The sequence below is a fragment of the Burkholderia sp. SIMBA_051 genome (assembly GCF_046534915.1).
In the GTDB taxonomy this organism is placed as follows: domain Bacteria; phylum Pseudomonadota; class Gammaproteobacteria; order Burkholderiales; family Burkholderiaceae; genus Burkholderia; species Burkholderia ambifaria.
Window position 1 is genome coordinate 230,686 of sequence record NZ_JAWRXS010000008.1, and the last position, 55,229, is coordinate 285,914.

Annotated in this window: 57 protein-coding genes and 1 pseudogene (2 of these 58 only partly in view); 32 read left to right on the forward strand and 26 right to left on the reverse strand. The window is 66.1% G+C overall.

Annotation, left to right across the window (positions count from 1 at the left end; translation table 11 throughout):
* The 5 genes from SB771_RS21290 to SB771_RS21310 form a co-directional block, all read right to left on the reverse strand.
* Nucleotides 1-842, reverse strand: partial view of a 3-hydroxybutyryl-CoA dehydrogenase gene (locus SB771_RS21290; RefSeq protein ID WP_175661105.1) — the 5' portion only. 10 nt of this gene lie to the left of the window's left edge; the window shows 842 of its 852 coding nt (coding positions 1-842); it begins with the start codon at nt 840-842; its stop codon lies beyond the left edge, outside the window.
* 38 nt (nt 843-880) lie between these two features.
* Nucleotides 881-2,074 carry a beta-ketothiolase BktB gene (gene bktB, locus SB771_RS21295; RefSeq protein ID WP_105832227.1) on the reverse strand — a complete coding sequence of 398 codons (1,194 nt, stop codon included), beginning with the start codon at nt 2,072-2,074 and terminating at the stop codon, nt 881-883.
* 48 nt (nt 2,075-2,122) lie between these two features.
* On the reverse strand, nt 2,123-3,751 hold the full coding sequence (locus SB771_RS21300) for an electron transfer flavoprotein-ubiquinone oxidoreductase (protein WP_410721206.1): 1,629 nt from the start codon (nt 3,749-3,751) through the stop codon (nt 2,123-2,125).
* Nucleotides 3,752-3,830: 79 nt separating this feature from the next.
* Complete coding sequence (locus SB771_RS21305) at nt 3,831-5,621, reverse strand: acyl-CoA dehydrogenase (protein WP_175661104.1); 1,791 nt, start codon at nt 5,619-5,621, stop codon at nt 3,831-3,833.
* 484 nt (nt 5,622-6,105) lie between these two features.
* Nucleotides 6,106-7,023, reverse strand: coding sequence for a LysR family transcriptional regulator (locus SB771_RS21310; protein ID WP_175661103.1), 918 nt, complete (start codon nt 7,021-7,023; stop codon nt 6,106-6,108).
* Between the two features lie 139 nt (nt 7,024-7,162).
* Between SB771_RS21310 and SB771_RS21315 the strand changes: the two genes are divergently transcribed.
* Together SB771_RS21315 and SB771_RS21320 are read left to right on the forward strand one after the other, a co-directional pair.
* Nucleotides 7,163-7,927, forward strand: coding sequence for an SDR family NAD(P)-dependent oxidoreductase (locus SB771_RS21315; RefSeq protein WP_105832063.1), 765 nt, complete (start codon nt 7,163-7,165; stop codon nt 7,925-7,927).
* A 74-nt stretch (nt 7,928-8,001) separates the two neighbouring features.
* On the forward strand, nt 8,002-8,709 hold the full coding sequence (locus SB771_RS21320; RefSeq protein WP_175661102.1) for a pirin family protein: 708 nt from the start codon (nt 8,002-8,004) through the stop codon (nt 8,707-8,709).
* 78 nt (nt 8,710-8,787) lie between these two features.
* Here SB771_RS21320 and SB771_RS21325 read toward each other — a convergent pair whose 3' ends face one another.
* From SB771_RS21325 to SB771_RS21335, 3 genes are read right to left on the reverse strand one after another with little or no spacing between them, the layout of a single operon-like run.
* Entirely contained in the window at nt 8,788-9,384 is a 597-nt protein-coding gene (locus SB771_RS21325) for an NADPH-dependent F420 reductase (RefSeq protein WP_175661101.1), read from the reverse strand.
* 27 nt (nt 9,385-9,411) lie between these two features.
* Nucleotides 9,412-10,179: an SDR family NAD(P)-dependent oxidoreductase gene (locus tag SB771_RS21330; protein WP_175661100.1), complete on the reverse strand. Its 768-nt coding sequence runs from the start codon at nt 10,177-10,179 to the stop codon at nt 9,412-9,414.
* A gap of 13 nt (nt 10,180-10,192) precedes the next feature.
* Nucleotides 10,193-10,927, reverse strand: coding sequence for an SDR family NAD(P)-dependent oxidoreductase (locus SB771_RS21335; RefSeq protein ID WP_175661099.1), 735 nt, complete (start codon nt 10,925-10,927; stop codon nt 10,193-10,195).
* A gap of 106 nt (nt 10,928-11,033) precedes the next feature.
* Between SB771_RS21335 and SB771_RS21340 the strand changes: the two genes are divergently transcribed.
* The 5 genes from SB771_RS21340 to SB771_RS21360 all read left to right on the forward strand — a co-directional run bounded on the left by SB771_RS21340 (nt 11,034) and on the right by SB771_RS21360 (nt 17,720).
* Nucleotides 11,034-11,975, forward strand: coding sequence for a LysR family transcriptional regulator (locus SB771_RS21340; RefSeq protein WP_175661098.1), 942 nt, complete (start codon nt 11,034-11,036; stop codon nt 11,973-11,975).
* Nucleotides 11,976-12,367: 392 nt separating this feature from the next.
* Entirely contained in the window at nt 12,368-12,958 is a 591-nt protein-coding gene (locus SB771_RS21345) for a dimethylsulfoniopropionate lyase (protein ID WP_175661097.1), read from the forward strand.
* Between the two features lie 551 nt (nt 12,959-13,509).
* Complete coding sequence (locus tag SB771_RS21350; protein WP_175661096.1) at nt 13,510-15,111, forward strand: Re/Si-specific NAD(P)(+) transhydrogenase subunit alpha; 1,602 nt, start codon at nt 13,510-13,512, stop codon at nt 15,109-15,111.
* Between the two features lie 13 nt (nt 15,112-15,124).
* Nucleotides 15,125-16,537 (forward strand): Re/Si-specific NAD(P)(+) transhydrogenase subunit beta, encoded by a 1,413-nt coding sequence (gene pntB, locus SB771_RS21355; protein WP_175661095.1) that lies wholly within the window; start codon nt 15,125-15,127, stop codon nt 16,535-16,537.
* Nucleotides 16,538-16,646: 109 nt separating this feature from the next.
* Nucleotides 16,647-17,720 carry an NAD-dependent epimerase/dehydratase family protein gene (locus tag SB771_RS21360; RefSeq protein ID WP_244096795.1) on the forward strand — a complete coding sequence of 358 codons (1,074 nt, stop codon included), beginning with the start codon at nt 16,647-16,649 and terminating at the stop codon, nt 17,718-17,720.
* A gap of 186 nt (nt 17,721-17,906) precedes the next feature.
* Here the strand turns inward: SB771_RS21360 and SB771_RS21365 are convergent, their stop codons facing one another.
* The 3 genes from SB771_RS21365 to SB771_RS21375 all read right to left on the reverse strand — a co-directional run bounded on the left by SB771_RS21365 (nt 17,907) and on the right by SB771_RS21375 (nt 20,909).
* Nucleotides 17,907-19,070 carry an AraC family transcriptional regulator gene (locus SB771_RS21365; protein WP_175661094.1) on the reverse strand — a complete coding sequence of 388 codons (1,164 nt, stop codon included), beginning with the start codon at nt 19,068-19,070 and terminating at the stop codon, nt 17,907-17,909.
* On the reverse strand, nt 19,070-20,704 hold the full coding sequence (locus SB771_RS21370; RefSeq protein WP_175661093.1) for an AMP-binding protein: 1,635 nt from the start codon (nt 20,702-20,704) through the stop codon (nt 19,070-19,072). Before SB771_RS21370 ends, SB771_RS21365 begins: the two co-directional genes overlap by 1 nt.
* A gap of 64 nt (nt 20,705-20,768) precedes the next feature.
* Nucleotides 20,769-20,909 carry a hypothetical protein gene (locus SB771_RS21375; RefSeq protein WP_158380560.1) on the reverse strand — a complete coding sequence of 47 codons (141 nt, stop codon included), beginning with the start codon at nt 20,907-20,909 and terminating at the stop codon, nt 20,769-20,771.
* A 114-nt stretch (nt 20,910-21,023) separates the two neighbouring features.
* Here SB771_RS21375 and SB771_RS21380 point away from each other — a divergent pair, with 114 nt between their 5' ends.
* Nucleotides 21,024-22,124 (forward strand): AraC family transcriptional regulator, encoded by a 1,101-nt coding sequence (locus SB771_RS21380; RefSeq protein WP_175661092.1) that lies wholly within the window; start codon nt 21,024-21,026, stop codon nt 22,122-22,124.
* 26 nt (nt 22,125-22,150) lie between these two features.
* Here SB771_RS21380 and SB771_RS21385 read toward each other — a convergent pair whose 3' ends face one another.
* From SB771_RS21385 to SB771_RS21400, 4 genes are all read right to left on the reverse strand, one after another.
* Nucleotides 22,151-23,644, reverse strand: a complete 1,494-nt coding sequence (locus tag SB771_RS21385) for a sensor histidine kinase (protein ID WP_175661280.1) — start codon at nt 23,642-23,644, stop codon at nt 22,151-22,153.
* An 8-nt stretch (nt 23,645-23,652) separates the two neighbouring features.
* Complete coding sequence (locus tag SB771_RS21390) at nt 23,653-24,363, reverse strand: response regulator transcription factor (protein ID WP_175661091.1); 711 nt, start codon at nt 24,361-24,363, stop codon at nt 23,653-23,655.
* A 307-nt stretch (nt 24,364-24,670) separates the two neighbouring features.
* Entirely contained in the window at nt 24,671-25,708 is a 1,038-nt protein-coding gene (locus SB771_RS21395; RefSeq protein WP_011660684.1) for a LysR family transcriptional regulator, read from the reverse strand.
* An 84-nt stretch (nt 25,709-25,792) separates the two neighbouring features.
* Nucleotides 25,793-26,536, reverse strand: coding sequence for an SDR family oxidoreductase (locus SB771_RS21400; RefSeq protein WP_175661090.1), 744 nt, complete (start codon nt 26,534-26,536; stop codon nt 25,793-25,795).
* A gap of 205 nt (nt 26,537-26,741) precedes the next feature.
* Between SB771_RS21400 and SB771_RS21405 the strand changes: the two genes are divergently transcribed.
* From SB771_RS21405 to SB771_RS21415, 3 genes are all read left to right on the forward strand, one after another.
* A complete protein-coding gene (locus SB771_RS21405) occupies nt 26,742-28,241 on the forward strand; it encodes a PLP-dependent aminotransferase family protein (protein WP_175661089.1) in 1,500 nt (499 codons plus the stop codon).
* A gap of 290 nt (nt 28,242-28,531) precedes the next feature.
* Nucleotides 28,532-29,032 carry an Ohr family peroxiredoxin gene (locus tag SB771_RS21410; protein ID WP_011660687.1) on the forward strand — a complete coding sequence of 167 codons (501 nt, stop codon included), beginning with the start codon at nt 28,532-28,534 and terminating at the stop codon, nt 29,030-29,032.
* Nucleotides 29,033-29,152: 120 nt separating this feature from the next.
* Nucleotides 29,153-30,154, forward strand: coding sequence for a bestrophin family protein (locus SB771_RS21415; protein WP_175661088.1), 1,002 nt, complete (start codon nt 29,153-29,155; stop codon nt 30,152-30,154).
* Between the two features lie 84 nt (nt 30,155-30,238).
* Here SB771_RS21415 and SB771_RS21420 read toward each other — a convergent pair whose 3' ends face one another.
* Together SB771_RS21420 and SB771_RS21425 are read right to left on the reverse strand one after the other, a co-directional pair.
* Entirely contained in the window at nt 30,239-31,792 is a 1,554-nt protein-coding gene (locus tag SB771_RS21420; RefSeq protein ID WP_175661087.1) for a DHA2 family efflux MFS transporter permease subunit, read from the reverse strand.
* A 102-nt stretch (nt 31,793-31,894) separates the two neighbouring features.
* On the reverse strand, nt 31,895-32,209 hold the full coding sequence (locus SB771_RS21425) for a hypothetical protein (protein ID WP_175661086.1): 315 nt from the start codon (nt 32,207-32,209) through the stop codon (nt 31,895-31,897).
* 120 nt (nt 32,210-32,329) lie between these two features.
* Between SB771_RS21425 and SB771_RS21430 the strand changes: the two genes are divergently transcribed.
* The 5 genes and pseudogenes from SB771_RS21430 to gfa all read left to right on the forward strand — a co-directional run bounded on the left by SB771_RS21430 (nt 32,330) and on the right by gfa (nt 35,025).
* Nucleotides 32,330-32,830, forward strand: a complete 501-nt coding sequence (locus SB771_RS21430) for an Ohr family peroxiredoxin (RefSeq protein ID WP_011660691.1) — start codon at nt 32,330-32,332, stop codon at nt 32,828-32,830.
* A 179-nt stretch (nt 32,831-33,009) separates the two neighbouring features.
* Entirely contained in the window at nt 33,010-33,489 is a 480-nt protein-coding gene (locus SB771_RS21435; RefSeq protein WP_175705043.1) for a carboxymuconolactone decarboxylase family protein, read from the forward strand.
* 4 nt (nt 33,490-33,493) lie between these two features.
* Nucleotides 33,494-33,898 carry a cupin domain-containing protein gene (locus SB771_RS21440; RefSeq protein WP_175661084.1) on the forward strand — a complete coding sequence of 135 codons (405 nt, stop codon included), beginning with the start codon at nt 33,494-33,496 and terminating at the stop codon, nt 33,896-33,898.
* 370 nt (nt 33,899-34,268) lie between these two features.
* A pseudogene (locus SB771_RS21445) lies at nt 34,269-34,427 on the forward strand (S-(hydroxymethyl)glutathione dehydrogenase); the annotation flags it as partial.
* Nucleotides 34,428-34,449: 22 nt separating this feature from the next.
* Nucleotides 34,450-35,025, forward strand: coding sequence for an S-(hydroxymethyl)glutathione synthase (gfa, locus tag SB771_RS21450; RefSeq protein ID WP_175661083.1), 576 nt, complete (start codon nt 34,450-34,452; stop codon nt 35,023-35,025).
* A gap of 194 nt (nt 35,026-35,219) precedes the next feature.
* Here the strand turns inward: gfa and SB771_RS21455 are convergent, their stop codons facing one another.
* Nucleotides 35,220-35,555 (reverse strand): hypothetical protein, encoded by a 336-nt coding sequence (locus tag SB771_RS21455; RefSeq protein ID WP_041491759.1) that lies wholly within the window; start codon nt 35,553-35,555, stop codon nt 35,220-35,222.
* 374 nt (nt 35,556-35,929) lie between these two features.
* On the opposite strand from SB771_RS21455, the gene SB771_RS21460 reads away from it, so the two are divergent.
* The 9 genes from SB771_RS21460 (at nt 35,930) to SB771_RS21500 (ending at nt 38,946) form a co-directional block, all read left to right on the forward strand.
* Nucleotides 35,930-36,133, forward strand: coding sequence for a cold-shock protein (locus SB771_RS21460; RefSeq protein ID WP_011660696.1), 204 nt, complete (start codon nt 35,930-35,932; stop codon nt 36,131-36,133).
* Nucleotides 36,134-36,372: 239 nt separating this feature from the next.
* Nucleotides 36,373-36,528: a hypothetical protein gene (locus SB771_RS21465; RefSeq protein ID WP_012371974.1), complete on the forward strand. Its 156-nt coding sequence runs from the start codon at nt 36,373-36,375 to the stop codon at nt 36,526-36,528.
* Between the two features lie 337 nt (nt 36,529-36,865).
* Nucleotides 36,866-37,150 (forward strand): hypothetical protein, encoded by a 285-nt coding sequence (locus SB771_RS21470; protein WP_011660698.1) that lies wholly within the window; start codon nt 36,866-36,868, stop codon nt 37,148-37,150.
* A gap of 46 nt (nt 37,151-37,196) precedes the next feature.
* Nucleotides 37,197-37,406 carry a hypothetical protein gene (locus SB771_RS21475; RefSeq protein ID WP_041491858.1) on the forward strand — a complete coding sequence of 70 codons (210 nt, stop codon included), beginning with the start codon at nt 37,197-37,199 and terminating at the stop codon, nt 37,404-37,406.
* Between the two features lie 33 nt (nt 37,407-37,439).
* Nucleotides 37,440-37,652, forward strand: a complete 213-nt coding sequence (gene rpsU, locus SB771_RS21480) for a 30S ribosomal protein S21 (RefSeq protein ID WP_006754722.1) — start codon at nt 37,440-37,442, stop codon at nt 37,650-37,652.
* A gap of 9 nt (nt 37,653-37,661) precedes the next feature.
* The gene (locus tag SB771_RS21485) at nt 37,662-37,868 is read left to right on the forward strand and encodes a hypothetical protein (RefSeq protein WP_041491760.1); all 207 of its coding nucleotides are present in this window, start codon (nt 37,662-37,664) and stop codon (nt 37,866-37,868) included.
* 47 nt (nt 37,869-37,915) lie between these two features.
* Nucleotides 37,916-38,257 carry a hypothetical protein gene (locus SB771_RS21490; protein WP_050812322.1) on the forward strand — a complete coding sequence of 114 codons (342 nt, stop codon included), beginning with the start codon at nt 37,916-37,918 and terminating at the stop codon, nt 38,255-38,257.
* Nucleotides 38,258-38,312: 55 nt separating this feature from the next.
* Complete coding sequence (locus SB771_RS21495; RefSeq protein ID WP_011660700.1) at nt 38,313-38,528, forward strand: hypothetical protein; 216 nt, start codon at nt 38,313-38,315, stop codon at nt 38,526-38,528.
* 133 nt (nt 38,529-38,661) lie between these two features.
* A complete protein-coding gene (locus SB771_RS21500) occupies nt 38,662-38,946 on the forward strand; it encodes a hypothetical protein (protein WP_006759566.1) in 285 nt (94 codons plus the stop codon).
* A gap of 330 nt (nt 38,947-39,276) precedes the next feature.
* On the opposite strand, the gene SB771_RS21505 is transcribed toward SB771_RS21500, so the two are convergent.
* From SB771_RS21505 to SB771_RS21525, 5 genes are all read right to left on the reverse strand, one after another.
* Entirely contained in the window at nt 39,277-39,969 is a 693-nt protein-coding gene (locus SB771_RS21505; protein WP_175661082.1) for a YoaK family protein, read from the reverse strand.
* An 89-nt stretch (nt 39,970-40,058) separates the two neighbouring features.
* A complete protein-coding gene (locus SB771_RS21510) occupies nt 40,059-40,505 on the reverse strand; it encodes a DoxX family protein (RefSeq protein WP_175661081.1) in 447 nt (148 codons plus the stop codon).
* A gap of 1 nt (nt 40,506) precedes the next feature.
* Nucleotides 40,507-42,399 carry an amidohydrolase gene (locus SB771_RS21515; protein ID WP_410721203.1) on the reverse strand — a complete coding sequence of 631 codons (1,893 nt, stop codon included), beginning with the start codon at nt 42,397-42,399 and terminating at the stop codon, nt 40,507-40,509.
* 18 nt (nt 42,400-42,417) lie between these two features.
* Nucleotides 42,418-42,585 carry a DUF1427 family protein gene (locus tag SB771_RS21520; RefSeq protein ID WP_011660704.1) on the reverse strand — a complete coding sequence of 56 codons (168 nt, stop codon included), beginning with the start codon at nt 42,583-42,585 and terminating at the stop codon, nt 42,418-42,420.
* 167 nt (nt 42,586-42,752) lie between these two features.
* Nucleotides 42,753-43,439 carry a hydrolase gene (locus tag SB771_RS21525; protein ID WP_011656592.1) on the reverse strand — a complete coding sequence of 229 codons (687 nt, stop codon included), beginning with the start codon at nt 43,437-43,439 and terminating at the stop codon, nt 42,753-42,755.
* Nucleotides 43,440-43,745: 306 nt separating this feature from the next.
* Here SB771_RS21525 and SB771_RS21530 point away from each other — a divergent pair, with 306 nt between their 5' ends.
* Entirely contained in the window at nt 43,746-44,027 is a 282-nt protein-coding gene (locus SB771_RS21530; protein ID WP_165754098.1) for a XapX domain-containing protein, read from the forward strand.
* A 75-nt stretch (nt 44,028-44,102) separates the two neighbouring features.
* Nucleotides 44,103-45,011, forward strand: a complete 909-nt coding sequence (locus SB771_RS21535; protein ID WP_175662464.1) for a LysR family transcriptional regulator — start codon at nt 44,103-44,105, stop codon at nt 45,009-45,011.
* Nucleotides 45,012-45,120: 109 nt separating this feature from the next.
* On the opposite strand, the gene SB771_RS21540 is transcribed toward SB771_RS21535, so the two are convergent.
* The 3 genes from SB771_RS21540 to SB771_RS21550 all read right to left on the reverse strand — a co-directional run bounded on the left by SB771_RS21540 (nt 45,121) and on the right by SB771_RS21550 (nt 48,577).
* The gene (locus SB771_RS21540) at nt 45,121-46,896 is read right to left on the reverse strand and encodes a winged helix-turn-helix domain-containing protein (protein ID WP_175662463.1); all 1,776 of its coding nucleotides are present in this window, start codon (nt 46,894-46,896) and stop codon (nt 45,121-45,123) included.
* A 365-nt stretch (nt 46,897-47,261) separates the two neighbouring features.
* Nucleotides 47,262-48,083 carry an alpha/beta fold hydrolase gene (locus tag SB771_RS21545; protein ID WP_011660708.1) on the reverse strand — a complete coding sequence of 274 codons (822 nt, stop codon included), beginning with the start codon at nt 48,081-48,083 and terminating at the stop codon, nt 47,262-47,264.
* Between the two features lie 68 nt (nt 48,084-48,151).
* The gene (locus SB771_RS21550) at nt 48,152-48,577 is read right to left on the reverse strand and encodes a DUF3331 domain-containing protein (RefSeq protein ID WP_012371986.1); all 426 of its coding nucleotides are present in this window, start codon (nt 48,575-48,577) and stop codon (nt 48,152-48,154) included.
* A 556-nt stretch (nt 48,578-49,133) separates the two neighbouring features.
* On the opposite strand from SB771_RS21550, the gene SB771_RS21555 reads away from it, so the two are divergent.
* The 5 genes from SB771_RS21555 to SB771_RS21575 all read left to right on the forward strand — a co-directional run.
* The gene (locus SB771_RS21555) at nt 49,134-49,955 is read left to right on the forward strand and encodes an alpha/beta fold hydrolase (protein ID WP_175662462.1); all 822 of its coding nucleotides are present in this window, start codon (nt 49,134-49,136) and stop codon (nt 49,953-49,955) included.
* Nucleotides 49,956-50,289: 334 nt separating this feature from the next.
* The gene (locus SB771_RS21560) at nt 50,290-51,570 is read left to right on the forward strand and encodes a cytochrome c (protein WP_175662461.1); all 1,281 of its coding nucleotides are present in this window, start codon (nt 50,290-50,292) and stop codon (nt 51,568-51,570) included.
* Complete coding sequence (locus SB771_RS21565) at nt 51,567-52,067, forward strand: (2Fe-2S)-binding protein (protein WP_006760329.1); 501 nt, start codon at nt 51,567-51,569, stop codon at nt 52,065-52,067. Before SB771_RS21560 ends, SB771_RS21565 begins: the two co-directional genes overlap by 4 nt.
* The gene (locus SB771_RS21570) at nt 52,067-54,328 is read left to right on the forward strand and encodes a xanthine dehydrogenase family protein molybdopterin-binding subunit (RefSeq protein ID WP_175662460.1); all 2,262 of its coding nucleotides are present in this window, start codon (nt 52,067-52,069) and stop codon (nt 54,326-54,328) included. Before SB771_RS21565 ends, SB771_RS21570 begins: the two co-directional genes overlap by 1 nt.
* A gap of 67 nt (nt 54,329-54,395) precedes the next feature.
* A protein-coding gene (locus SB771_RS21575; RefSeq protein WP_175662459.1) for a LysR family transcriptional regulator crosses the window boundary here: on the forward strand, nt 54,396-55,229 show its 5' portion. 84 nt of this gene lie beyond the right edge of the window; only the first 834 of its 918 coding nucleotides appear in the window; the start codon lies at nt 54,396-54,398; the stop codon falls past the right edge of the window.

The window sequence follows — 55,229 nt, forward strand, 5'->3', positions numbered from 1 at the left end:
TCGTACACCCCACGCCCCGTCTTCCGCCCCAGCCTTCCCGCCGACACCATCTCGCGCAGCAGCGGGCACGCACGATACTTCGTGTCGCCGAAGTCCTTCAGGAACACGTCCATCACCGCGAGGCACACGTCGAGCCCGACGAGATCGGCCAGCGCGAGCGGCCCGATCGGATGGTTCGCACCAAGCTTCATCCCCGCGTCGATCTCCTCGGCCGACGCGATGCCTTCTGCCAGCACGAAGAATGCTTCGTTGATCATCGGCACGAGGATCCGGTTCACGACGAAACCCGGCGCGTTGCGCACGCCGATCGGCGACTTGTCGAAACGCTCGGTGAGCGCGCGCACCGCCGACGCGGTCGCGTCGCTCGTCTGCAGCCCGCGGATGATCTCGACGAGCGGCATCAGCGGCACCGGGTTGAAGAAGTGCATGCCGACGAAGCGCGACGGATCGGCGAGCAGCGCCGCGAGCGCGGTGATCGAGATCGACGACGTGTTGGTCGCGATGATCGCATCGGGCCGCGCGACCGATTCGATCTGCTTCAGGATGCGGCTCTTCAGCTCGACGTTTTCGGTCGCGGCTTCGATCACGATGTCGACCGCGGCGAGCTTCGCGTAATCGGTCGACGTCGTGATGCGCGCGAGCGCGGCGTCGCGTGCGCCGGCGGCGAGCTTCTCCTTCGACACGAGCCGCTCGAGGCTGCCCTTCAGCGCGGCGACGCCCTTGTCGAGCGCCGCATCGCTGACGTCGATCATCACGACGTTGAGTCCTGCAACGGCGGCGGTTTGCGCAATGCCGTTGCCCATGGTTCCGGCGCCCACGACGCCGACTGTTTCAATGGCCATGACGATTCCTGTATGTTCGGGTGCTGAGCGTTCGATTATCAGATGTTCTCGAAGATCGCCGCAATGCCCTGGCCGCCGCCGATACACATCGTCACGAGCGCATAACGCCCGCCGATACGCTTCAGCTCGTACAGCGCCTTGACCGTGATCAACGCGCCCGTCGCGCCGATCGGGTGGCCGAGCGAAATGCCCGAGCCGTTCGGGTTGACCTTGGCCGGATCGAGACCGAGCTCCTGCGTGACCGCGCACGCCTGGGCCGCGAACGCCTCGTTCGCCTCGATCACGTCGAGATCGCTGATCTTCAGGCCCGCGCGCTCGAGCGCCTTCTGCGTGGCCGGCACGGGGCCGATGCCCATGTACGCCGGATCGACGCCCGCGTGTGCATACGCGACCAGACGCGCGAGCGGCTTCACGCCCTGCGCACGCGCGGCATCCGCGCTCATCATCAGCACCGCGGCGGCCGCATCGTTGATCCCCGACGCGTTGCCGGCCGTCACCGTGCCGTCTTCCTTCGCGAACACCGGCTTCAGCTTCGAGAAATCGTCCGGGCCCGCGTCGTGACGCACGTGCTCGTCGGTGTCGAACGCGACCTCGCCCTTCTTCGTGCGGATCGAGATCGGCAGGATCTGATCCTTGAAGCGGCCTTCGGCGATCGCGCGCGCCGCGCGACGATGCGATTCGAGCGCGAGCGCATCCTGCGCGTCACGCGAAATGCCGTACTTGCGTGCGACGTTCTCGGCCGTCACGCCCATGTGGATCGTCTGGAACGGGTCGTGCAGCGCGCCGAGCATCATGTCGACGAGCTTCGCGTCGCCCATGCGCTGGCCGAAGCGCGCGGCCGGCACGGTGTACGGTGCGCGGCTCATGCTCTCCGAGCCGCCGCCGATCGCAATGTCGGCATCGCCGAGCATGATCGTCTGCGCGGCCGACACGATCGCCTGCAGGCCCGAGCCGCACAGACGATTCACGGTCAGCGCCGGCGTGTGCTGCGCGACGCCGCCGTTGATCGCCGCGACACGCGCGAGATACATGTCCTTCGGTTCGGTGTTCACGACGTGGCCGAACACGACATGCCCGACCGCATCGCCCGACACGTTCGCGCGCGACAGCACTTCGCTCACGACCTTCGCGCCGAGATCGGTCGGCGAGAAATCCTTCAGGCTTCCGCCGAAATCGCCGATCGCGGTACGGACACCGCTCACCACCACGACTTCCTTCGCTGCATTGCTCATCGTCTCACTCCGGTTCGTTCGCGCCCGCGGGCGCGGGGATGCGTTGCGTTACATGTTCGGGTAATTCGGCCCGCCACCGCCTTCCGGCGTGACCCACACGATGTTCTGCGTCGGGTCCTTGATGTCGCAGGTCTTGCAGTGCACGCAGTTCTGCGCGTTGATCACGAGACGATCGCCGCCGTCGTCGTTCTTCACGAACTCGTACACCGCCGCCGGGCAGAAGCGGGCTTCCGGCCCCGCGTACGTGCGCAGGTTCACGTTCACCGGCACGTTCGCATCCTTCAACGTCAGGTGCGCCGGCTGGTTTTCCTCGTGATTCGTGTTCGAGATGAACACCGACGAGAGACGATCGAACGTCAGCTTGCCGTCCGGCTTCGGATACTCGATCGGCGTGCATTGCGATGCCGGCTTCAGCATCTCGTGGTCCGCATGCTTGTGGTGCAGCGTCCACGGCACGTTGCCGCCCATCACCTTCTGCTCGAGCCCGACCATCAGCGTGCCGAGGTACAGTCCCTTCGCCATCCACTGCTTGAAGTTGCGTGCACGGTACAGCTCCGTGTACAGCCACGATTGCTTGAACGCATCCGGGTACGCATTGAGCTCGTCGCTCTGACGGCCAGCCTGCACCGCGTCGAATGCGGCGTCCGCCGCCAGCATGCCGGTCTTGATCGCCGCGTGGCTGCCCTTGATCCGCGACGCGTTCAGGAAGCCCGCGTCGTCGCCGATCAGCGCGCCGCCCGGGAATACCGTCTTCGGCAGCGACAGCAGCCCGCCCGCCGTGATCGCACGCGCGCCGTACGACACGCGCTTGCCGCCTTCCAGGAACGCGCGGATCGACGGATGCGTCTTGTAGCGCTGGAACTCCTCGAACGGCGACAGGTACGGGTTCGTGTAGCCCAGGCCCACCACGAAGCCGACCACCACCTGGTTGTTGTCCATGTGATACAGGAACGAGCCGCCGTACGTATCGGACTTCAGCGGCCAGCCGGCCGTGTGGATCACGAGGCCCGGCTTGTGCTTTGCCGGATCGATCTCCCACAGCTCCTTGATGCCGATCCCGTACGCCTGCGGATCGGCGTTCGCGTCGAGCTTGAACTTCGAGATCAGTTGACGGCCGAGGTGGCCGCGGCAGCCTTCGGCGAACAGCGTGTACTTCGCGTGCAGCTCCATGCCGAGCTGGAAGTTCTCGGTCGGCTCGCCGTCCTTGCCCACGCCCATGTTGCCGGTGGCGACGCCCTTCACCGAGCCGTCGTCGTTGTAGAGAATCTCGGCGGCGGGGAAGCCCGGGAAGATCTCGACGCCCAGGGCTTCGGCCTGTGCGCCCAGCCAGCGCGTGACGTTGCCCAGCGAGATCACGTAGTTGCCGTGGTTCTGGAAGTTGGCGGGCAGCGCCCAGTTCGGCGTGGTGACCGCGCCCGTCTCGGACAGGAACAGGAAGCGGTCTTCCGTCACCGCGACATCGAGCGGTGCGCCGCGTTCCTTCCAGTCGGGGAACAGTTCGTTGATCGCGCGCGGGTCCATCACCGCGCCCGACAGGATGTGCGCGCCGATCTCGGAACCCTTCTCGAGCACGCACACGCCGATCTCGGTGCCTTTCTCGGCGGCCAGCTGCTTGAGCCGGATCGCCGCCGACAGCCCGGCGGGGCCGCCACCGACGATCACGACGTCGTATTCCATCGATTCGCGCGGGCCGTACTGCGCGAGCAAGTCCTGTGTGGTCAAAATCCTGTCTCCTCCTGCGCCCCGACCGTTACGGTCAGAACTGGTCTTCCGTCAACGCGAGCACGCTCTCGTTGCCCTTCGCGCCGACGATCGATGCTTCGAGCGCGCCGGCCTGCACGAGCACGTGTTCCGCATAGCATTGTGCGATCGCGATCTTCGCATCGTAGAACGCCGTGTCGTGCGCGCGGTTCGCGTGCGCCGCCAGCAGCGCGCGCGCCATCTGCCATCCGCACAGCACCACGCCCGCCAGCTTCAGGTACGGCACGCTGCCGGCGAACACCGCATTCGGATCCTGCTTCGCGTTCGCGAGCACGTAGTCCACCACCGACGACAGCGCGCGCGCGCCCTTCTCCAGCTGCGCCTTCATCGACGCGGCCGCCGCGCCGTCGAGCTTGCCGAGCGCCGCGACCGTGTCGCCGATCTCCGCGATCAGCGCCTTCGCGACCGCGCCGCCGTCGCGCAGCGTCTTGCGGCCGACGAGGTCGTTCGCCTGGATCGCGGTCGTGCCTTCGTAGATCGCCAGGATCCGCGCATCGCGGTAGTACTGCGCCGCGCCCGTTTCCTCGATGAAGCCCATCCCGCCGTGCACCTGCACGCCCAGGCTCGCCACGTCGTTCACCATCTCGGTGCTCCAGCCCTTCACGACCGGCACCAGATATTCGTAGATTGCCTGATGACGCGTACGCGTCGCCTCGTCCGAATGGCGGTGGGCAATGTCGCTGTGCGCGGCAGCCACATACGCGAGCGCGCGAGCGCCTTCGGTCAGCGCGCGCATCGTGCCGAGCATCCGGCGCACGTCCGGGTGATGGATGATCGTCACCGACTGCTTCGCCGAGCCGTCGACCGGGCGGCTCTGCACGCGCTCCTTCGCGAATTCCGCGGCCTTCTGGTATGCGCGGTCGGCCACGCCGATCCCCTGCATCCCGACGCCGAAGCGCGCGGCGTTCATCATGATGAACATGTATTCGAGGCCGCGGTTCTCCTCGCCGACCAGATAGCCGATGGCGCCGCCGTGGTCGCCGTATTGCAGCACCGCCGTCGGGCTCGCCTTGATCCCGAGCTTGTGCTCGATCGACACGCAGTGCACGTCGTTGCGCGCGCCCAGCGAACCGTCGTCGTTGACCATGAACTTCGGCACGATGAACAGCGAGATGCCCTTCACGCCTTCCGGCGCGTTCGGCGTGCGCGCGAGCACCAGGTGGACGATGTTGTCCGCCATGTCGTGCTCGCCCCACGTGATGAAGATCTTGGTGCCGAACACCTTGTACGTGCCGTCGCCCTGCGGCTCCGCGCGCGAGCGCACCAGCGCCAGGTCCGAACCGGCCTGCGGTTCGGTCAGGTTCATCGTGCCCGTCCATTCGCCCGAGATCAGCTTCGGCACGTAGCGCTGCTTCTGTTCGTCGGTGCCGGCCGTCAGCAGCGCTTCGATCGCGCCGTCGGTGAGCAGCGGACACAGCGCGAACGACAGGTTCGATGCGTTCAGCATCTCGATGCACGGCGTCGCGATCAGCTTCGGCAGCCCCTGGCCGTCGTATTCGGTCGGATGCTGCAGGCCCTGCCAGCCGCCTTCGACGAACTGGCGGAACGCCGCGCCGAAGCCGGGCGTCGCGGTCACGACGCCGTCCTTCCAGCTGCTCGGGTTGCGGTCGCCCTCCACGTTCAGCGGTGCCAGCACCTCGCCGCAGAATTTCGCGGATTCGTCGAGCACGGCCTGCGCGGTGTCGTAGCCGGCTTCCTCGAAGCCCGGCAACTGCGCAACGGTGTCGATGCCCGCGAGTTCCTTCAGCACAAACAGCATGTCCTTGACAGGGGCGTTATAGCTCATGGTCGATGTTCCAATCAGGCGTTGAATGAGGCGCGCGGCCCGAGGCGGCTGCGGCAAAACCGGCCAGCGTCAGGCGACGTCGTGACCCCATCGTACTGCCGCGGCGGCGGTTTCTCATTGTCATATCCGGCCCACATGGTGACAAAATCGGCCACGGGATCGCGGGGCGATGCCGGAGGCGACCGGCCCGGGGCGGCATGGTGGATGTCGGTTTTCGGAGAAATGGCGGGCAATTGGCGTGCCGCAGCGGCTCGCGCTGGTGGGGCCGGAGTGGTAGAACCGGCCGATTCCGGCTCCGTTCAGTACCGACCGTCCGGAGAAACGCGAACTCGCGCGGATGGACAGCCACTTCCCTGGTCGAGCTGATCGGCGAACCGGAAGTCGGCTGCCGGCTGTCGACTGTCGGCTACGCGATCGATTGTGTCGGCTTCGCGATCGTTGAATGAACGCAATGAAGCGCCTGATCAGATCACCTGCCGCAACATCACTTCGGCCATCGCCAGACTGGATCGCTCAGATGCTCGGCGAAGTAGTCGGACAGCGCCGTCACCTTCGCGGGCCGCGCCCGCGCCGACGGCGTAACGAAGTAAAGACCGCCCTTCGTCAGCGACCAGTCGGTGAGGATCGCCTCGAGACGGCCGTCAGCCAGATATTCGCCCGCGATGAACTCGGGCAGCTCGGCGATCGCCAGGCCATCGAGCAGCGTGGACAACAGCGCATCGGCGTTCGTTACCCGCAGCGGGCCCGTCGGCATGACCGGCTCCTCGTCGCCCACGTCGTTCGTGAAGCGCCATACGGCGCTGCGCGCGCGATACGCGTACGACAGGCAAGGACGATCCGCCAGCTCGCGCGGATGCGTGGGTCGCCCTTCGCGCCGCAAATAGTCCGGCGACGCCACCACGAATTGCGTGACGGCGCACAGGCGCCGCGCAACCAGCGACGAATCCGGCAGTGCGGCGATACGCAACGCGGCGTCAAAACCATCGGCGATCAGATCGACCGACGCATCCGATAAATGCAGGTCGATCGACACCTCCGGATAGGCGCGAAAGAAGCCCGGCAGCAACGGCGCGACCCAGCGCAGCCCGAACGACATCGGCACAGCCAGACGCACCAGCCCGCGCGGCTGCACCGACATCTCGCGCGCCGAGCTTTCCGCCTCCTCGGCCCGGCGATAGATCTCGCCGGCTTGCTCGCTGATCGTCCGACCGAACTCGGTGAGCGACAGCTGGCGCGACGTGCGATTGAAAAGCCGCGCGCCGAGCCGGCTCTCCAGACGGGCCACACCGCGCGAGACGGTGGCGACGGACACCCCCGTCGCGCGCGCCGCGGCCGCAAACGACCCGTGCTCGGCCACCTTCGCGAACATCGCGAGCCCCTCGAAATCAGGCAGTTGCGCCATGTCTCCTCATCTTTGCATATCTGCAACGTTTGATTGCGATTAATTCTATTTCGAAATGATGGAGCCGTCGATATTCTCCTCACATCGCAGCACGCAACAGCGTCGCGAATACCCCTGACCTGACTAAAGGAGCAATACCATGGCACGCAAACTCGACAACAAGATCGCACTCGTCACCGGCGCAACCAGCGGCATCGGTCTTGCCACGGCCCAACGTTTCGCGGCCGAAGGAGCGCACGTTTATCTCACGGGGCGGCGCCCGGCCGAACTCGATGCTGCCGTGACGGGCATTCTCGAAGCGGGCGGAAAGGCGACCGGCGTACGGTCGGATTCCACCCGGCTCGATGAACTCGACGCGCTGTACGAGCAAATCAAGAAAGAGCACGGACGCCTGGACGTGCTGTTCGTGAACGCCGGCGGCGGTTCGATGCTGCCGCTGGGCAGCATTACCGAGGCGCACTACGACGAAACCTTCGACCGCAACGTGAAGGCCGTGCTGTTCACGGTGCAGAAGGCACTGCCGCTGCTCGCCGATGGCGCGTCGGTGATTCTGACCGGCTCGACCGCGGGCAGCGCGGGTACCGCTGCGTTCAGCGTGTATTCGGCTTCGAAGGCGGCAGTGCGCGCCTTCGCACGCAGCTGGATTCTCGACCTCAAGGAGCGCCATGTCCGCGTGAACACGATCAGCCCGGGCGCGACGCGCACGCCCGGCCTGCTCGATCTCGCCGGTGACGATGCGACTCAGCGTCAGGGGCTCGCCGATTACCTGGCTGCCCAGATCCCGATGGGGCGCCTTGGCGAGCCGGGCGAGATCGCGAGCGCGGCGCTGTTCCTGGCCTCGGACGACGCGAGCTTCGTGAACGGCATCGAATTGTTTGTCGATGGCGGCCAGCAACAGATCTGAGCGTGGCCCGGGTGCGGTGGACGCGTCTTCGACGATCGCACGCCGCACCCGGCATACGCGTACCGAGTCCCGTCATGATTGAACGACGCGCTTTTCTGGCGCTTGCCGCGATCCGGCGCGACGGTGTCGACGTCCGCCAGCATTTCCGCGTGAGCGAATCCGGGCACGCAGGAGAAGCGCCGCTCGGTCCCCTCCTCGTGTGGAACGATGTCGAGTTCGCGCCGCACTCGGGCTTCGGCCTGCGCGCTCACCGCGATGTCGAGATCGTCACGTGGGTACGTTCGGGCGCAATCACGCACGAAGACGACGCGGGCAATCGCGCGCGCATGGTCGCCAATTCCGTCCACGTGATGAGTGCGGGCGCGGCGATCCATTGCGCAGAGCGCAACGACGAAAATGTACCCGCGCGGCAATTCCAGATACGGCTACGTCCGCGCGCACCGGCCAGTACGTCGCGCTGCGCGACGCGCGTCTGTTCGCTCGGATGTCGCGATAGCCGATTCGTTACGCTGGCGAGTGGCGATCCGGAGGATGTCCGCGCCGGCGCATTGCCCATTCACGCGGACGCACGGATGCGTATCGCGACGCTGCGCGAAGGCACGGCGATGCAGCACGCTTTGCCGCTGTCCGGCTCTGCCTATCTGGTGGTGGAACATGGGCGCGTGGACGTGGGGCATATCACGCTGGCGCGACGCGACGGCATCATCATTCGCGATGAAACGTGCGTTACGTTGACAGCGAAAGACGACACGGATGTCGTGATTGTCGAACTCTTGCGCTAGGACAGGTGCTTCATCAGCGCGCGCCGCGCCAGCGTTCATTGTCATTTCCGGCGGAAATAGCCGGAAACGGGGTGGTCCTCAGTCGAACGTGATCAAGTCCTTGAAGATCAGTTGTCCCCACTTGTTTCCGCGCGCGTGCACAAGCAGCCCGCCCTCCGAAAGCCCACCCAGTTTGATTGGCGCGAAACCGAGTTTTTCAGCAAGCGCGCCGATCTCCGCTGCAGCGCCGTCATCGTCGCTCGCGAGGAACACGACTCGCCTGCCACCCTGTATGGCCGGGTCCTGGCCGAGGACGGCGGCCACCAGATGATTGAAGCCTTTCACCAGCCTGGCTCCGCTGAACGCGTTCGCGACGAAGGCAGAGGACGGGAGACCGCCCAGTTCCTCGAGCGGGGCCTGCGTGTTCATCGCGTCGACGACAGTCTTCCCCTTCCAGTCGGGCAGCGCTTTTGCAACCTCCGGGTGCGACTCGAAACGGACAGCCAGAAAGATGATGTCCGCCTTGACGGCTTCCGCCAGGGTTTTGGGAATGATCGTGGGGCCGATCGCGGCCGCATCGGCCGCAAAGCTTTCCGGGTCGCGCGTGGTTGCAACGGCCACTTCGATGCCGTTGCGGGCGAACGCCCTGGCAAGTGCGTGGCCGATCTTGCCGAAGCCAACGATTGCGTAACGCATATGTTTCTCCTTCGTTTCCGTGCGCGGTCAGAGCTTGTAACCGCCGCTCGCTTCTATCGTCTGGCCGGTCACCCAATGGCCATCATCGGAGGCCAGGAACGCCACGACGGCGGCGATTTCCGAAGGCTCGCCAAAGCGGCCCAACGCGATCTGGGCCTCGGCCGCCTTGACGAGTTCGGGATTCTCCCGAAAGGCGGCGTTCGCATCCGTTCGCGTGAAGCCGGGCGCCACGGCGTTCGCGGTGATGCCACGCGGCCCCAGCTCGATGGCGAGCGTATGGGTCAGCGTATTGATGGCGGCTTTCGCCATTGAATAGACGGGCGCGGCCGTCACAGGCTTCGTGGCGGCAGCGGAAGAAATGTTGATGATGCATGCACCATCGGCGAGACGATCCAGCGCGGCCTGAATGATGAAGAACGGCGCGCGGGCGTAGACGGCCATCAGCGTGTCCCAGCTTTCCGGCGTTGCGTCCTTGAAGCCAAGCCAGCCGGAATTGCCGGCGTTGTTGACCAGAATGTCGAGGGCTCGGCTTCCGTTCCGCTGGCTGAACTCGTCGTCGAGTCTCTCGAACAAAGCCGGGACGGTCGCCGGATCAACGAGATCCGCGTGAATCGCGAACGCGGTGCCGCCCGCTTTCTCGATGGCTGCGATCGCCTCGTCCGCGCCGGATTTGCTGGCGTTGTAGGTTAGCGCGACGGTCGCACCGTCCTTTGCAAGGCGTTCGGCGATGGCGCGGCCAATGCCGCGCGATGCCCCGGTCACGAGCGCTGTCTTGCCCTTCAGGGATTGAGTCATTTGATTTTTCTCCTCAGAGTTGTGCCAGGCCACCATCAACGGCGACCTCGCTGGCGGTCATGAAGCTGCTGTCCGACGACGCAAGAAAAGCCGCCACCGCGCCGATCTCGGCCGGATCGGCCATACGCTGCAGCGGCGTCATCGCCCCGTAGGCCTTCTGCCCCTCTTCGCCCAATGCCTCCTTGGCGAGTTCGGTTGCGGTCGCGCCGGGCGACAGTACGTTTATCCGGATGCCGGTGCCCTTCAGGTCCTCCGCCCACGTCCGCGCGAGGTTGCGCACCGCTGCCTTGCTCGCGCTGTAGGCCGTGAACCCTGGGGCTCCCGTGGTGCCGGCGCTCGATCCGGTCAGGATGATCGAACCGCCCGCGCCCATCAGCGGCAGCGCCTTCTGGACCGTAAAGATCGTCCCCTTCACATTGGTGTCGAACGTGTCGTCAATGTGCTCGGTGGTGATCTGGCCGAGAGGCAGCGGGCTTCCCGCCCCGGCGTTGGCGAAGACGATGTCGAGGGTTCCGCGCTCCGCCTTGACCGCCGCGTAGAGCCGGTCGAGGTCGGTCAGATCGCAGACCGAGCCCTTCACCGCGCGGGCATGGGGCCCAAGGTCGGCCACCGCGGCGTCGAGCGCTTCCTGCCGGCGGCCGAAGATGAAGACGAAGGCGCCCTCTTCGATGAAGCGTCGTGCCGCGGCGCGGCCGATGCCGGTAGCGCCGCCGGTGATCACGGCGGTCTTTCCATTCAGTCTGTTCATGTCATGCACCCTTCGAAACAAAAGCGAGAAACTTGATTCTGGGGCTCTTGATTCATGAAGCCAATTGACTGAATATCTATAAATACCATCTACTTTCTAGATAGATATGCTGGACAACGTCACCATCAATCAACTGCGGGCCTTCGTCGCCGTGTGTGACCAGGGGAGCTTTTCCGGGGCGGCAAGGGAACTGAGGCGGGCGCAGTCGGCGATCAGTCACGCGATCAACGCGCTGGAGAACGCGTTCGACGTGCTGCTGTTCGAGCGAAACACGCGCAAGGCGACGCTCACGGCCGCAGGCCGCAGCCTGCTGCCCGATGCGCGTGGGGTGATTGCGCGCACCGAGGAAATGAAGATGCGCGCGGTGGCGATCGCTGAAGCCGGGGTCCCACAGGTTTCGGTCGCCGTGGATACCTATTTTCCGCGTGCGCACCTGATCGAATGCATGCGCACGCTGCAGGCGGACTTTCCGACGGTCGCGATCAATCTGCGCATGACGACCATGCAGGGCGGCGAGCGCCTGGTTCTCGACGGCACGTGCGCATTGGCGGTGACGATCACGGATGTGCCCGAGCTGAGCCAAGACTCCATCGAGCGGCACCATTTATGTGACGCGCAAATGGTGACCGTCTGTGCGCCATCGCATCCGCTCGCGGCAATCATGGGGCCGATTCCGCGGGAGGAATTTGGCCGGCACATCCAGCTCGTCGTCACGGACAATCAGCCCGATGCGGAAAAGACCCAACAGGGGGTCGCCGGTGAACGCCAGTGGTGGGTGAATGATCTCGGCGCGAAACACGATCTGCTCAGGGGAGGCTTGTGCTGGGGGCACATGCCGCGCCATCTGGTCGAGGAAGACCTCGCGAAGGGATCGCTCGTCGAACTCCAACGGCGCGCGTGGCACATGCGCGCCCTCACGTTCATGATCTCCCAGCGGCGCGGGTACGCGTTTTCCGAATGCGAAACACGGCTGGTCGAACTCCTTGGCCATCGTCATCCCGTCCCAAAGGGTGGCAAGGCCAAGGTCGGCGTGACGCGCGGTCGCTGACGGATTTGCCCGGCGACGCTGTTCGAACCGCGACGTGAGCACCGGCCGAATCCGTCGCGTTACGGCTGCTTCTACTGCCTGGCAAACCGGCATCAACCACGCTGCCATGCGTCGCAGGTTCCTCGCGATCGCATCTCGACGCGTGTTTCAGGAACAGAGGCGGTGACACAATGATCGCGGTCTGAGCAGTGGGCTGCTTGAATCCGAAATGCGGCCATCAACATGATTCACCTGGCCGAAATGGGTCGGCAAGCACCTCCACGGAAATCCACGAAGAACCCACTGCATGGCGGTCGCTGGCAAATCGGCCGACCTTTTTCGCCGTCCGGGCCCGCGCGTTTCTGCGTAGACTTTCATCTGATCAGGCCACATGACCGGGAGCAGCGACGAAGATGAATGAACGCCCGAAGCCCATCGCGGATTTCGTCCGGATCGCCGGCGATCTGTTTCGGTCGGACAAGCTTCCGCCGGCCGCGCGCGCGTTCGCACCGCAGGTATTCGCACGGCTGCAGACACCATCGGATGATGGCAAACGGCTCGCGCTGCGATTCCCCGCATGCGAATGGCTCGACCCGGCGCTCGAGTCGGTCGCACGCGCCAACCCGACGTTCGCCACCGTCGCGCAGCTGATCAAGTCGCTCGAGCCCGACGTGGGATGGTCGCGTCGCACATCGGGAAAGGACGGTAGTCCGAACTATATCGACGGGCACGTGAACGGGATGATCTGCGGGCCCGGCGGCGCGGAAAGCCGCGACGACATCCAGCTCGGCTTCTCGTTGATGATGCCCAATGTCAGATATCCGGATCATGGTCATGCGCCGGAGGAAGCGTACGTGCTGATGACCGCCGGCGAATTCCGGCAGCAAAACGGCGCGTGGTTCGATCCCGGCATCGGCGGCGGCATTCACAACCCGCCGGGAGCGCTGCATGCGATGCTCTCCGGCGACGCGCCGTTCCTCGCGATCTGGTGCCTGCTGAATTGATCCGGCGTTCGACGCGACGTGCCGACGGCGCCGCCGGCGGTCAGCAGCCAGTCATTGGCCTACCGACCGGTCGGCATCGCTTCCGGCCGCTATTGAAAGGCGCATATGCGTTTCGGGATCAGCCCGATCGTCTCCGCCGAAGATGTGAACGATTTCACGCGAAGGCGGCCGCCGAGGGGAGCCGGCCATGGGAACCGGCAAAGGAACCCGGTTATGGGAAAACCCGTCCGGGGCCGCCGCGCGCAGGCCGGCTCGAGCAACCCCGCCGCACCGGAAAAAAAGCGGCAGTGAGCCCGCCCCGTCAACATCCGTTCGGCCGACGCGATATTGCGCGCGCGTGGATAAAACGCAACAGTGGAACGGAACACGCGCTCGATGCGCTCCTCCTCGATAGCGCCGTCGTTATGAGGCATACTCTATTCGCGCACAGCGAACGATCGTTCTTTTTTAAACGCAAGCCGTCGCGCGCGCCACTAAACGAGCACATGATTCTGTTACCTTGACGCACCGGCCCGCGCGCAATGCAATGGCCATCACCCATCTTTCACACTATGACACTACAGATTGGGATTCCTCTGGAGACAGCCACCGGCGAACGGCGCGTTGCGACCGTACCCGAAGTGGTCGAGAAACTGATCAAGCTGGGATTTTCGGTGGCCGTGCAAAGCGGCGCCGGCGCCGGCGCGAATTTTGACGACGATGCGTACCGCGCGGCCGGCGCGAGCATCGCCGCGTCGGCGGCCGAGCTCTGGTCCGGCAGCGACATCGTGTTCAAGGTGCGCCCGCCGAGTGCCGACGAAGTCGCGCTGATGCGCGAAGGCGGCACGCTGATCGGCTTCGTGTGGCCGGCACAGAACCCCGAGCTGATGCAGCAGCTGGCCGCGAAACGCGCGACGGTGCTGGCGATCGATTCGCTGCCGCGCACGCTGTCGCGCGCGCAGAAGATGGACGCGCTCACGTCGATGGCCGGCATCAGCGGCTACCGCGCGGTGATCGAGGCCGCGCATGCGTTCGGCCGCTTCCTGAACGGCCAGGTCACGGCGGCCGGCAAGGTCCCGCCGGCCAAGGTCTTCATCGCCGGTGCCGGCGTCGCGGGCCTCGCCGCGATCGGCACGGCCGCGAGCCTCGGCGCGATCGTGCGCGCGAACGACACGCGCGCCGAGGTGGCCGATCAGGTCAAGTCGCTGGGCGGCGAGTTCGTCAAGGTCGACTACGAAGAGGAAGGCTCGGGCGGCGGCGGTTACGCGAAGGTGATGAGCGAAGGCTTCCAGCAGGCGCAGCGCGCGATGTATGCGCAGCAGGCCAAGGACGCCGACATCATCATCACGACCGCGCTGATCCCCGGCAAGCCGGCGCCGAAGCTGATCACCGCCGAGATGGTGCAGTCGATGAAGCCCGGCAGCGTGATCGTCGACATGGCCGCCGAACAGGGCGGCAACTGCGAACTCACGGTGCCCGGCGAGGCGGTCGTGCGCCACGGCGTGACCATCGTCGGCTATACCGATCTCGCGTCGCGCCTGTCGCGGCAGTCGTCCACGCTGTACGGGACCAACCTGCTGCGCGTGATCGAGGAGCTGTGCAAGGCCAAGGACGGCACGATCAACGTCGACTTCGACGACGACGCGATCCGCGGCCTCACCGTCATCAAGGAAGGCAACATCACGTGGCCGCCGCCGCCGATCAAGCAGGCGGTCGTCGCACCGAAGCCCCCGGCGGCCGCACCCGCCGCGGCCGCGCCGGCGAAGTCCAAGGGCCACGGCCACAGCGGCGAGCCGATGTCGGCCAAGGCGCTCGCGATCGTGTTCGCGATCGGCGCACTGGCGTTCCTGCTGGTCGGCCAGTTCGCGCCGGCCAGCTTCCTGTCGCACTTCACGGTGTTCGTGCTCGCGTGCTTCGTCGGCTACATGGTGATCTGGAACGTCACGCCGTCGCTGCACACGCCGCTGATGAGCGTGACCAACGCGATCTCGTCGATCATCGCGATCGGCGCGCTCGTGCAGGTCGCGCCGCCGCTGGGCGAGCTGGCCAACGCCGGCGACCGTCCGTCCGGGCTGATCCTCGGTCTCGCGGTGGGCGCGCTGACGCTCACGGCCGTCAACATGTTCGGCGGCTTCGCGGTGACGCGTCGCATGCTGGCGATGTTCCGCAAATAAGGGGACGACAACAATGACTTCCAACCTGACTACCGTCTCCTATATCGGCGCCGCGATCCTGTTCATCCTCAGCCTCGGCGGGCTGGCCAATCCCGAGACCGCGCGCCGCGGCAACCTGCTCGGCATGATCGGCATGCTGATCGCCGTGCTCGCCACGGTACTCGGCCCGCGCGTCTCGGCCGAGGGCATTCCGTACATCGTCGCCGCGCTGGTCGTCGGCGGTGCCGTCGGCCTGTACGCCGCGAAGAAGGTGCAGATGACGCAGATGCCGGAACTGGTCGCGCTGATGCACAGCCTGGTCGGTCTCGCGGCCTGCCTGGTCGGTTTCGCAAGCTATATCGACACGTCGCTGCAGCTCACCGGCGCCGAGAAGGCGATCCATGAAGTGGAGATCTACGTCGGCATCCTGATCGGCGCGGTCACCTTCGCGGGCTCGATCATCGCGTTCGGCAAGCTGTCCGGCAAGATCGGCGGCAAGCCGCTGCTGCTGCCGGCGCGGCACTGGCTGAACCTGGCCGCGCTGCTGATCGTGATCTACTACGGCCGCGCGTTCCTGCATGCGGAAACCATCCAGGACGGCATGCTGCCGCTCGTCGTGATGACGGTGTTCTCGCTGCTGTTCGGCGTGCACATGGTGATGGCGATCGGCGGCGCGGACATGCCGGTCGTGGTGTCGATGCTCAACAGCTACTCGGGGTGGGCCGCGGCAGCCACCGGCTTCATGCTCGGCAACGACCTGCTGATCGTGATCGGCGCGCTGGTCGGCTCGTCCGGTGCGATCCTGTCGTACATCATGTGCCGCGCGATGAACCGCAACTTCATCAGCGTGATCGCAGGCGGCTTCGGCAGCGGCGCGGGCGCACCGGCGGCAGCCGGCGGCGCGGCGCAGCCGGCCGGCGAGGCGGTCGCGGTGAGCGCGATGGAAACGGCCGAGCTGCTGCGCGAAGCGAAGCGCGTGATCATCGTGCCGGGCTACGGGATGGCCGTGGCGCAAGCCCAGCACACGGTGTTCGAACTGACGAAGCTGCTGCGTGAAAAGGGTGTCGACGTGCGTTTCGCGATTCACCCGGTCGCGGGCCGCATGCCGGGCCACATGAACGTGCTGCTGGCCGAAGCGAAGGTGCCGTACGACATCGTGCTCGAAATGGACGAGATCAACGGCGACTTCCCCGAAGCCGACGTGTCGATGGTGATCGGCGCGAACGACATCGTGAACCCGGCCGCGCAGGACGACCCGTCGAGCCCGATCGCCGGCATGCCGGTGCTGGAAGTGTGGAAGGCCAAGACGTCGATCGTGATGAAGCGCAGCATGGCGTCCGGCTATGCGGGCGTCGACAATCCGCTGTTCTACAAGGACAACAACCGCATGTTGTTCGGGGACGCGAAGTCGATGCTCACTGAAATCTTCGGCGCACTGAAAGCCTGAGTGCGGCCTCGCGCGCGGAGCGGGCGGCCAGCCGCTCCCGCGCCGCGCCGGCTCCCCCGGCAGCAAAATGGCGGCATCATGTTCGACATCGTCCGTAACGGAACCCAAGATGATGAATATCGATACCGACCTGCCGGTGATGGTGACCGGCGCAACCGGCTACGTCGCGGGCTGGCTCGTGCAACGGTTGCTCGAAGCCGGCGTGACGGTGCATGCGGCCGTTCGTCATCCCGACGATCCCGACAAGCTCAAATATCTGCAGCGCATCGCGGCCGGCCAGCCCGGCACGATCCGCTATTTCCGCGCGGACCTGCTCGAACCGGGATCGTATGCGGACGCGATGGCCGGTTGCGGCACCGTGTTCCATACCGCGTCGCCGTTCACCATCACGGTTCGTGATCCTCAGAAAGAACTCGTCGACCCGGCGCTGCTCGGCACGCGCAACGTGCTCGACACGGTGAACCGCACGCCGTCGGTGCGGCGCGTCGTGCTGACCAGCAGCTGCGCCGCGATCTACGGCGACAACGCCGACCTCGACGCGGTGCCGAGCGGCGCGTTCACCGAGGCGAACTGGAATACCAGTTCGTCGCTGACGCACCAGCCGTATTCGTATTCGAAGACGGTAGCCGAGCGCGAAGCGTGGCAGATCGCCGGCGCGCAGCAGCGCTGGCGTCTCGTCACCATCAATCCGTCGCTCGTCATCGGGCCGGGCATCAATCCGTACGCGACGTCGGAGAGCTTCGAGATCGTCCGACAGATGGGCGACGGCACGATGAAAATGGGCGTGCCGGATCTCGGCATGGGCGCGGTCGACGTCCGCGATGTCGCCGACGCGCACCTGCGGGCCGCGTTCCTGCCGGACGCGAACGGCCGCTACATCGTGTCGGGTCACAACACGAGCCTGCCGGCGATGGCGGCGACGCTGCTCGAACGGTATGGCGCCGACTACCCGATCCCGCGGCGTATCCTGCCGAAATGGCTCGTGTGGTCGATCGGCCCGCTGGTGAACAAGGGCGTGACGCGCCGCGTCGTCGCCCGCAACGTCGGACTGCCGTGGCGCGCCGACAATGCCCGCAGCCGCAACGAACTCGGGATCCACTACCGCCCGCTCGCCGAGTCGATGAACGACTTCTTTCAGCAGCTGATCGAAACCGGACAGTTGCGGCGAGGAAGCGCTTCGTGATTTCAGCGGGCCGGCAGGTCATGCCGGTCGGCCGCGGGGTGTGCGTCGATGAACGGCTGCCGCGCGCCGGACAAATTCCGCGTGTGGTGGCCGGCCCCCATGCACGATCATTCGCGCGCCAACGGGAGCCGTCCATGGGATCACACGAAGGATGCCGGTTATGGGAGCGGGTTTGAAAAAACCGCGCTACGCGCGCCGCCGGTAAGTCCCCGGCGTACTCCCCGTCCAGTGCCGGAATGCGCGATGAAATGCGCTCGGATCGTCGAAGCCGATATCGGCGCCGATCGCCGCGATCGTGTCGAGCGTGTCGGTGAGCCGCTGGATCGCGATGTCGCGCCGCAGTTCGTCCTTGAGCGCCTGGAACGTCGTGCCTTCGGCGGCCAGATGGCGGCTCAGCGTGCGCACCGAGCAATGCAGATGCTCGGCCGCCTCGTCGATCACCGGCAGGTCGGGCAGCGCCGCCGACAGGTATTGCCGCACGCGATGGCACACGAGCTGTTCGCTGAATGATTCGAAGATCCAGTCGCCCGGCGCGCGCGCGAGGAACTTGCGCAGGTTGCGCTTGCTCTGCCGGATCGGCGCGTCGAGGTAGTCGGCGCTGAAGCGCATCAGCGTGCGTTCGCAGTCGAACTGCACGGAGCCGGAGAAGAAGTACAGGTGTTCGACCGCATGGCGCGGCCGCGGACACGCGAGCTCGATCCGCAGCAGCGGGATCTTCTGCCCGATCAGCCACGAACACACGCCGTGCACGAGCTTGAGCATCAGCTCCTGGCCGAGCGCGCCGATCGGGCCGATGGCCGGATTCGGTCGCAGCAGCACCTGCGCGACCAGGCCGTCGCGCTTCGATTCGACGAAGAAGTCGTCGAGCAGGATATGGAAGAACTGGCCGAAACGATGCAGCGCCGTTTCGAGGTTGCGCGCATCGAGCAGGCTCAGGCACAGGTACTTCAGCGTGCCGCCGCGCAACGGGCGCGAGAAGATGCCCGGCATCTCGTCGTCGAGGTCGATCGCGAGCGTGCGGTACAGCGTCGAGAACTGCTCTTCCGTCACGCGCGCATGCGGCTCGCCGAGCAGCTCGAGCGGGATGCCGGCCCCGCGCAGGTAGCGCTCGACCACGTCGCGCTGCGCGCCCGCGCTCGCCAGAAAACCGTTGACGAGCGAGATCGGCACCGTCGCGCTCGGCGACGGCAGCGCACGCCCGGCCTGGGCGGAAGGTGAGTCTGAACCGGTCATCGCGTCCCCGTCGGTCGAACCGCCCGCATTGTACTTGAGCGGCCCGGCGCGGACTCTCGGGGCTTGCGCCGGCACGCCGGCCCGCACGTCGGCCGCAGCGCGGCGCGCCGGCGCCATCAGTCCGCGCGGCTGAGTTCCCGGCGCAGGATCTTGCCGACCGTCGACTTCGGCAGCCGGTCGATCAGGCGGATCAGCTTCGGCACCTTGTACGCGGCGAGGTTCGCGCGGCAATGCGCGACGATCTGCGCGTCGGTCAAGGCCGCGTCCGATGCGGGCACCACGAACAGCTTGACGGCCTCGCCGGTGCGCTCGTCCGGCACGCCGATGCACGCGCATTCGGCGACGCCCGGCAACGCCGTCGCCACCGCTTCCACCTCGTTCGGGTACACGTTGAAGCCAGACACGATGATCATGTCCTTCTTGCGGTCGACGATCTTCAGGAAGCCGGCCGCGTCGAACACACCGATGTCGCCAGTGCGGAAGTAGCCGTCCGTGGTGAATGCGGCCGCGTTCGCGTCCGGCTTGCGCCAGTAGCCGCCCATCACCTGCGGCCCCTTCACGCAGATCTCGCCCGCTTCGCCGATCGCCACCTCGCGATCCTGGTCGTCCAGCAGCTTCACGTCGGTCGACGGCAGCGGCAGCCCCGTCGTGCCCGTGAACGCGTCGATCGACTGCGGGTTGAACGTGACCACCGGCGACGTTTCCGACAGCCCGTACCCTTCGCGAATGAAGTTGCCCGTCACCGCCTTCCAGCGCGCGGAGATCACGTCGATCACCGCCGCGCCACCGCCGGCGGACAGCTTCAGCCGTGACCAGTCAACTTCGTTCAGCCGCGGCTGGGCCACGAGCCCCGCATACAGCGTGTTGACGCCGACGAACACCGTCGGCCGCGCGGCCTTCAGCACGTCGATGAAGCCGTCCATGTCGCGCGGATTCGCGACGAGCCAGTTCTCCGCGCCGATCGCGAAGTAGGACAGGAAGTTCACCGTCAGCGCGAAGATGTGATACAGCGGGATCGCCGTGACGATGACCTCCTCGCCCGGCCGCCGCGAATCCGGCACGATCGCGCCGAACTGCTCGATGTTCGCGACCAGGTTGCGATGCGACAGCGCGGCGCCCTTCGACAGCCCGGTCGTGCCGCCCGTGTACTGCAGCAGCAGCAGATCGTCGCGGCCGAGCGCGACCGGCTCGGCCGCGAGCGATTCGCCCGCGGCAAGCGCATGCGCGAGTGCGATCGAGCCCGGCGGCAGCGCATCGCACGCGCCGGCCGGCGCATCGACGACGCCGAGATCGCCGCGGCCCACGCTCAGCACGGTTCGTATGCGCGTCCTGCCGACCACGTCGGCGAACGTGCCCATCGATCCGCCGCACACCACGGCCACTTCGACGCCCGCGTCGTTGAGCTGATGTTCGAGCTCGTGCGCGGTGTAGAGCGGGTTCACGTTGACCTGGATCGCGCCGATCCGCGCGAGCGCGACGAACACCACCGGAAAGGCGAGCACATTGGGCAGCATCACGGCCACGCGGTCGCCCTTGCGTACGCCCGCGACCTGCTGCAGGTACGCGGCCAGCGCGGTCGACAGGCGGTCGACGTCGGCATAGGTGAGCGTGCGGCCGAACGCGCGGAACGCGGGGCGCGCCGCGAAGCGGCGCATCGCGTCGTCCAGCAGCGCGGTTACGGAAGGATGGCGATCGGCATCGATCTCGGCGGGGATCGAGCCATACGAGCCGATCCAGTGTCTCTTCGTCATGTTCTGCTCCTCGGGGGACGGCGCCGGGCAGCGCCGTTCGCACAGCGGCCCGCGCACCGTATGGTCAAAAGCCGCCGCCTGACCGGCGACTATCGCCTGCCATCGCGGCTTTGAAAATGATCCGGGCGGTCGAAAAGATGATCGAAACGGACACGCGGGCGCGCGGCGGCCCGCCTGTCGCCGCTTCCGCCCGTGCATCGGTCATGCCGTATTCGTCCGTGCATACCGCTGCGCATCAGGGTGAACCCTATGGCGCCTCAACGCGTTCCGGCGCAGAATCGCGCACCGGAACGATATCGAATCGGACGTAGAACCCGCCATGTCGCGCAGCGCGCTCTTGAAACCGACGGCCACCGGCCCCGCGTCGCTGCCCGACGCCCCGCCCGCCCAGGCGTCGCGCGAGAAGCGCTTCTCGCCGGCCAAGCTCGCCGTGCTCGTCGGCGTCGCCCAGGAACTCGGCCTCGATCCGGCCGCGGTGCTGGACGGCACCGGCCTGTCGCCGGATGCCGTCACCGATCCGTTCACGCTCACGTCGTCGCGGCAGTTCCTGAACGCCGCGCGCAATGCGCTCGACCGCTACGACGGCACCGATCTCGGCGTGCGCGTCGGCCGCCGGCTGCATGCGTCGAGCTACGGGATGTACGGCTACGCGATGCTGTGCTCGGAATCGCTCGCGCATGCGTTCGATTCGGCCGTCAAATATCACCAGCTCGCGAACGGGATGCTCGCGATCCGCTGGGTCGAACAGGGCGACACCGCGTCGTGGCTGTTTCCGGATCCGCACGAAGCCGCGCTGCCCGAGCCCGACCTGCCGCTGTACCGCTTCCTGATCGACATGCAGTTCGCGCTGCACGTGACGGTCATCAAGGACGTGATGGGTGCGTGGTGCGTGCCGGCCCGCGCGCAATTCGCGCAGCCGCGGCCGGCGCATGCGGCGCAACTCGCCGACGCGCTCGAATGCCCGATCGCGTTCGACCAGCCGCACCATGTGTTGAGCTACCCGGCCGCGTGGCTCGCCCGCGCGCCGCAGCTCGCGAACCCGATCACCGCCGCGCAGGTGTCGTCGCACTGCGCGCGCCTGCTCGACGACCTGCGCAGCCAGGCCGGCGTCACGCGGCGCGTGTACCAGGAACTCACGCGCACGCCCGGGCAGTTCCCGGACATCGACGCGATCGCCGACACGCTGTGCATGACGTCGCGCACGCTGCGCCGCAAGCTCGATGCCGAAGGCACGTCGTACAGCGAGCTGCTGACGAGCGTGCGCAAGGCGCTCGCGATCGACTACCTGAGCACCACGACGCTCAGCACCGAGGACATCGCGCTGACGCTCGGCTTCAGCGATGCGGTCGGGTTCCGCCACGCGTTCAAGCGCTGGACCGGCACGACGCCGAGCGACGTGCGGCGCAAGCGCGGCCGGTAAGCGCGCGGGCAGATCGCCGCCGGGTTTCAACGCGTTTCGCCCGGCGCCGGATGCGCGACCGGCAGCGCGAACTCGAACACCGCGCCGCGTCCGTCCCGATCGACGAGCCGGATCCCGCTTCCATTGAGCACCAGCATCCGGTGCACGATCAGCAGCCCGAGCCCGCCGCTCGTCGCCGCGCCGCCGCTCATCGGCCGCTGCGGCCGCTGAAACAATCCTTCGCGCCGCGCCTGCGGAATCCCTTCTCCGGTATCCGACACGGTCACCACCACGCGATCGTCCTGCGGCGTCAGCGCCACTTCGACTTCGCCGTGCTGCGGCGTGTGCCGCAATGCGTTGTCGAGCAGGTTGGTCAGCACGCGCTCGATCATCCCGAGATCGGCCGAGACGACCGGCACGCGCGGCGGGATCCGCGCATGCAGCGCGATGCCGCGCGACTGCGCGGCGAGTTCGAACTTCTGGAACACGTCCTGCACGAGATCGACGAGCGAGAATGGCTCGCGCTCGGCCTGCACGCCGCCCGATTCGAGCCGCGCGAGTTCGAACAGCGCCTGCGCGAGCCGGCCGACCTTCGTGCTCTGCGCGAGCGCGATCGACAGGTAGCGGCGGCGCTCGGTCTCGGCGAGCGTGTCGGACTTCAGCGACAGCGTCTCCAGATAGCCGTGCAGCGATGTCAGCGGCGTGCGCAGGTCGTGCGAGATGTTCGTGATCAGTTCGCGCCGCTGCTGGTCCTGGCGCGTCAGCGCGCGCCACTGGTCGCCGATCCGGTCGGCCATCTGCGCGAACGCGGATTCGAGCACCGCGATGTCGTCACCGCGCCGCCCCGGCGGCGAGCGCGGCACCGGCGGCTGCGTGTCGGGCGCGCCGTTCGCGTCGAAGCGGCGCATCGCATCGGTCAGCCGGCGCAGCGGGCGCGTGATGAAGCTGAACGCGGTCAGGCCCGCGAGCAGGCCGAGCAGCGCAACGACCGCCATCGACCACAGCGTCGTGCGCAGCACGTTGCCGGCGTCGACGCGCGCGACCAGCCGGTCGTGCGCTTCGCCGAGCAGCACCACGTAGATGTAGCCGGACGGCGGCTGTCCCGGGCGCTGCAGCGGCGCGGCGCTGAACACCTTTCGCGCGTCGGGGCTGCGCGGGTCGTCGCCGAGGATCGGCAGCGGATCGCCCGCGATGAAGCGCTGCACCGGCGCGAGATCGACGCGCTCGCGCTTCACGTGGCCCGGCGGCGCGTCGTCGCCTTCGATGCGCCCCGCGTTGTCGAGCAGGTACACCTCGACGCTCGGGTTCACGCCCATCAGCTGGCCGAACAGCGTGCGCACCGCGTCCGGGCGCAGCCCGTTCGCATCCATCAGCGGCGTGCTGCTCGCGATGTGCGCGGCGAGGTCGCGCGACAGGCCCTGCACCACTTCCTTCTCGCGCATGTCGTTCGCACGGATCTGCAGCCATGCCGACGCGCCCGAGCACGCGAGCAGCAGCACCGCGAACACGCACGACAGCCGCTGGGTGAGGGTCAGTTTCATCATGCGTCTCACTGGTCCGGCGCGGCGAGCTTGTAGCCGCGGCCCCACACGGTGAGGATCCGCACGGGCTCGGCCGGATCGGCCTCGACCTTCGCGCGCAGCCGATTGATGTGGGTGTTCACCGTGTGTTCGTAGCCTTCGTGCTGGTAGCCCCACACCGCGTTCAGCAGGTCCATCCGCGAGAACACCTTGCCCGGATGCCGCGCGAAGAAATACAGCAGGTCGAATTCGCGCGGCGTGAGGTCGATGCGCGTGCCGTCGACGCTCGCTTCCCGCGCGATCGGGTCGATCGACAGCCCGGCCACGTCGAGCGTGCCCGCATCGATCCGCGAATCGCGCGCGAGCGCGTCGACGCGCCGCAGCAGCGCCTTGACCCGCGCGACGAGTTCCAGCACCGAGAACGGTTTCGCCAGATAGTCGTCGGCGCCGAGCTCGAGGCCGAGGATCCGGTGCACCTCGCTCGAGCGCGCGCTGGTAATGATGATCGGCGTGTAGCGCGCCATCGCGCGGGCGCGCCGGCAGATTTCCAGCCCGTCGACGCCGGGCAGCATCAGGTCGAGGATCAGCGCGTCCCAGTTGCCCTGCTCGAGCAGGCGCAGGCCTTCCGTGCCGTCCGCGCTGTGCACGACTTCGTAGCGCTCGTCGCGCAGGTGCAGGCTCAGCACGTCGGCGATGTCGGCGTCGTCTTCGACGATCAGGATGCGTTTGGGGTGGTCCATGGCGGTCGGCGGCGGCACGTCGGTCGGGGGCTCACGGTTGGTGCGAAGGTTCTTTCCGGCGCCCTCTCCGGGCCGGCAGGCCGGCCTGCCGGGGAAGGCGAATGGCGGCAACAACGCCGCGCTGTCGCCATTGTGCAAAATTTTGCCGGCGGCAGGGGTCACAATTCGTTTAAGTTTGAATCGCGCCCGTGACGTGAGCCCATGCCGGCAAGGCTATCCGATCCAGCCCCGGAGGATCCGAAACGAGCAACGCACGCCCGTCTTCCCGCACTGCGATGCGAACGGCCGCCCGTCCGTCATGCATGCCTCAAGCCGCCAGCCCCGCGGACGGAACCGCCTGCATGTCAGGATTGAACCGAGTCATGCAATTGAGATCGAGCGCCCGAATCTGCTCGGTCATGAAGTCGACGAAGATCCGGATGCGCGTCGGAAGGTGTTGCCGGCTCAGATAGCAGATGTAGTGGCCGCGATCCTCCGGCACATGCTTCGCCAGTGCGACGACGAGCTCCTTCGACGCGAGATGGTCGCGGATCTGGTAGCCCGCCATCTGCGCGATGCCCGCTCCGTTCAGCACCGAGCGCAACACCAGATCCGCATCGTTGAACGTGAGGCGCGACGTCGGCAGGTACTTTTGCATGCGGCCGTCGACATTGAACTCCCATTCGAACACGCGACCGCTCGCGAAGCGGAAATTGATGCATTCATGCCGGTCGAGATCTTCGATGCGCTGCGGGAGGCCATGCCGCGCGACGTACGACGGCGCCGCGCAGAGCGCCATCTGCATCGGAATCAGTTGCCGGGCGATGATGCTCGAATCCTCGATGCGCCCGTTGCGGAACGACACGTCGATCCGCTCCGACACCAGGTCGATCGGCCGGTCGTCGAGCAGCAGATCGATGATGATGTCCGGGTAGGCCTGCGCGAATTTTTCCAGCAGCGGCGCGACGATCTTCCGGCCGAACCCCACGGCCGAGCTGATACGGATGAGGCCGCGCGGCGGCCCCTGCCGCAACTCCAGCATGTCGTTCATGGCTTCCACGATCTGTGCCACGCCCTGATGGCAGTTCTCGTAGAATCGCCGGCCTTCGCACGTCAGTTCGGTCGTGCGCGTGGTGCGCTGGAACAGCCGCGTGCTCAACTGCGCCTCCAGCTTCTGCACGTTGCGGCTCACGGCCGGCCGGCCGACGCCGAGCCGTTCGGCGGCCTTGGTGAAGCTCCCTTCGCTCGCCACGGCAACGAAGGCAAGGATGCCTGCATAGCTGGCACCAAAGCTCGCGGACAGCGCATCGGCGCGACCGGTCAGGTCGCGACGCACGCCGTGCTCCGATGGTTCCGAATGGTTCATTTCCGCTGCCCCCAAGAGATGCCGATCATTCCGGTTGCCCGCCGTCGGCGGGTGTCGGCGAACCGCCGCGTGTGCGAACGCGACTCAGCGCGCGGCGAGCCACGGCTCGAGACCGATGCGGCCGAGCCGAGCGGCCCCGAGCGGCACCAGCGATTTTTCCTCGACGCGGCCGCCGTAGTAACGGGCGTCGCGATCGGTCACCACGGTGCGCGTGTCGCCGATCGACTTCAGATAGCGCGCGACGATCTCCGCGAACGGCGCGCGATCCGGGCCCGCGATCTCGATCGTGCCGTTCTGCGGCGCGGCGAGCGCGGTCTGTGCGACGAATGCCGACACGTCTTCCGCGGCGATCGGCTGAAACAGCCCGTCGCCGATGCGGACCGTGCCGTCTGCCGCGCCGGCATCCGCGATGCCGCCGATGAATTCCATGAATTGCGTCGCGCGAACGATGGTGTACGGAACGCCCGCCGCTTCGATCGCCTGTTCCTGCGCGACCTTCGCCGCGAAATAACCGTTCTCCGGCATGCGGTCGCAGCCGACGATCGACAGCGCGACGTGATGGCGCACGCCTGCAGCCACTTCCGCCTTGCCGACATTGCGTGCCGACGTGCGGAAGAAGTCCAGCACCGCCTGCGGCTCCCACGACGGCGCATTCGCCACGTCCACGACGACGTCCGCGCCGGTCAACGCGTCGGCCAGGCCTTCGCCCGTGATGATATTGACGCCGGTACTCGGCGACGCGGCCAGCACCTGATGGCCGGCTTCGCCGAGCAGCGTGACGACACGCGAGCCGATCAGGCCCGAACCACCGATGACAACGATCTTCATCGCAAAATCTCCTGACGAATGGATTGCATTGGACTGCTAGAGGTACGCGACGGCGCCGGATCCGCTGAAAGGCGGCCGTAACCTCGCATCACGTGCCGCAATTGTGGAAGAATCATGTCCTATCTCATAAGTGCCAAGAATCGTCGATCGGACTGGTCCATATCGCGTCTGTTCCTGTCCTGTTCGCGCTACCCGAGAGACCGTGATGTCCGCGCCAACACCCCCGCTTGCCATCGAAATCGACCGGCACCACCAGTTGCCCGTCTATCTGCAGATTTGCGAGCGGTTCAAGGCCGCGATCGCCGCCGGTCATCTGCGCCCCGGCGATCGCGTGCCCGCGCTGCGCGGCCTGGCGACGCAACTGAACACCGCGCGCGGTACGGTTGAACAGGCCTACACGATCCTGGTCGACGAGGGCTATCTGCAAATGCGCGGCGCGGCGGGCACGTTCGTCGCGCCGTCCCTGCCGGCCTCGCTGACGCAGCCACCGCCCGCGCGCGCCGACCATGCCGACCCGCAGCGTGCGTCGGTCGCACCGAACGACACTCCGCCGCCGCGGCGCCCGCAGCCGATCGCCGTCGCGCTGAGCGGCGAGCCGCGCCCGCTGCAACCCGGGCTCCCCGCACTCGACGCGTTTCCGCGCAAGGTCTGGCACCGGCTCGTGTCGCAGCGCGCGCGCAGCAGCGAACGCGCACTGCTGGCCTACCCGAATCCGGCCGGCTACCGGCCGCTGCGCGAACACATCGCCACCTATCTGACGCTGTCGCGCGGCGTCACCTGCGTGCCGGAACAGGTGTTCGTCACCGGCGGCTACCGCGCGACGCTGGAACTCGTGCTGCGCAGCCTCGCACGCGCGGACGAGCGCGTGTGGTTCGAGGATCCCGGCTATCTGCTCGCGCGCGGGTTCCTGTCCGAGACCGGCATACAACTCGTCCCCGTGCCGGTGGACGCCGACGGGATCGACGTCGAACGCGGCATGCAGCTGGACGCGCAGGCACGCTTCGCGCTGGTGACGCCGTCGCATCAGAGCCCGCTCGGGCATACGCTGTCGCTGTCCCGCCGCATTGCGCTGCTCGACTGGGCCGAAAAAATGTCCGGGTGGATCGTCGAGGACGACTACGACAGCGAGTTTCGCTATCTCGGCCGCCCGCTGCCCGCGTTGAAGAGTCTCGACCGGCGCGATCGCGTGATCTATTGCAGTACCTTCAGCAAGGCGATGTACCCCGGTTTGCGGCTTGCCTATGCGGTCGTGCCGGAACGCGCCGTCGAGCGCGTCGAACGCGTGGCATGCAGCATGAATGCCGGTTCGCCGCCGCTGCTGCAGGCGGCGCTGGCCGATTTCATCGAACAGGGGCACTTTGCCCGTCATCTGAAGCGCATGCGCGCGCTGTACGGCGAGCGCCGCATGCTGATCGTGCACGCATTGCGTCAGGCGTTCGGCGAGCGGCTGATCGTCGAATTGCCGGTGGGCGGCATCCAGTTCGCGGTGCGATTCACCGACGGGCCCGATGGGCCGGTCGACGACGTCGCCGTCGCCGCACGCGCGCGCGAGGCCGGGCTCGCGGTCGTGCCGCTGTCGATCTGGTATACAAACAGCCACACGCCGCTCACGCCGCGCGGCCTCGTCATCGGGTTCGCGAACATCGTCGACGCGGACGAAGCGCAACGTCACGCAAACACGTTGCGCGCCTGTCTCGGCCGGTGACGGGCGGCGGGGTCGCGCGTCAGCGGCCCGATTGGTGTCCAACGGGAAACATTGAATCGCCCGCGACGGCCATACCGTCGCCCGGGGCGCTCCGCTAGCATGGAGGCGTCCTTCTCCGTGGACGAACCCGGATTCGGGCTGCACCGGAAGATCGCCGCGCTCCGCATATGATCGTTCGCTCCACCTGTTCGTGAAGAGGCCATCTGCCCGGGCAATGCAGCCCCCTTTCGCAACACGCTTCGACAAATGAACGACGGGGATCGAAGCGTCGCTGAACTCGAGCACGCATCATGAATGACAACAAGCTGCAGGCCCCTCCGCTTTCCCTCCTCGACAGGTATCGGGGCCGGGAATTCCAGCCGCTCTATACGACGAGCGTGACAGTATCCGGTGGCGAGACGGGACACGGCCGCGCATCCGGCGTCGTGCGCTCCGACGACGGGAACCTCGCCGTCGATCTGCGCCTGCCCGCCGAGTTCGGCGGGCCCGGCAACGGCACCAACCCCGAGCAATTGTTCGCGGCGGGCTTCGCCGCGTGCTTTCACGGTGCGCTGAACCTGCTCACGCAACGCGCCGACATCGAACCCGCCGATACGGTCGTGGAGGTGCGGGTGTCGTTCGGCCGCGATCCGATGGACGGCGGCCATGCATTGCTCATCGACGTCCAGGTGCGGATGCCCGGCGTGGATCGAAGCATCGCGGAAGAGCTGGTTCGAGCCGCGGAGCGCCTGTGCCCGTATGCCAAGATGGCCAGACAAGGCACCGTCAATATCGTGACCGTCGTCGACTGACGCGACGCCCGTCGGGCGGTAGCGGCATCTGTCCGCTGAAGACCTTCGTTGCCGCTCCCTCGCGCGTGGCCGCTGCGCTGTGCCTTCGGGGCACGCTGAGTCCTCGATGAGGCAAATGAAATGCATCTCGGAAAATCGTACAAGCTGTCGGAGTTCCTGATCTGGACTCGCTGGAACATCTACGAGCTTCTCGTGTTCGGGACTGTGCCGGTCATTCTGTACAAGTTCCTGTGCGTCACCTGGTTGTCGATCCCGCTGACGATCGTGGTGCTGCTCGGCACCGCGACGTCGTTCATCGTCGGCTTCAAGAACGTGCAGACGTACAACCGCGCAACGGACGCGCTGGATATCTGGACCGAAATCGTGAGCAAGAGCCGTCGCTGGGGGCAGCTCGCGCGCGATTTTGCCGGCGACGAAGCGATTTCCCGCACGCTGATCGATCGGCACCTCGGATGGCTGACCGCGCTGCGCTACGACCTGCGTCGCCCGCGGGTCTGGGAAAGCACGAGCAAACGCTACAACGCGGAATACCGCCGGTTCTATCGCGTGCCGGAGTGGGAACAGGACATCGCGGACGTGTTGCCGAACTACCTGTCGCCGTCAGAAACGGCACAGGCGCTCTCTTCCGCGTCCATTTCGACATGCGTGCTGAACCTGCAATGCAGTGCGCTCAGGACGCTTCATGCGGCCGGTCAGCTGAATACGAGCTTCTACATGGAGCTTCACAAGACGATCGGGGATTTCATCGCGCTCCAGTCGAGATCCGAGCGTTTCAAGAACTTCCCGTATCCGCGCCAGTACGCGACCGTCAGCTCGCTGTTCGTCCGGTTCTTCTGCCTGTCTCTTCCGTTCGGTCTTCTGAACGAATTCAACCGGCTCAACGATGGCGTGACCGGCTTCATGCACGGCAACATGGTATGGCTGGTGGTGCCATGCAGCGTCGCGGTGTCGTGGATGTATACGTCGCTCGATCAGGTCGGCGAAGGCACCGAGAATCCGTTCGAAGGTGGTGCGAACGACGTTCCCATTTCGACGCTGTGCGGCACGATCGAGCGCGATCTGAAAGCGATGCTCGGAGAACCGGCCGGCCAGCCGTGCGGCCACACGGTCATCGCGCTATAGGGAACCGGGCGGTTGCTCGCGCGCATCGGCGCCGAAGGCGGCGCCATGCCCGGTTCGCCTCCGTACGATTGCCGGCGGCCCCGTTCAGTGCGCGCCGCCCGCCATGCCGCCGCCGCCCTTGGCGGGCTTGGTGAGCCAGACCAGCGGCACGATCATGATGAAGATGATCGACGACAACCAGAAGATATCGTTCAGCGCGAGCATCGCGGCCTGGGCATTCAGCGTGCGTTCGAAGAACGTCGTGGCCTGATCCGCGCCGCCGCCGAGCGTCGCCTGCAGCTGGGCGATGGCACTCGCATAGGCGGGGTTGTTCACGCTCGATTGCTCGGCGAGCCGCGCATGGTGCAGGATCGTCCGGTCGTTCCATCCGGTCGAGATCAACGACGTGCCGACGCCGCCCGCGAACACGCGCACGAAATTGGACAGGCCGGCGGCCGCCGGAATGCGCTCGGCGGGCAACCCCGACAGAATGATCGCGGTCAGCGGCGTGAAGAACAGCGCCATCGGAATACCCTGCAACAGCGTCGGCAGCACCAGCGTATAGGGGTCGACGCCCGTCGTGTAATGCGAGCGCATGAAGAACACGCCCGCAAAGCCCAGGAACGCCAGCGTCGCGAGCACCCGCGCATCCGACTTCGGCATGATCTTCGCCATCAATGGCGCCAGCATCACGGCAAAGATCCCGAGCGGCGCCGTCACGAGGCCGGCGTCCACCGATCGATAGCCGAGATAGCCCTGAATCCATTGCGGCAGGATCACGAGGTTCGAGAAGAACACCGCGTACGCGACCGAGATCGCAATCGTGCCGCCGCGGAAATTGCGCAACGCGAAAAGGCGAATGTCGACGATCGGGTTTCCCTCCGTGAACTCCCAGATCAGGAAGAACAGGAAACTGATGGCGGCGATGACGGCAAGCGCGCAGATCACGGGCGAACTGAACCAGTCGAGGTCCTTGCCTTTGTCGAGCATGATCTGCAGCGTCGCGACCCACACGATGAGCGACATCAGCCCGACCTTGTCGATCGGGACCTTGCGCACCTGCGTCTCGCGGTCGCGATAGATCATCCACGTGACGCCGGCCGCGAACAGGCCGACGGGAATGTTGATGTAGAAGATCCACGACCAGCTGTAGCTGTCGGTGATCCACCCGCCCAGCGCGGGACCGGCGATCGGGCCGACCGTCGCGGTCATCGACCATAGCGCGAGCGCGGTGGCGCTTTTCGCCTTCGGATACGAACCGAGCAGGATCGCTTGCGACAGCGGAATCAGCGGCCCCGCGACGACGCCCTGCAAGACGCGTGCGGCGAGCAGCACGAGCAGGTTCGGCGCGACACCGCACAACCACGACGAAAACACGAACAGCACGATCGCGGCCACGAACAGCCGGATCTGCCCGACGCGCTGCGTGAGCCAGCCCGTCAGCGGAATCGCGACGGCATTGGCCGCGGAGAACAGCGTGATCACCCACGTGCCTTCGTCGACGGAGACGCCGAGGTTGCCCGAGATGGTCGGAATCGCGACGTTGGCGATCGACGAATCGAGCACGTTCATGAACGTCGCGAGCGCGACGGCGAGGGTCGCAAGGATCAGCTTTCCGCCCGTGAGCGGCGGCGGTGAAGGTTTCGTTGAGGACTGCATCTGGCTTCACTCCGGAGTAACGACCGCGCCGGCGTATCGATCCGGCCGGTCAGACGATGGAATCGACCGGCGCGCGACCGTCACGCGCACCGGGTCGACGGTTCAGCTGGCGCGCGGGGGCGTGGCGGGTGGCGCCATCGAAAACCGGATGCCTCGACCGCCTTGCCGTGCCGGAATACTAGGAGCGGCGTTCATGCGCAGATAGACCTGCATCGAAACACTTTCCCGTTCCTCATCGGCACCAATCGGTCGCGCCACTGCAGTCGTGGAAAAGATCGATGCGCCCTCGCGCCCGTCGCGCTCACCGTATTGGTACGGAGTGGGCAACACCATGCATCCCAAGCTGATCTGGTCCGGCGGCGCGTCTTTGCCTAGCATGGCAAAGAGCGCGTCGGCCATCGTTGGAATGGCGGTCATCGGGATCGAGTTGCCGGCAACGCCCGCACCCTTGCGCCGATGCGCGTCGACGCACCACGCGCCGTCCGGACACGCAAGGTTCGGAACGCTCGCGTTCGCCGATTACAGACAGGGAGACGTATGGAGAACGAGAGGTTGCAACCTCCGCCGCTGACACTGCTCGACAAATACCGGGGGCGGGAATTCGCCCCGCTCTACACGACGACGGTCACCGTGTCCGGCGGCGAAGCCGGGCACGGCCGTGCTTCCGGCGTCGCGCGCTCCGACGATGGCTGTCTCGTCCTCGATCTGCGGTTGCCGACCGAGCTCGGTGGCCCGGGCGGCGGGACCAACCCCGAACAGTTGCTGGCCGCCGGCTACGCCGCGTGCTTTCACGGCGCGCTGAGCCTGCTCGCGCAACGCGACCGGATCGATATTCGCGACGCCACCGTGGCCGTCGAAGTGACGTTCGGTCGTGATCCGATGGATGGCGGATATGCGCTGATCGCGAATGTCACCGTCCGCATGCCGGGTATCGACCGGCAGGTCGCGGAACGTCTGGTGCGCGACACGGAGCGCCTGTGCCCCTATACGAAGATGGCGCGGCAGGGCATCTGCAATATTCTCGCGGTGTCGGCGTGACCGACTCACGCCGACATACGTGGCGGACGATTGGTGCCGACGCGACAACAGAGTGCGCACGCGCCCGGTACTACTGGCACGCGAGACGCGCGATTACGATGGCTGCCAAGCGGGTCGTGCGATCGATCGCGATACGCAGGGCCGGCGGTACCCGCTTCCACAAATCAGGAGAACGGATCATGACGCAACGTATCAACTACTTTCAGCAATCGCCGGAATTCACCAAGAAACTCGTCGAGCTCGACGGGTTGTTTCAAAAGACGACGATCGAAGTGCCGGTCCGCGAGCTCGTCGAGATTCGCGCATCCCAACTGAACGGCTGCGCGTTCTGCGTCGACATGCACGTCAAGGCGGCCCGGATTCACGGCGAGCGCGAACTGCGCATGCATCACGTCGCGATCTGGCGCGAGTCGACGCTGTTCTCGCCGCGCGAGCGCGCCGCGCTCGCATGGACCGAAGCGCTGACGCATCTTCAGTCGGATGGCGTGCCGGATGATCTCTACGAACGCGTGCGCGCCCACTATTCCGAGAAGGAGCTGTCGGATCTGACCTTCCTCGTCGGTGCGATCAACTGCTGGAACCGGCTGAATGTCGCGTTCCGCATCGTGCCCGGATCGTTCGACAAGATGTTCGGGCTCGACAAGGCCAACCTGGAGTAACGACATGAAACGCATCATGCTCACTCTCGCGCCGCTTACGCTGTCGCTGTTGATGCCCGTCCAGCCGGCTGCGGCCGCCCCGCAAGCCAAGGTTACGACGCTGACCACGGAGCCGTTGCCCGAGTATCCGGGCAAGGAGGTCGAGATGATCGTCGTCGATTATCCGCCCGGCAGCGTCGATCCCGTTCATCGTCACGACGCGCACGCATTCGTCTATGTGCTCGACGGCAGCATCGTAATGGGCCTGAACGGCGGGAAGGAGGTCACGCTTCACGCCGGCGACACATACCACGAAGGCCCGAAGGACATTCACACGGTCGGACGCAATGCCAGCAACACGAAGCCGGCAAAATTCGTCGTGTTCATGATCAAGAACCAGGGTGCGCCGATCCTCACACCGGTGAAATAGCGGGATCATCGTGGAGGCCCGGCGACGCCGGGCCCGCTCAGCGCACCGGAAGCCTGCTCGCGATCCGGCGCGCGAGCTGCGCGGGAATCCGGCTCAGCCGCCGCCTCACGGTGCGTCATCAGCGACGTCTTTCGTCAGGCCACCATCGTTCTCCCAGCACGATGATTCCGGAATCGGGACATCACCGGGTATACTCCCCACCAGTATCTCCATATACTCCCCCCCAGTTTCTGACAAACCACGAGAGGCGACCTAAAAGGCGCAGAATCGTGGCGTGTTCTTGCGTGCGCGCACGTCGTGCAAAAAAGGGCAGATCGATGCGTTCGCGCGTGCCGGAGCACCGCGCCGAATACGGATCGATCTTTCCGGCAAGGGCCGCTCGCAATTACCCGGCATGGTCGAGGACGCAACGAACGGCAAGGTTCAGCTTGCGCCGTTCGTGACACACGCGAAATCGCTCTCCGACATCAACGAAGCATTCGCTCCGATACGCAACGGGAAGTCGATCCGAGCCGTCGTTCACCAGTGAAGCATCGAAAAGGAGCATGAACATGTCCGTCGCCATTCATCCCGCCGTCGATCGCGGCATTCAAAAGGGCGCCGCCGATTTCGCTGGCGGTACGCTGCGCTGCCAGTGCACACAGGATCCGGTCGAGGTTCGGGTCGATGCGCAGGTCGCATTCAATCACGCGTGCGGCTGCACGAAGTGCTGGAAGCCGGCCGGCGCGCTGTTTTCCGTCGTGGGCGTCGTGCCGCGCGACAAGGTCACCGTGACCGCACATGGCGAGAAACTGCGCGTCGTCGACGACAAGGCGTTGATTCAGCGCCATGCGTGCTCCGCCTGCGGCACGCATCTGTTCGGCCGCATCGAAAATGCCGACCATGCGTTTTACGGTCTGGATTTCATTCATACCGAGCTGTCGCCGGATACCGGTTGGGACGGGCCCGGTTTCGCTGCATTCGTGTCGTCGATCATCGAGAGCGGCACGCCGCCGTCACTGATGGCGGACGTGCGCGACACGCTGCGCGCCAAAGGGCTCGAGCCCTACGATTGCCTGAATCCGCCGCTGATGGATGCGCTCGCGACGCAAACGGCGAAAGCCAAGGGGACATACCGGGAGGCTTGAGTTCATCGCCACGGCGCGACGCGCTGCGGGAAGCTGCGCGTCGCGCCCTATCGTGGCGCTCGCGAGCACCGCGGTGCCGCTTTCAACGGCACGGACCACCGCTGTCCAAATTACAGTGGCGTTTTCGATTCCGGCGCGTGCTCGACGGACAGCGCGTACGGGACGGCGATTCCCTCCTTCGCACCGACCGGCACCTAATTCTCGGGCGCCGATGGAAGCGGAATCCAGTGCGTGTACCCGGACTGCGCGTTCGCCACGTCCTCGAATGAAGCGACCACCGCGAATCCTTCCGGAGTCCAGGCCAGCACGTTAAGCGCCTGATCGGCATCCAGGCGCGTCGGACAGTGCTGACTCGTCCTGATCCAGCTCTGGCTTTTGCGTGCGCCCTGCCACCCATCCCATGCAGCGGCCACGCGCGTGCCCCGGACGTAGCCGTCCTGGTCACGAACCCGGTTGACGACGTCGGCGCGATATTCGCTAGGCGTATCGCGAAACCACCATTGCTCAAACAGCTCTCGTTCGGTTCTCACAGACGCCTCCCCACACAGTGTTGCGTCGAGCTCAATACGCAAGTGAGCCGGCGCTGATTTCATCAGACGTCGAGCATTCGCTGTTCCCGCACCGCGGCTACGGTCGTCGCAACGGCTTGTCCGTCTACTGGACCGGCGACGCTCAAACTGGCCCGAAATCCGTCAGAAACGCACCCGGGCCATCTCTCACCCTCGACCGAAAAGGCTTGACACCTCTGTCGCCGCCGCGTACTGTCGGCCGTGAAGTATTCAAGAAGCGCGACTGCTGCTCATCATCGACCGCGAACTGCGGTATTCGTTGTCCTTTCCCTCCTTGATTATTTTCCCGCGTCCATTCGTGGCGCATCCGTTCGTCTATTCTCAGGAGATCTAATATGGATACCGGTACTGTCAAGTGGTTCAACGACGGCAAAGGCTTTGGCTTCATCACGCCCGATAAAGGTGGCGACGATCTGTTCGCGCACTTCTCCGAAATTCGCGGCGACGGTTTCAAGACGCTTGCCGAAGGCCAGAAGGTGAGCTACGAGACCAAGAACGGCCCCAAGGGCCTGCAGGCAGCGAACATCACCCCGCTGTAACCGTCTCAAGCCTCGACTTCGCGCAAGGAGCGGCGCATTGCCGCCGCTCCTTGTGTCATGCACGGCCTCGCGGCGCCACGCGTCTCGAGGCCGGCTCGACTGGTCCGTCCGCTTCGCAGGGAGACATTGAACCTGCGCGCAGGCAGATGCCCGTCATGGTGCGCGTGTTCGACCGCGCATCCGGGCCCGGACCAGCCATCCTCGCAGGATCGCGCACGCGACGCAGCAGGAGAATTTCCATGACCCAATATCAGTCCCGCGGCAACAAGGCGCCTCCGCGTACCAAGCAGCCCCCGATGCTGCCGAAGCTCGGCACGGCGTTGAACTGGGTGCCGCCGAAAGAGTCCTCGATCACGAAGACGCAGCAGAAAAAGCGCACGACGTCTGCGCAATAGCGTCGAATCGCGGCTGCACAGGCAGCGGCGACCATCGCGCAACCTGTTGCGGCGCGGGGCGAAGGCGGTCACGATCCGTCACCACGCGCGTGCCGGTTGCTGCGCGTAATACCGAATAAGTTGAAGGCCCGGCGAACGATGCGCGTATGATGGGCTTATCCGAGCGATCACCCGCCCTCCGAACGCTCCCCCTTCACTACCGCGCGCTTGTTGCATCCCCTCCGCCGCGCTGCAATTTTGTCCCTTTCACCCCCGCCGGCCCGCCCGACAATGGACGGACCTTGGCCGGACGAGTTCGACCGTGCTTTTCGCCGCGGCCGAACGACAGGAGTTTGTCATGAGCATGCATTCCTACCGTGGATTCGAGATCTATCCACTGATTTACCCGCACGTACCGGCAGCGAATGGTGCTCCGCACAACTACGATGCCGGCTTCGACGCAGCAGTCAGGATTTGTCTTCGCGGTGCGACGGACACGCAGACGCAAAGCCAGACGTACCGGCTTCGCGACAACGCGCCGTTCGGCACGGCCGGTGACGCACGGCGCGCATCGGTGCGCTATGCCGAGAACATCATCGACGACAATCGCGAAACACACGCGTTCCTGTCGAACGCAGGCTGAGGCGGCTACCCAGCCGATGCGATGCATCGGCAATCTGGAGAGCAACATGGTCATTGACGAACTACTCGCATTGATCGGACGGCACGAGGTTACGTGGGCCGACACGATCTCGCTTGCCGGAATCTCTGATTCGGCTCTGTGTCACCAGCAAGAGTTGCAAATGTACGGCGCGATACGCGCGCTATCGATCGGTGCCGGACACTCGGAATTCGAGTCCGACGAGATAGCGAGCGCCGTCATGACACGGCTCGGCTAACTTCTTATACGAACCTTCTCAAACAGGGCAACCATGACAACCGTCACACTGAAAGTCAACGAACCGATCGATGTCGCACTGCGCCGATTCCGCCGCGACATCGAGAAAACCGGGTTGATTCGCGAGCTGCGCAGTCGCACCGGCTACGAAAAGCCGACGACGGAACGCAAGCGCAAAAAGGCCAGTGCCGTTGCCAGGCAGCGCCTGCGCGCGAAGCGCATGTTGCCCCCGCGCAAAATGTACTAGGAGCGCATCGTGTCCAACCTGCCGGCCGATGCCCCACCGTTTTTCCCGTTGACGAAATGCCAGGTGGATTTCGATCGACAGAAAGACATGGTGACGCTACTGCCGAGCTTCTATGCGTTCGGCTGTGAGTACACCAGCCGCGGCCTCCTGATCGGCCGGGACGATGCCTTCAAATTGATTGCAGCCATCGAGAAAGCGCTCAGCGTTCAAGGCTGAGCCGCCGGCGCGGACGCTTCACAAGCATCAAAAGCAGAAGACCAACCATGCGCGTCGCGACCCGGTACGTGGACTTGCTCTGTTTCCTTGTTGCCCTTCAACTGGTCACCAAAAGGAAAACGCGCGAGTGGTTGTCGCCGTTTCAGCTCGTGGAATCACTGCAGGCATGGCTTGTCGTCCATCGCGCGAAATGCGAATGGCGCGATCGTGTCTGGATAGGGCACGCGTCTCTTCAGATCGCGAAGTCGGTCCACGCCGTGGACGATCCTCCGCTCCCGGAGCGGCTTCCCGGCGTGGAAGACGACTCGACGGCCCGCCCCCGAGGCGCGATCGCCAATCGGTCGGGCCTGCGGATAAAGTGCATTCGCTACCTTCGAGAGCATATCTGACAGTGGCGCGCGCACGGCCGCGTACCCCGCGACAACCCTAAACCTGGAGGAGCACATGCTCTTCAATTCGACACGGTTCCGAATCGATCCGACACCACGCCGGGCCGATGGACAGTACATCGCACATGCGAGGATTACCACTTTGCTCGTCGACGGAGATGAGCGACAGGTCCTCTGCAGCGGCGATCTGGCCGCTTTCGACCGCCGCGACGAGGCAGTTGCGCACGCAGCGAAATGGGGAGAAGGTTGGTTGACGGCGCAATTTGGCTGAAAATGGGAAAGTCGGCGCACGCACGTGAAGCACGTCGCTGACGCCTCTTCCTTCCACATCGCTCGCCCCGCGCAGGGACCAGACTGGAAGGAGTCCGATTTGCCAACGCCATCCGAGAAGAAGCCACGCCGCGATGATCACTGACCCAACATCCGTACCGCACTACCTCGTCCTGCTGAGCGGCTGGCAGCCCTATGTGCTGGACATGGAACGCGTCGTGATCCGGCGGGAAGCAAGCCGGTTGTTGCTGGCGTTTGCGCGGACGCGTGGAAAACTCGAGCGTATCGACGGTGACGAATGGAACATGTTTTCCGACGCACAAAACCTCTCGACACTCGAGCGTGGGCAGGCGCGGTTCTACGCATTGGTGAAAGGGACCGAAACCGAGCATCAGCTGCGGTTGCTGACCGTTCTCTGAAACCGGATTTCCGAGTGGAGCACGGCGCGGTGAGATTCGACCGCGCTACCTGAATGCGGATCAACCCGTCCACTGCACCCAAGGCGCAGCATGAAACTGGTTTTGGTAGGTGCTTTGTTGTGCTGTGTGATCGTCTTCCTGTTTTGGGGCAACCCAAGAGACGGCGACCGGTAGCGCATCCGTCGCCGTCGTACGACCTCGAGTCGATGGCGTAAGCAAGCGCGCCGCCGCGCACGCTCCAGCAGCGCCCCAAACGATTCCCCCGTTCATCCCACGGAAGACCGCTTTGCGCCGACGGCCTGCCGGCCGCCGCGCGGCGTGTCGGCCAACTCAGCTCCGCACGGCAGGCGCCGCGTCATGCGCGCCGGACGTCAATGCCAGTGCCGCAAGCGCGCCGGCCGGCGCGAGCAGCGCCCAGAATCCGATGTAGCGAAAGCCGAGCGCGCCAGCCATTGCGCCCAGCGCGAACGCGACGATCGCCGGCAACATCTTGCCGAACCGTGCGCGTGCGGCCACGCGCGCGCTGTCGGCCGTGCCGGCGGACAACAGGTCGACGACATCGAGAATCGCCTGCGTGACGTTGCCCGTCATCACCGTGTTCGGCACGCTTGCGCGCGCGATCACGCGGGGATGCGCGTTCTGCACGCCCATCGCGAACGTGCCGACGATGCCGGCCACCAGCACCGGCAGGCTGTCGGACTGCGTGACGGGCGTCGCCCACACACCAGCCGCGCAGAAGCCGAGCAGCATCACGGCCTGCACCGCATACAGCGCACGCGCGCCCTGCCATGCCGGCCGCGCGGACAACGACCGCGCGATCAGGCTCGCCGCGATGACGCCGCATATGAAGGCGGGAAACACGCTCAGTTTCAGCAGGAGGCCCTGCCCGAATCCGGCGACGCCGGCGCCGATCAGCACGAAGTTGCCCGTCACGTGTGCGGTGAACAACCCGAACAGCGAGACGAAGCTCAGCGTATCGACGAACCCGGCGACCGCGGAAAGAAGGGTGTCTTCAGATTTCAATTCGTGATGTTTGAGTAAAGGTTGGGCGACGCGGCGACCGTGGATGGCACGGTTGCCGCGTCGCGTTCGCGGGAGGGCCGACCCGGCGTTCAGGGATTGCCGTCGCCCTCCCCCCGTTGAATATCGCCGACGATGGTGACAAGGACGAGCGCCGCAATCAAGCCCAGATGCTCGAAAAAGCTGTTCAGCGCCATGAAATGTTCGGCGCCCGAGCGATTCCAGAAATCGTTCGCCACGACCATCGCGACCAGCGTCAGCATCCCGAGGCTGCCCGCGCCGAGCCACGTGAAGCGGCGAAACACCACGCACAGCGAGCCGCCGATCTCGACCGCAATCGCCAGCGCCGCCCACAGCGCCGGCGGGTGCAGGCCGAAATGCGCCTGCTCCGCGATCGCATCGCCGAAGTGCATCGCCTTGTTCACCCCGCCGATCAGGAACGCGGAAACGAGCGCGAGTCGGACCAGCGCACCGACCCACGCCTGCGACAGGAGCGCGCGAATCCACCCGGGGCTGCATCGGCCGGTCACGGTCGTCATGTCAGACCGCCCAGCACGAACAGCCGAACGCGCCCCAGAAACCCTTCGCGTCCGACGTCGGCAACGTGCGGCCCCATGCGCTCGCATGCGCATGGCCGTGCATCCCGCACGCGGTCGAACAAGCGCACGCGGCAGCGGCCGCTGCTGCTCGCTGCAGCGGCGCGCCCTCGCGCTGCGTCGCGCCCCAGCCGCCATAGCCGCCGTAGGTGCGCACCGGCGACCAGTCCGGCATCGCCGGCGGAATCGGCAAATCGTGCGACGCGAACGGCCCGGCACCCCACACGATCCGGCCGCCGACCACCGTCAGCAACGCGGTCGTGTCGGCGATATCGTCCTCCGCGCACGTGAAGAAATCACGGTCGGGGACCATCAGGTCCGCCAGCTGACCGACCGCGATGCGGCCCTTCTTGCCCACTTCGTTCGAGAACCACGTCACGTACTCGGTCCACATGCGCAGCGCGGTTTCGCGATCGAGCAGGTTGCGCTGCGGATACAGGCGCGTGCCGCCGACGGTCTTGCCCGTCACGAGCCACGCGAGCGACACCCACGGGTTGTACGACGCCACCCGCGTCGCGTCCGTGCCGGCCGACACCTTGATGCCCTTGGACAGCATCTTCGCGACCGGCGGCGTCGCCTCGGCCGCCTGCGCGCCATAGCGCTCGACGAAATACTCGCCCTGATACGCCATCCGGTGCTGCACCGCGATGCCGCCGCCGAGCGCCGCGATCCGGTCCATCGATCGCTCGGAGATCGTTTCCGCGTGATCGAAGAACCAGTTCAGCCCTTCGAGCGGGATGTCCTCATTGACCTTCTCGAACACGTCGAGCGCGCGGCTGATCGTTTCGTCGTAGGTCGCATGCATGCGCCACGGCCAGCGGTTCTGCGCGAGCACACGCACCACGCCTTCGAGATCGTCCTCCATCTGCGCGGGCAGGTCCGGACGCGCGACGCGGAAATCCTCGAAGTCGGCCGCGGAAAACACCAGCATCTCGCCCGCGCCGTTATGACGGAAGTAGTCGGTGCCGTCGTGATACTTGACGCTCTTCGTCCAGTTCACGAAGTCTTCCTTCTCCGCGTTCGGCTTCTGCGTGAACAGGTTGTACGCGATGCGGATCGTCATCTCGCCTGCGTCGTGCAGCTGGCGGATCACTTCGTAATCGTCGGGGTAGTTCTGCGAGCCGCCGCCCGCGTCGATCACGCCCGTCACGCCGAGCCGGTTCAGCTCGCGCATGAAGTGGCGCGTCGAGTTGTACTGGTACTCGAACGGCAGCTTCGGGCCCTTCGCGAGCGTCGCGTAGAGGATCGTCGCGTTCGGGTTCGCGAGCAGCAGGCCCGTCGGGTTGCCCGCGGCATCGCGCAGGATCGTGCCGCCCGGCGGCTCCGGCGTGTCCTTCGTATAGCCGACGACGCGCAGCGCGGCCGCGTTCAGCAGCGCGCGATCGTACAGGTGCAGGATGAACACCGGCGTATCGGGTGCGGCCGCGTTGAGTTCGTCGATCGTCGGCAGGCGCTTCTCGGCAAACTGATGCTCGGTGAAGCCGCCGACCACGCGCACCCATTGCGGCGCGGGCGTGATCGCGACCTGCTGCCGGAGCATCTCCATCGCGACGGCGAGCGAGCGCACGCCATCCCAGCGCAGCTCCATGTTGTAGTTCAGGCCGCCGCGAATCACGTGCGTATGGTTGTCGGTCAGGCCCGGCAGCACCGCGCGGCCGTCGAGATCGACGACCTTCGTCGCGCGGCCCGCGAGCGGCATCACGTCCGCGTTGCTGCCGACCGCGACGAAGCGGCCGTCCTTGATCGCCACCGCGGCGGCGACGGGGTTCGCACGATCGAGCGTCGTGATGCGCCCGTTGTGCAGGATCAGATCCGGTTGGGTATCGGTTGCGGTCATTGCGTCACCTCACTTCGATCAAAGGCCGATGAGCTGCTTGAGGGCGGGGACCGCCTGCACGCCAATCAACATGCCGAGCAACCCGACCAGGGCGATCAGCGGCGGTGCGGGAGAGCGAACCTTGATAGCGCTGTAGATCACGCCTATCAGCAGGCCCGCACCAAGGGAAACCAGATAAGGTTCCATACGATCAATCTCTCGAACAAATTGGAATGCAGGCGGATGCCCTGCAAACGCTCCGCGGGCGGCCTGCGCGGATGAACCGCGTCACGCCGCCCGCATTGACGTATCACCGCCGCGGCGCGCTCATCGAGCACGACGCGGCGGCATCGATACTGTCCCGAGTGGGCGCGTTACTTCGCCGGCACCGGCGGAATCGACTCGTGCGGCGTCGCGGTGCGTTGCGGTGCCTTGTGGACCATCGTGTATGCGTAGTCGACGCCCATCCCGTACGCGCCCGAATGCTCCTTCGCGATCGCCATCACCGCGTCGTAGCTGTCGCGGCGTGCCCAGTCGCGTTGCCATTCGAGCAGCACCTGCTGCCACGTGACCGGTACCACGCCGGCCTGCACCATGCGCTGCATCGCGATGTCGTGCGCGGCTTGCGACGTGCCGCCCGATGCGTCGGCGACCATGTAGATCTCGTAGTCGCCTTCGAGCATCGCGCACAGCGCGAACGTCGTGTTGCAGACTTCGGTCCACAGGCCCGACACGACCACCTTCTTGCGGCCGTTCGCGGCCAGTGCGTCGCGCACTTTCTGGTCGTCCCACGAGTTCATCGACGTGCGTTCGAGCGTCTTCTGGTTCGGGAACACGTCGAGCAGCTCGGGATAGGTGTGGCCCGAGAAGCTGTCGCTTTCGACCGTCGTGATCGTGGTCGGGATGTTGAAGACCTTCGCAGCCTTCGCCAGGCCCACGACGTTGTTCTTCAGCACCTGGCGATCGATCGACTGCACGCCGAACGCCATCTGCGGCTGCTGGTCGATGAAGATCAGCTGGCTGTTCTGGGGGGTGAGTACTTCAAGCTTCGGATTGCTCATGGCGATCATGTCCTTTGACGTGGAGAAAAATAAAGCCTGGCTCGCCGGCAAGCCGGGGGCCCGATGTGCTGTGCTGGGAGGTTTTTCCTGCCAACGTCTTCCATTCAACATGTAAACTCGAAGCAATGCCAATTAATCGTTCTGTTTAAAAACACGCTGAAAACCGATCCTGAAAAGATCTTAAATCGGGGGAATTTTCGCGCCGCGCCCGCGATGACCTGATAGGCTGTTTTTCGACTTCGTCGGTTCATCGGCGGGGATTTATTCGGACCTTCCACACGGTTGTCACCCACTTCAATTTATATTATGAAACCGTACGTTTCGTCGCTATTGGCCGGCATTCTCGCCGGCGCCGTCTACGCGTTGATCGGCGTGCAAGCGCCCGCGCCGCCCACCATTGCGCTGGCCGGGCTGTTGGGCATCCTGGCCGGCGAACAGATCCTGCCGGTCGCTCGCCGGATGCTCGCGGGCATCCACCTGAAGGCCGCATGGAGCGAAGCGAAGTGCACGCAGCACATGTTCGGCTCGCTGCCCGGCGCGCAGCCATCCAACGCCGCGGCGAAGCACCACGAGTCGACGCCGACCTGACGGATCGCTATTGACTGGACAAAGGGGCTCGGCGCGTTAACATGACGGCCCGACGCCCTGCCTGTGAAATCCATCATGAAGCTGTCATTCGAAGCGCTCGAAGCGCTGGACGCGATCGACCGTACCGGCACGTTCGCCGAAGCCGCGGAACTGCTGCATCGCGTACCGTCGGCCCTGACTTACCTCGTGCACAAGCTCGAGGGCGACCTCGGCGTCGCGCTGTTCGACCGCAGCGGCCGCCGCGCGAAGCTCACCCATGCGGGTCGCGTCGTCGTCGAAGAAGGCCGGCGGCTGCTGCATGCGGCCGAGCAGCTCGAACTCAAGGCGCAGCGCGCGCAGCAAGGCTGGGAAACCGAGCTGCGCATCTGTATCGACGAGATCCTGCCGTTCGACGCGCTATGGCCTCACGTGCATGCGTTCTACGGGCTCGAAATGGACACGCGGCTGCGGCTCTCGACCGAAGTCCTCGGCGGTACGTGGGACGCGCTGGTGGCGCGCCGCGCGGATCTCGTCGTCGGCGCGACGGGCGAGCCGCCGGAGCTGCCGGGCATCGTCACGCGGCCGATCGGCACGCTCACGCACGTGTTCGCGATCGCGCCCACTCATCCGCTCGCGGCGTTGCCCGAACCGCTGTCGATGGCGTCGATCGTCGAGTATCGCGGCGCCGTGATCAGCGACACGTCCCGCGAACTGCAGCCGCGCTCGGTCGCGATCGATGCCGGGCAGCCGACGCTCGCGGTCCCTACCCTCGCGGCAAAACTGGCCGCGCAGTGCGAAGGGCTCGCCGTGGGCACGCTGCCGGACTGCATCGCGGCGCGCGCGATCGCACAGGGCAAGCTCGTCGCGCGCCAGGTGACCGGCATGCGCGACACGACGCATTGCTACATGGCGTGGCGCAGCGACGAAGCCGGCCGCGCGTTGCGCTGGTGGGTCGAGCAGCTCGATCGTCCCGATCTGGTCGACCGGTTTCTCGCGCTTGCGTGATCCTGCCGGAAATCCCGCCGCGAACGCGCTTCATTTCCTTCTCGGGTCACGACGCGTCCGGATCTGCGCATCGCACCGAACATCGTGATCGCGCCGGCCGCGTGCGTCGTTACGGTTCGTCGCCTGTCTCGCAAGCGAGCGCATCCGCTTCGGGCCACGCGTCGTGAACGCCGCGGCTCGATCCGCCGCCCTGCGCAAGCGCCGCGGTATACGCGGCCAGCAGCCGCTTGCGCGCATCGTCTTGCGAAGGCGTCGCATCCAGATCCCGCATCGCGTCGAGCGCCACGCGCGCCCGTTCGCGACACTCGTCCACGAGCGACAGGTCCAGCAGGCACGGCACCGCCACGGCCGCCAGCGCGATGCCGGTCTCCGCGTGGCCGTCCGGCGAAAATGCCCAGTCGAGCGCCGCGCGCAGATTGCCGAGTTCGCGGCGTACCAGATCGCGCCGCGCTTCGGCCGCCGGCCCATCGCCGCCGTCGGGCGCCAGCGTGAACAACGCAAGAAAGTAGTTCGCGTGCGCGAGCGCGGCGGCCGCGCTTTCGCCGTTGTTCTCGAGCTGCTGCAGCGCATACGCGCGCGTCGTGGTCAACAGCCGGTAGCGCGGCACGCCGTGCGCATTCTCGACGTTCACGAGCGACTTCGACACCAGTCCGGCGATCGTGTCGAGCAGGTCCGCATCAGCCAGCCCCGTCGTGCCGACGATGTCCCGCACCGCCTCGATCGAAAAACCGTCGCGGAACACGCCGAGCCAGCGCAACAGCACGCGCTCCGTGTCCCCCAGCAAGCGGTAGCTCCAGTCGTACATCGCCTGCAGCGTCCGGTGGCGTGGCAACGCCGTGCGAAAGCCGCCGGTCAGCAACCGGAAATGGTCGTCGAGATGATCGGCCAGCACGTCGATGCCGAGCACGGCCGCACGGGCGGCGGCCAGTTCGATCGCCAGCGGCAGGCCGTCGAGATGTCGGCACACCGACGCCATCAGCAACACGCTGCGTTCGTCGAGCGGAAAGCGCGGATCGGCGGCGCACGCGCGTGCCGCGAACAATTGCACCGCGCTTGCGCCCAGCGTGTCGGCCGCGCCGGCCCCTTCGTCGCCAACCTCGAGCGGCGGCACCGGACACTGTCGCTCGCCGTGGATGCGAAGCGCCTCGCGGCTGGTCGCCAGCACGCGCAGCCCGGTGTCGGACTCGGTCAGCACGGCGGCGATCCGCGCGGCGGCGTCCAGCAGATGCTCGCAATTGTCGAGCACGAGCAACATCCTGCGATGCGCGACGCTCGCGAGCACCGCTTCGAGCGTCAGCGGGCGGGCCGGCAGCGCGAGGTCCAGCGCGTCGGCCAGCGCGGCGGGGACGAATTGCGGACACGCGACCGTCGCCAGCGACACGAACGCCGTGCCATCCGGAAAGCGCGCCTCGGCCCGGAGCGCGGCTTCGACCGCAACGCGCGTCTTGCCGATGCCGCCCGCGCCGACCAGCGTCACGACGCGCGACGCGTCGAGCGCCGCGAGGACATCGGCGACCATCTGCTCGCGCCCGACGAGCGCGGTCGGCGCGGGCGCGAGCCGGGACGTCGCGGGGCGCACGGCCGCTGCGCCTTCGGCGGGTTCGCTGACGAGCCGATAGCCACGCCCCGGCACCGTGACGATCAGATGCCGGTCCTGGCCCAGCGCCTTGCGCAACGATGCGATATGCACCTGCAGGTTATTTTCCTCAACGAACGTGTGCGGCCACACGCGCTGCATGATCTCGTCTTTCGAGACCAGCGCGCCATTTGCCTGAATCAGGAGTTCGAGAATTTCGAATGCACGGCTGCCGATGCGCAACAATTCGCCGTTCGCGCGAATTTCACGTCTGTCGAGAAAAACGTGAAGCGTTCCAATGCGGATCATGGGAGGGTCTAATCGATGGCATTTATCGATGTCAGTCGAAATGACACCGATTTGACACCCAATGCTACGGCATTTGCTGCGTATGATGATTCAAATTATCAGAATGGAATGAGCAAATTTTTTGAATCGTTGAAATCCGGGGGCTTCGTATCTTCTGCGCATGACACGGCATGGGCCGTTCATTCCCCACCGGCGAAGCCGGGATTCACCGATGAATTGGATTTCGTACGATTAAACCGCGATTCGATTGACGCGGGAATTTGGGCGAGCCGCAGTTTCGGCCCGTATTTGAACGCGCGGTTCGAGATGAGCCGCAGCAAGGACGCCGGACGGCTGTGTGGCCGCCCGGCTATGTCACGCCAACGTCACGCGCTGACGAACGCCAGCAGTTCGTCGTTCAATCGTTGGGCATGCGTCAGATACAGCGCATGCGGGCCGCCTTCATAGACGCTCAGCGTCGCATCCGGCACGCGCGCGGCGGTAGCCGCCGCCGTCAGCGCGAGCGGCGCCGTCTGGTCGTCGTCGCCATGAATCACGCGCGTCGGTACGTCGAATTTGTCGAGATCCGCCCGGAAATCGGTTTCGGAAAACGCGCGGACGCAATCGAGCGTGCCCTTCAATCCGGCCTGCAGCGCCATGAACGACGTCCAGTCGAGCGTGGCGCGCGAGATCGTCGAATCGGCCCGGTTCGAGCCGGTGAACAACGGCCAGAATTGCTCGAAGAACGCGGCGCGGTCCGCCACGATCGCCGAGCGAATGCCGTCGAACATCGCGACGTCGACGCCGTCCGGATGATCGTCGCGCCGCGCGATGAGCGGCGTCACCGAGCCGATCAGGACGGCCTTCGCGATGTGGCGCGTGCCGTGCCGGCCGATGTATCGGGCCACCTCGCCGCCGCCCATCGAAAAGCCGACGAGCGTCACGTCGCGCAATCCGAGCGTCTCGATCAGCGTCGCGAGATCGTCCGCCAGCGTGTCGTAGTCGTAGCCTGTCCACGGTTGGCCGGACCGGCCGAAACCGCGCCGGTCGTACGCGATGCCGCGAAAACCGTTCGATGCCAGATGATGCATCTGGACGTCCCACATGTCCGCATTCAGCGGCCAGCCGTGAATGAACACGACGGGGCGCCCCGCGCCCCAGTCCTTGTAGTGAATCGAGACGCCGTCGCGTGTCGTGAACGTACTCATGAAGCTTCCTTGGCGAAGATGAGGCAGCGGCGCCAGCCGCCGCCGGTGAATGGGGCGCACCGCTCCGGTCAGGAACGGGACAGCCTGACGATGAACCGGTCCAGCTCGGACGCGAGGATCGCCTCCCAGCAATTCGCGGGACGCTTCGCGCCGCGCCACTGCGGCTTGTAGATCGCATCGCCGGGGCGAATCGGCAGGCCGGTCAGGGCGCAGCGCCCCGGCGAGCGGCACTTTGCGCTGATCCAGCGCTGCTCGTCATACCGGCAGTGGGTCGGATCGCTCCACGACACCAGCAGCGAGGAATCGGTCTGCCGCTCGACCGCGACGATCGCGCACCCGCGACGTGCGCCACCGCTGGACGCGCCGCGCGCGTCGTCGCGATGACGGCGGCGCGCCGCGTCCCGGTCGCGAAGATTCAGCGACGCGCAGCGGCTTGCGCCGGACGACGGATCGAGCAGCGTCATCACGTGCTCCCAGCGATCGAATGTGTCCATGACGGCGTATCCAGGCAAGTGGCGAGAGATTCGGACGTTTCGCATCCGCGCGCATCACGATCGTCATGCGCTCGCGCGAACCGGCAGCGACCCGCGACGGGACGGCTTGATGCTGACGATAGCGAGCGGCCGCTGAAGAGTCTTGCTTCCGATGCTTAATTGTTCTGGCGGCCTGGCTCGCGCGCCACACCGACCGGCCGGTTCATGAAAATTCAGCCGAATTTCAGTACACGCCGCAGGGCCCCGCGCTAGGCTCCGGTCGACGTTCGTTCGCTCGCGTCGGGCGCCTGCCGGCCCGCGACCGCGAACGCACGCCGGCTGCCGGCGCAGCGTGCCGCCTGCGGGCAGATCCGGACCATCGATTCCAAACGACATCATTCCACCGCACGTACAAGGAGCCTCAATGCGTCCCGCAGACCTCGACGCCGTCCCCTCGGCACGCCGCCGCGACATGCTGCTGGCCGGCGCGACCGCCGTCGCAGCCGCCGCGCTGCCGGCCGCCGCCGCCGCTGCCGCCCCCAAACACGCGTCTTCCGGCCATCAAGGAACCCATCCGATGAACACCATCACCACGCAAGACGGTACGCAGATTTATTTCAAGGACTGGGGCACCGGCCGTCCGGTCGTGTTCTCGCACGGCTGGCCGCTGTGCGCCGACGCATGGGATCCGCAGATGCTGTTCCTCGTGCAGCACGGCTACCGCGTGATCGCGCACGATCGCCGCGGTCACGGCCGCTCGAGCCAGCCGTCGCAAGGCAACGACATGGATACCTACGCGGACGATCTCGCCGCGCTGATGAATGCGCTGGACCTGCGCGAAGCGACGCTCGTCGGCCACTCCACCGGCGGCGGCGAAGTCGCCCACTACATCGGCCGTCACGGCACGAAGCGCGTGTCGAAGGCCGTGCTGATCGGCGCCGTGCCGCCGCAGATGGTGAAATCGCCGACCAATCCGGGCGGCCTGCCGATGGACGTATTCGACGGCATCCGCAAGAACGTCGCGGAGAACCGTTCGCAGTTCTACAAGGATCTCGCCGTGCCGTTCTTCGGCTTCAATCGCCCCAATGCGAAGGTGCAGCAGGGCACGATCGACGCATTCTGGGCACAGGGGATGATGGGCGGCGCCTATGGCCAGTATCTGTGCGTCAAGGAATTCTCCGAGGTCGACTACACCGAGGACCTGAAGAAGATCGACGTCCCGACGCTGATCCTGCACGGCGACGACGACCAGATCGTGCCGATCGACGATTCCGCGCGACTGTCGGTGAAGATCGTGAAGCACGCGCAGCTCAAGATCATCCCGGGCGGCACGCATGGCATGTGCGTCGTCGATGCGGCGCGCATCAATGCCGAACTGCTCGCGTTCCTGAAGGCGTAAACAACGCCGCACGGCGCGCCGCGCGTCGACCTGCGTTGCGACGCCATCCACGTGATGGCCGATCGCACGCAGGTTCGGCAGCGGAATCTGAATGCGGTCACCCACGCGGTCGACGCGATGAACGGGCTGGCCGCGTCGAGCGAACCCGAATGTTCAGAACGTTTCAGCGCGCCTTCAGGAATTGGCGAGCGCGCACACGTAGACTGGTTTCACGAGCCGACGTACGGGCGCTTGCCCGCGCGTCGGCGCCCTTCCTGGAGTGACGAATGATTTTCGGTGCATTTTGTCTCGCGCATCGAATCGGGTACGACCGGCCGATTCGCGTGGAGCACGCATGAAGCACAAACGACTCTGGCTCGGTGCGACCGGCGTCGCGATCGCGGGCCTCGCGATCGCCGTCGGCATCATGGTCCGGCCGTCGATCGCGCCGATCGAGCCGCCCGCACGCGCGTCGTTCGATCCGCAACTCGTCCGGGCCGGCGCACGCGTGGTCGCGCTCGGCGATTGCGTCGTCTGCCATACGGCGAAGGACGGCAAGCCGTTCGCCGGCGGGCTGCCGCTCGCGACGCCGTTCGGCACGATCTACGCGACCAACATCACGCCGGATGCCGATACGGGCATCGGCCGCTGGTCGCGGGACGCGTTCTCGCGTGCGCTGCGCACCGGTATCGCCCGGGACGGGCATCCGCTCTACCCCGCTTTTCCGTACATCCACTTCACGCGGATGTCCGACGACGAGATCACGGCCGCCTACGCGTACCTGATGACCCGCGAGCCGGTGCAAGCAAGCACGCCGAAGAACGACCTGATCTTCCCGCTGAACTTCCGCCCGCTCGTCGCGTTCTGGAACGTGCTGTTCCTGCACGAAGGCGCAAGCACGCCGGACCCCGCGCAATCCGCGCAGTGGAATCGCGGCAAGGCGCTCGTCGACGGCCTCGGCCACTGCGCGTCCTGCCATTCGCCGCTGAATGCGATCGGCGGCGAGAAGGCGGGCAAGGCATTCGACGGCGGCATCGTCGACGGATGGGAAGCGCCGCCGCTCAATACGCTCGGCTACGCGGCACGCCCGTGGACGCAGGCCCAACTGGTCGCGTATCTGCGCACCGGCCGCGCGAGCGAGCATGGCGCGGCCGCCGGCCCGATGCTGCCCGTCACGCGCGATCTCGCGACCGTGCCCGCGGAAGACGTCGAGGCGATCGCCGCGTACATCCTGTCGATCCAGAAGCCTGCCGGCGCGCGGCCGGCGACGACCGGCGCCGGACACAACCCGACGACGCCCGCCGGCCAACGCGGCGCGGTGCTGTTCCAGGCGTCGTGCGCGCAGTGTCACGGGCCAGCGGCGCCGATGCAATCGATCGGCGAGCGGCCGACGCTCGCGTTCAGCACGGCGGTCGCCGCCGACACGCCGCGCAACGCGATCCAGATGATGTTCAACGGTATCGGCTGGCATGGCGAGGACACGCTGAACTACATGCCTTCATACCTCGACCAGTACGACGACCGCCAAATCGCGGATCTCGCCGCGTACATCCGCGAAACGTACTCCGATCGCCCCGCATGGAGCGACGTCGAAACCCTGGCGGCGAAACTCAGAAAGGAGGACCGCACGCGATGATCACCCTCACCGTGAATGGCGCGCGGCATACGCTCGACATCGACCCGTCCACGCCGCTGCTCTATGCGCTGCGCAACGACCTGCATCTGCACGGTGCGAAGTTCGGTTGCGGCCTCGGACAATGCGGCGCGTGCACCGTGATCGTCGACGACAAGCCGATGTTCTCGTGCCTGATCCCGGTCGCCGCGATCGGCGCACGCAGCGTCAGGACCATCGAAAGCCTCGGCACCGCCGAGCGGCCGGGCAAGCTCCAGCAAGCGTTCATCGATCATCAGGCCGCGCAGTGCGGTTATTGCATCGCCGGGATGATCATGCGCGCGCAGGCGCTGCTCGAACGCAACCCGAAACCGACCGAACGCGAACTGCGCACCCACATGGAACCGAACCTGTGCCGTTGCGGCACCCACCTGCGGATCCTGGCGGCCGTGCGCCAGGTGGCGGGCCTGCCGGACCCGGAACCGGCCGGCGCGCCGGTCATGATCAGCAAAGGGCTCTGATGAACGCACCCGACGATATCGACGAAGGCCGCCGGCACTTCATGGTTTCCGGCGCGCTCTTCGTCGCGTTCAGCCTGGCACCGGCCGCACGTGCCGCCGCCGAGGTCGTGATCGCGGACGAAGGCGCGGCGGTGCATGTATCGCGCGCCACCGAAACGCTGGCTGGCAGCCTGAAGACCAACCCGCTGCTGGATGCGTGGATCAAGATCACGCCCGACGGCAAGGTCACCGTGTTTACCGGCAAGGTCGAGCTCGGCACCGGCGTGCGCACCGCGTTGCTGCAGGTCGCGGCCGAGGAGCTGAACATGAAGCCCTCGCTGATCACGTTCCTGACCGCCGACACCGGCGCGTCGCCGGACGAGGGCCTGACCGCCGGCAGCCATACGATGGCCGACAGCGGCTCCGCGCTGCTGAACGCGGCCGCCCAGGTGCGCGCGCTGCTGGTCGACGGCGCGGCGAAGCAGTTCGGCGTCGATCCGCGCACGCTCACGGTCGCCGATGCGCTGATCAAGGCGCCGGACGGCCGCACGATGCGCTATGGCGACGCGATCCGCACCGTCGACCTGCATCGCAACGCGACGCCGACCTCGCCGCTGAAGCCGCCGGCGACATTCGCCGTGATCGGCACGTCGCTGCCGCGCGTCGATATTCCGAACAAAGTCACCGGTGGCGTCAGTTACGTGCAGGACATGGAACTGCCCGGCATGCTGCATGCACGCGTCGTGATGCCGCCGGTGTACGACGCGAAACTGCTGTCGTTCGACGAAGCCGCGATCCTGAAGATGCCGGGCGTCGTCCGGATCGTGCGCAACGGCAGCATGCTTGCCGTCGTCGCGCAGGGGGAATGGCAGGCCGTCGTCGCGCAGCGCGCGCTGGCCGCCGCGTGCCGCTGGTCGCCCGGTCGGGCGCTGCCCGATCGCAATACGGTTCATGAAGACCTGAAGCGGATCTCGACGCAGCACATCGAGATCGCCAATACGCATGCGCCGGCCGCGCCAGCGGTGAAGACGCTGAGCGCCACGTTCCTGAAGAATTACCTGCTGCACGGCTCGATCGGGCCGTCCTGCTCGGTCGCGCGTGTCGAGAACGGCATGCTGACCGTGTGGACCCACTCGCAGGGCGTGTATCCGCTGCGCGACGCGCTGGCCGAGATGCTGTCGATGCCGAAGGCGAACGTCCGCTGCATCCACACCGAGGGCTCCGGCTGCTACGGGCACAACGGCGCGGACGACGCGGCCGCGCATGCGGCGCTGATCGCCGCCGCGATGCCGGGCAAGCCGATTCGCGTCCAGTGGATGCGCGAACAGGAACATACGTGGGATCACTTCACGCCGGCGATGGTCACCGAGCTCAGCGCGTCGCTCGACGCAAGCGGGCGCATCGTCGACTGGAAGTACGCGCTGTGGAGCAGCTCGCACAACGAACGCATCGTCAATGCCGGCCGGCTGCTGCCCGCGCGGATGCTCGAGCCGCCGTTCGTCCCCGCGCCGTCGACGCCGATGCTGCAGCCCGAGGGCGGCGGCGATCGCAACGCGATCCCGCTGTACGCGCTGCCGAACATGCACATCGTGAACAACTTCTCGCCGACGATGCCGCTGCAGACGTCCGCGATGCGCTCGCTCGGCGCGCACACGAACATCTGGTCGATCGAAAGCTTCATGGACGAGCTGGCGCACGCCGCCGGCGTCGATCCCGTCGAATTCCGGCTGCGTCACATGCAGGATCACCGCGCGCAGCAGGTGATCAAGCTCGCCGCGACCAAGTTCGGCTGGCCGCGTCCGCCGCGCGCGCGCAACCGCGGTGTCGGCTTCGCGTTCGGCAAATACAAGAACCTGATGGCTTACGTCGCGATGGCGATCGAGATTTCGGTGGCGCCGGAAACGGGCCAGGTCACGCTCGAGCACGCGGAAGTCGCCGTCGACGCCGGGCAGGTCGTGTCGCCGGACGGCATCCGCAACCAGATCGAAGGCGGCATCGTGCAGGCCGCGAGCTGGACGCTGTACGAGGCGTTGAAATACGATACGCAGCGCATCCGCAGCTTCGACTGGAGCAGCTATCCGATCCTGCGCTTCTCGGCGGCGCCGCAAAGCGTGAAGGTCCATCTGATCAATCGCCCTGGCGCACCGTTTCTCGGCGCGGCCGAGGCGTCGATGGGGCCGACCGCCGGCGCGCTGGCCAACGCGATTTTCGACGCGACCGGCCAGCGCTTGCGCGAAATGCCGTTTGCCGGCGACGGGCTGAGGAAACGCATCGACGCATAGCGTCACGACACAACCGATCGCGCCGGCACGAACCGGCGCCGACAACCGACAGGCTGGAGATTGAACGATGGATACCTTGCTTTCGATGCGCGTGTTTACGCGCATCGTCGAAACGGGCAGTTTCACGCGCGCGTCGGACACGACCGGGCTGACGACACCGCGCGTGTCCGCGCTGCTGAGCACGCTCGAACAGCACCTCGGTTGCCGGCTCTTGAACCGCACGACGCGCCGCATCTCGCTGACCGAGGACGGGCAGGCGTACTACGAGCGCTGCGTCGGGGTGCTGCGCGAAATCGACGACATGGAAGCCGCGGTATCGCAGGCGCGCAACGTGCCGCGCGGCCGCCTCAAAGTGAACCTGCCGCCCGCGATGGCCAAGCAGATCATGGTGCCCGCGCTGCCCGAGTTTCTCGCCGCCCATCCGAACATCTCGATCGAACTCGGCGTGACCGATCGCCAGATCGACCTTGTCGGCGAAGGCGTCGATTGCGTGGTGCGCATCGGCGCGCTCGACGACTCGGGGATGATCGCCAAACGGATCGGCAGCCTGACCACCTGCACGTGCGCGGCCCCCGCGTATCTCGACCGATGCGGCGCGCCCGAAACGGTCGACGAACTCGCGCAGCACGTCGCGATCAGCCACATCTCGGCCGATACCGGCCGCCCGCGGCCGTGGGACTACGTCGTCGACGGCGAAACGCGGATCGTGCAGATGTGCGGCACGGTCGCGGTGAACGACGCCGATACCTACATCGAATGCGGCGTCGCGGGCATCGGCCTGATCAAGACCTCGCTGTACCTGGTCGAACCGTATCTGAAATCGGGACGGCTGCGCGAGGTGCTGACCGATTTCAACGCGCCGCCGCGGCCGATCTCGATCCTGTATCCGCCGAATCGGCAT

Bases quoted from the DNA above. Each gene is read 5' to 3' on its own strand.
- bktB (WP_105832227.1), bottom strand. From the start codon at position 2,074: ATGAGCAATGCAGCGAAGGAAGTCGTGGTGGTGAGCGGTGTCCGTACC.
- gfa (WP_175661083.1), top strand. From the start codon at position 34,450: ATGTCCGTCGCCATTCATCCCGCCGTCGATCGCGGCATTCAAAAGGGC.
- SB771_RS21305 (WP_175661104.1), bottom strand. From the start codon at position 5,621: ATGAGCTATAACGCCCCTGTCAAGGACATGCTGTTTGTGCTGAAGGAA.
- SB771_RS21515 (WP_410721203.1), bottom strand. From the start codon at position 42,399: ATGACCGCAACCGATACCCAACCGGATCTGATCCTGCACAACGGGCGC.
- SB771_RS21420 (WP_175661087.1), bottom strand. From the start codon at position 31,792: ATGCAGTCCTCAACGAAACCTTCACCGCCGCCGCTCACGGGCGGAAAG.
- SB771_RS21325 (WP_175661101.1), bottom strand. From the start codon at position 9,384: ATGCGTTACGCAATCGTTGGCTTCGGCAAGATCGGCCACGCACTTGCC.
- SB771_RS21425 (WP_175661086.1), bottom strand. From the start codon at position 32,209: ATGACCGCCATTCCAACGATGGCCGACGCGCTCTTTGCCATGCTAGGC.
- SB771_RS21465 (WP_012371974.1), top strand. From the start codon at position 36,373: ATGACCCAATATCAGTCCCGCGGCAACAAGGCGCCTCCGCGTACCAAG.
- SB771_RS21415 (WP_175661088.1), top strand. From the start codon at position 29,153: ATGCATCTCGGAAAATCGTACAAGCTGTCGGAGTTCCTGATCTGGACT.
- SB771_RS21350 (WP_175661096.1), top strand. From the start codon at position 13,510: ATGACACTACAGATTGGGATTCCTCTGGAGACAGCCACCGGCGAACGG.
- SB771_RS21470 (WP_011660698.1), top strand. From the start codon at position 36,866: ATGAGCATGCATTCCTACCGTGGATTCGAGATCTATCCACTGATTTAC.
- SB771_RS21385 (WP_175661280.1), bottom strand. From the start codon at position 23,644: ATGAAACTGACCCTCACCCAGCGGCTGTCGTGCGTGTTCGCGGTGCTG.
- SB771_RS21530 (WP_165754098.1), top strand. From the start codon at position 43,746: ATGAAACCGTACGTTTCGTCGCTATTGGCCGGCATTCTCGCCGGCGCC.
- SB771_RS21375 (WP_158380560.1), bottom strand. From the start codon at position 20,909: ATGACCGATGCACGGGCGGAAGCGGCGACAGGCGGGCCGCCGCGCGCC.
- SB771_RS21360 (WP_244096795.1), top strand. From the start codon at position 16,647: ATGATGAATATCGATACCGACCTGCCGGTGATGGTGACCGGCGCAACC.
- SB771_RS21335 (WP_175661099.1), bottom strand. From the start codon at position 10,927: ATGAACAGACTGAATGGAAAGACCGCCGTGATCACCGGCGGCGCTACC.
- SB771_RS21535 (WP_175662464.1), top strand. From the start codon at position 44,103: ATGAAGCTGTCATTCGAAGCGCTCGAAGCGCTGGACGCGATCGACCGT.
- SB771_RS21410 (WP_011660687.1), top strand. From the start codon at position 28,532: ATGAATGACAACAAGCTGCAGGCCCCTCCGCTTTCCCTCCTCGACAGG.
- SB771_RS21435 (WP_175705043.1), top strand. From the start codon at position 33,010: ATGACGCAACGTATCAACTACTTTCAGCAATCGCCGGAATTCACCAAG.
- SB771_RS21460 (WP_011660696.1), top strand. From the start codon at position 35,930: ATGGATACCGGTACTGTCAAGTGGTTCAACGACGGCAAAGGCTTTGGC.
- SB771_RS21540 (WP_175662463.1), bottom strand. From the start codon at position 46,896: ATGATCCGCATTGGAACGCTTCACGTTTTTCTCGACAGACGTGAAATT.
- SB771_RS21390 (WP_175661091.1), bottom strand. From the start codon at position 24,363: ATGGACCACCCCAAACGCATCCTGATCGTCGAAGACGACGCCGACATC.
- SB771_RS21370 (WP_175661093.1), bottom strand. From the start codon at position 20,704: ATGACGAAGAGACACTGGATCGGCTCGTATGGCTCGATCCCCGCCGAG.
- SB771_RS21405 (WP_175661089.1), top strand. From the start codon at position 26,742: ATGTCCGCGCCAACACCCCCGCTTGCCATCGAAATCGACCGGCACCAC.
- SB771_RS21380 (WP_175661092.1), top strand. From the start codon at position 21,024: ATGTCGCGCAGCGCGCTCTTGAAACCGACGGCCACCGGCCCCGCGTCG.
- SB771_RS21400 (WP_175661090.1), bottom strand. From the start codon at position 26,536: ATGAAGATCGTTGTCATCGGTGGTTCGGGCCTGATCGGCTCGCGTGTC.
- SB771_RS21500 (WP_006759566.1), top strand. From the start codon at position 38,662: ATGATCACTGACCCAACATCCGTACCGCACTACCTCGTCCTGCTGAGC.
- SB771_RS21550 (WP_012371986.1), bottom strand. From the start codon at position 48,577: ATGGACACATTCGATCGCTGGGAGCACGTGATGACGCTGCTCGATCCG.
- SB771_RS21570 (WP_175662460.1), top strand. From the start codon at position 52,067: ATGAACGCACCCGACGATATCGACGAAGGCCGCCGGCACTTCATGGTT.
- SB771_RS21320 (WP_175661102.1), top strand. From the start codon at position 8,002: ATGATTGAACGACGCGCTTTTCTGGCGCTTGCCGCGATCCGGCGCGAC.
- SB771_RS21510 (WP_175661081.1), bottom strand. From the start codon at position 40,505: ATGACGACCGTGACCGGCCGATGCAGCCCCGGGTGGATTCGCGCGCTC.
- SB771_RS21525 (WP_011656592.1), bottom strand. From the start codon at position 43,439: ATGAGCAATCCGAAGCTTGAAGTACTCACCCCCCAGAACAGCCAGCTG.
- SB771_RS21330 (WP_175661100.1), bottom strand. From the start codon at position 10,179: ATGACTCAATCCCTGAAGGGCAAGACAGCGCTCGTGACCGGGGCATCG.
- SB771_RS21490 (WP_050812322.1), top strand. From the start codon at position 37,916: ATGCGCGTCGCGACCCGGTACGTGGACTTGCTCTGTTTCCTTGTTGCC.
- SB771_RS21395 (WP_011660684.1), bottom strand. From the start codon at position 25,708: ATGAACCATTCGGAACCATCGGAGCACGGCGTGCGTCGCGACCTGACC.
- SB771_RS21475 (WP_041491858.1), top strand. From the start codon at position 37,197: ATGGTCATTGACGAACTACTCGCATTGATCGGACGGCACGAGGTTACG.
- SB771_RS21440 (WP_175661084.1), top strand. From the start codon at position 33,494: ATGAAACGCATCATGCTCACTCTCGCGCCGCTTACGCTGTCGCTGTTG.
- SB771_RS21495 (WP_011660700.1), top strand. From the start codon at position 38,313: ATGCTCTTCAATTCGACACGGTTCCGAATCGATCCGACACCACGCCGG.
- SB771_RS21545 (WP_011660708.1), bottom strand. From the start codon at position 48,083: ATGAGTACGTTCACGACACGCGACGGCGTCTCGATTCACTACAAGGAC.
- SB771_RS21310 (WP_175661103.1), bottom strand. From the start codon at position 7,023: ATGGCGCAACTGCCTGATTTCGAGGGGCTCGCGATGTTCGCGAAGGTG.
- SB771_RS21565 (WP_006760329.1), top strand. From the start codon at position 51,567: ATGATCACCCTCACCGTGAATGGCGCGCGGCATACGCTCGACATCGAC.
- SB771_RS21365 (WP_175661094.1), bottom strand. From the start codon at position 19,070: ATGGCGCCGGCGCGCCGCGCTGCGGCCGACGTGCGGGCCGGCGTGCCG.
- SB771_RS21340 (WP_175661098.1), top strand. From the start codon at position 11,034: ATGCTGGACAACGTCACCATCAATCAACTGCGGGCCTTCGTCGCCGTG.
- SB771_RS21520 (WP_011660704.1), bottom strand. From the start codon at position 42,585: ATGGAACCTTATCTGGTTTCCCTTGGTGCGGGCCTGCTGATAGGCGTG.
- SB771_RS21555 (WP_175662462.1), top strand. From the start codon at position 49,134: ATGAACACCATCACCACGCAAGACGGTACGCAGATTTATTTCAAGGAC.
- rpsU (WP_006754722.1), top strand. From the start codon at position 37,440: ATGACAACCGTCACACTGAAAGTCAACGAACCGATCGATGTCGCACTG.
- SB771_RS21560 (WP_175662461.1), top strand. From the start codon at position 50,290: ATGAAGCACAAACGACTCTGGCTCGGTGCGACCGGCGTCGCGATCGCG.
- pntB (WP_175661095.1), top strand. From the start codon at position 15,125: ATGACTTCCAACCTGACTACCGTCTCCTATATCGGCGCCGCGATCCTG.
- SB771_RS21345 (WP_175661097.1), top strand. From the start codon at position 12,368: ATGAATGAACGCCCGAAGCCCATCGCGGATTTCGTCCGGATCGCCGGC.
- SB771_RS21300 (WP_410721206.1), bottom strand. From the start codon at position 3,751: ATGGAATACGACGTCGTGATCGTCGGTGGCGGCCCCGCCGGGCTGTCG.
- SB771_RS21430 (WP_011660691.1), top strand. From the start codon at position 32,330: ATGGAGAACGAGAGGTTGCAACCTCCGCCGCTGACACTGCTCGACAAA.
- SB771_RS21315 (WP_105832063.1), top strand. From the start codon at position 7,163: ATGGCACGCAAACTCGACAACAAGATCGCACTCGTCACCGGCGCAACC.